This is a genomic window from Marinirhabdus gelatinilytica (genome assembly GCF_003353425.1).
GTDB lineage: Bacteria > Bacteroidota > Bacteroidia > Flavobacteriales > Flavobacteriaceae > Marinirhabdus > Marinirhabdus gelatinilytica.
In genome coordinates, this window is sequence record NZ_QRAO01000005.1 from 57,672 (window position 1) to 115,342 (window position 57,671).

Below are 57,671 nucleotides of genomic sequence, written 5' to 3' on the forward strand. Positions count from 1 at the left end.
TCTGGACAGACTGGTATCGGTATCTTTATCTTCCAACTCAATACCCATTCGCTTGTAGGCGGGTTGTTTCTCGATATCCTCAATCTTGGAAGCACTATTCCTGAATTTATAATTAAACTCCTTCATAGTTTTTTTGCGCTCCTCGGTACGGGATGCCAAAAGTTTTGATATGGGCGTGTTCATCGGGTCCACATCTTCTGGCGCTACCTCCTCTTCTGGTTCCGGTTCCACGGTCTTTGTTTTAAAGACTATTTCCTCTTCGGCAGCTTCATTCTTTGGTTTTGCATTTAATAATTCTGCTTCCTTTTCTTCATAATCGTCCAAACTATAACGCTTCACTCCTTGGTTGGACACTTCGGTAATGGGCACTACCTCTACCGCTTCATTCACCTCTATATCCTCAATGTTTGAAGTGAGCGTCTCTTCTTCCTCCTCTTGCTTTTTGGTCTGTCCGCTCGCTGGTTTTGGGTCGTTTAATGGAAGGTCGAACATCAATATTTGCTCTTCTGATGCAGTATCAGTTTGAGTAGGTTCGATCTTCTTTTCAACTATTTTGAAATCTTCTTCGGGTTCAGGTTGTTTTGCTGAAATTTTCGTTTCGGTCTTTGGTGCGGGAGTTACAATCTCAAAACTATTTACATCAATTTCGTTGATGAGTAACTGCTCAAATTCAGCAACATGGTGAATGTCCACTAGTGTGGTTTCAACATCTATGTTCTTTATCAATTCTGAAGTTTCGATATACCCCTCAAAAGGTAATGAGGCCTGAGGCTCTTCTTGGGCTTTTTCCTCTACAACATTTTTTATTCTGGGTGCTGTTTTTGGAGGTTCTTCTTCGTCCAATACCAAGGTGTGCCTAATTACAGTATCCTCTTTTGGTGTCTCTGGTTTTACTTCGGTAGGTTTAGTGAGCTCCACTGGTGTTGCCCCAGGTTTTGTAGAGAGGTCCTGTTCTGCCTTTTGTTCTTCTTCCAGTGTGTGGATTATCTTCTTGGTTTCGGTATTACTTATATCGTCCTGCTGCTCTGCGTTAAAACCCGTAGCGATTACAGTGATAGCAACAGCCCCTTCCAGGGTTTCATCCTCACCAATCCCCATGATAATATTGGCGCTGTGACCTGCCTCGCTTTGTATGTGGTCACTAATTTCGCCTATTTCATCTATGGTAATCTCCTCGTGTCCTGAAACAATGAGCAACAATACATTTTTGGCTCCTGTAATCTTGTTGTCGTTGAGCAGTGGTGAATCCAACGCTTTGGTGATGGCCTCTTTCGCGCGGTTAGAGCCACTCGCACTGGCACTTCCCATAATGGCCGTTCCACTATTCGCTAAAACGGTTTTCGCATCGCGAAGGTCAATATTCTGTGTGTAGTGATGTGTAATAACCTCTGCAATACCTCGCGCAGCTGTGGCCAAAACTTCATCTGCTTTGGAAAAACCAGCCTTAAAGCCCAGATTTCCATATACCTCACGTAACTTGTTATTGTTTATCACAACTAGCGAGTCGCAATTCTGGCGTAGTTTTTCTACTCCAATCTGCGCCTGTTCGCTCCTCATTTTTCCCTCAAACTGAAATGGAATAGTAACAATACCCACAGTTAAAATATCGAGCTCCTTGGCCATCTTGGCAATAATGGGTGCTGCTCCGGTACCGGTACCGCCTCCCATACCAGCAGTGATAAAAATCATTTTGGTATTGGTTGAGAGCATGTTTTTAATTTCCTCAAGGCTCTCCATGGCGCTCTGTTCACCAATGGCAGGGTTGGCTCCTGCTCCCAGTCCTTCGGTTAGCGACACCCCCAATTGGATCTTAATGGGTACGGCGCTGTTTTCCAAGGCTTGTGCATCGGTATTGCAGATCACGAAGTCTACTCCCTTTATGCCCTGACTGAACATGTGATTGATTGCGTTACTACCGCCGCCGCCAACGCCTATCACCTTTATGACGTTGCTTTGGTTCTTTGGCATATCGAACGCAATGGTTGTTTCATCAAAATTGCTACTCATATTGTTGTTTTTTGCGAGGTTTTATGTTTATCATTCTGCTTACGCAGTATTTTTTTATTTCTATTGTTCTAGCAGACTGCTGCTACCAACTACAACTTTTCTCATTCTGCATTGTCCAGGAACTCCTTGAACTTCTCTGCCCATTTATCGAAAAACCGCTTTCGCTCTACTTTTGGTTCTTCTGCAGTTTCTGGTGTGCTACTTTCCATCTCCTCATTACTATCCTCCTCCTGGGTTGCTTCCGTAGCTTTCATTTCTTTGGGAGTGGTGCGGTGTTTGTTTTCCAAACTGTTGAGCACTAACCCTACCGCTGTGGCATATAAGGGACTAGTGGTCTCGCTATCGCTATTTCCTGCCAAATGCTCGTTAGGGTACCCTATACGGGTGTCCATTCCCGTGATATACTCCACCAGTTGTTTTAAATGCTGTAATTGGGAGCCTCCGCCAGTGAGCACGATACCAGCGATCAATTTTTTCTTTTGCTCCTCGTGACCGTAATTTTTTATTTCCAAATACACCTGCTCGATAATCTCCACTACACGCGCATGGATTATTTTTGAAAGGTTCTTCAAGGTGATTTCCTTGGGTTCCCTTCCACGCAATCCTGGGATGGAGACAATCTCATTATCCTTATTTTCCCCCGGCCACGCACTACCAAATTTCACCTTGAGCAATTCGGCTTGTTTCTCAATGATGCTACAGCCTTCTTTTATGTCTTCAGTAATCACATTTCCGCCAAATGGAATCACCGCCGTATGACGAATGATGCCGTCCTTGAAAATAGCAAGGTCGGTTGTTCCACCACCTATATCGATCAAGGCTACACCTGCTTCTTTTTCTTCTTGGCTCAATACTGCATTTGCAGATGCCAAGGGTTCCAGTGTAATTCCCGAAAGTTCCAGACCGGTACTCTTTACACAGCGGCCAATATTGCGAATACTGGAAACCTGCCCAACGACCACATGAAAATTAGCCTCCAAACGACCGCCGTACATTCCAATGGGTTCTTTGATTTCAGCTTGACCGTCTACCTTAAAATCTTGTGGGAGCACGTGTATGATTTCTTCACCCGGTAACATTACCAGTTTGTGTACTTGATTGCAAAGGCGCTCAATATCTTCTTCATCTATCACCTCGTCGCTATTGCTACGGGTAATATAATCGCTGTGCTGGAGACTACGTATATGCTGGCCTGCAATTCCCACTACAACATCTTCAATCTTTAATCCCGAAGAGGTTTCAGCATCCTGCACGGCTTGCTGGATGGACTGGATGGTTTGTGTAATGTTGTTTACAACACCACGGTGTACCCCGAGACTCTTGGATTTTCCTATGCCCAAGATCTCCATCTTCCCATATTCATTGTTCTTACCAATCATAGCAACAATCTTGGTGGTACCAATGTCTAATCCTACCGCTATGTTCTCGTTTTCCATCCTATTCAATTTTTGTGGCTACAACCTGTTTCCCAAAACGCAGATCGATTGTTTTATAGCCCTGTAACCTGTTATCCTCTTTTGCCTTTTTATAAAATGCCTTAAAATTCTGAAACTTCAAGTCCATATTTTCCACGTTCCCAAAAATCACATCAAAACTGTATTTACGCAGTTTCAAGGTTACCTTATCTTTTTCAGAAACGTGGATTCCCACAACGCTCTGTTTCATAAAATCATCTTCGCCTATCCTTATTAATAACGGTGTAACTTCGCTAAAATTGGTTGTAGACCTTCCTGTAATCAAGGGTACTCTTGCTGCATAAACCGATGACAGTGGCATTTTCTTCCCGTCCTCATCAAGGTAATAGTTGGGAGATGCAGCTATTCTTCCTATAGGGTTTCGCTGTTCTATCTTTGCCCCCAAAACGCCGTCAACCGTTACATACACTTGCGCATCACGAATCATATCATTTCCCAACAAACGGGACTCCATCTCTTTCAAAACTAAAGTTTCTTTAGGGATGCCCGTAACACTGTCGTTATTTTGTACTAACAATTTATTAACAGTAGCCAGTGTGATAAATGGGTCGTTCTCATCAAGGAATTCTACATTGATCCTCTTCAAATTTCGGTTGGCATTTCTTTTTTGCGTAAAGCTGAAAAGAAACACGACCAAGGCTGTGAGCAACACAAATTTTATAACGGGTATATACCTTTTCATCTTTTTAATACTTTAGTCATGGCTTCAACCTCAGCTCCTATATCGCCTGCTCCTACCAACAATTGTATACGGCACGGAGAGTTTTTTAATGCTGAAGGGATGTCGGATTTTGTTATGACCTTAGCAGTATTGACTAAGCTTCTACCGCGCTCCGCCTGACACTCTAAAACCAATTTCAGCAACCAGTTTGAGGTAACACCCTCTATGGGTTCCTCTCGAGCAGGGTAGATATCCAGCAACAATACTTCATCAAATTGTGCCAAGCTTTGGGCAAACCCCTTGGCAAAATCCTTAGTCCTGCTGAAGAGATGTGGCTGAAAGACGATAACTTTTTCATCTTCCGGGTACATTTCTGAAACGGCTTGGTACAAAGCATTTATTTCGGTAGGGTGATGGGCGTAATCATCTATCAAAACCAAATCGTCCCTTTTTATTTTATACGAGAACCTACGCTCCACCCCCTTAAAGGTCGCTAAAGCTTTGGGAAGGCAATGGGTTGGGGAACCAGCTAGCATTGCCATTCCCAGAGCTGTTACAGCATTATGTAGGTTGTGATGTCCGGGTAGGTGAAATTGTAAATTATTTATAGTTTCCGCAGGTGTTTTCAGGTCGAAAATATAGGCGCCATCTTCAATACGTACATTTTGCGCTTCAAACGCTGCCGCTTCTTCAATAGCGACAGACTGCCCCTCTAGCGGTAGCCCTTTTTTAAACAATAGGTTATTTTTTTCTGGAAGTAAATCCGCAAATTCCCTGAACGCACCTTGAATTGAAGTTTCAGTTCCGTAGATGTCCAAGTGATCTGCATCCATAGAAGTAACGCAGGCAATATCTGGGCTCAAGGTAAGGAACGAACGGTCAAACTCATCGGCCTCCACCACGGTGATCTGGGTACCTTTTGAAATAAAATTCGAGTTGTAGTTCTCGGCAATTCCCCCTAAAAAAGCAGTGACCGGCATCTCGCAGTACGCCAACAAATGACCCAATATGGCGCTTGTTGTTGTCTTACCATGAGTGCCGGCTACCGCCAAACATAAAGTGTTTCGTGTTACCTCACCAAGCAGCTGGGACCGCTTGATAACGGTATAATTATTTTCCCTGAACCAGTTTAACAAGCTATTAGCCCTTGGGATAGCTGGGGTGTACACCACCAAGGTCTCTTCTTTTTGCTGGATATGCGCTGGAATTTCGTCAACAGTATCTACAAAGGTAATCCCAATACCCTCTGAATTTAATGCTCGCGTAAGATTGGTTTCAGTCTTGTCATACCCAAACACGGCAAAACCCTTCAACTTTGCGAAACGGGCGAGCGCACTCATCCCTATCCCGCCAATGCCGATGAAGTAAATGGTTTGTATGTTGTTTAAAAGGCTCATATTTTATACGAACAAGCGGGTTTTCTTATATTAAAATTCTGTCTAAACATCCCCCTAGCCCACCCCTTTAAAGGAGAGTAATGGGATGAGGATGTTTACGTTTTTATCATTTTTTCAATTTCATCAACAATATCTTTTGCTGCGTTGGGCCTAGCCAATTTTTTGATATTTGCTGAAAGTTCTTTTTGTTTTGTTTCGTCTTTCAACAGCGCGGCTATTGTTTGCTGAAATGTAGCGTCGGCTTCATTTTCTTTCAATAGAATCGCTGCATTTTTTTCTGAAATAGACAGTGCGTTCTTGGTTTGGTGATCCTCGGCCACATTGGGAGAGGGAATGAAAATTACAGGTTTGCCAACCAAACACAACTCTGAAACCGAAAGTGCCCCAGCTCTCGAAATAATGATGTCTGCCGCGGCATAGGCCAAATCCATCCTATTTAAGTACGGGTGTACCTGAACAACTTTATAAGATTTTTTACCATATTCATTTTCATACAATTTTCCGCATTGCCATATTAGTTGTACGTTTTCAGTATTAAAAAAAGGCAATGTTCCATCCACCAACTGGTTTATTTTTCGAGCTCCCAAACTGCCGCCCAACACCAACACCGTTTTTAAATTAGGATTCAGACTGAAAAACTGCTGTGCTTCTCTTCTTTTACTGGCTATTTCCAACAAATCCTGCCTTACTGGATTGCCCGTTAGCACGATTTTTTCAGCAGGGAAGAATTTTTCCATTCCATCGTAAGCGGTGCAAATGGTGTATACCGATTTGCTCAACCATTTATTGGTAATGCCTGCGTGGCTGTTCTGCTCTTGAATAAGACAGGGAATATTCCTACCTGAAGCCACTTTTAACAAAGGTGCGCTAGCATAGCCTCCCGTACCAATGGCGGCATTGGGCTTAAATTTTTTGATAATTTTTTTACTCTTTAGTAAACTTGATATAAGTTTAAACGGGAACATCAGATTTTTGAAAGTCAAACTTCGCTGTAATCCAGAAATCCATAATCCTTCAATCTCGTAGCCTGCCTGTGGCACCTTTTCCATTTCCATACGGTCACTGGCCCCGACGAACAGGAATTTGGCATCGGGATAGCGCGATTGCAACTCATTGGCAATGGCAATAGCTGGATAAATGTGGCCACCGGTGCCGCCGCCGGAGATGATAAATCTGTATGGATATTTTGTTTTAATATCTTGACTTTTAATTAGGCTTCGACTGCGCTCAACCTGACATTCCTATATTGTTTCAGAGAGGATTTCCAGTGGGTTTTCCACGGCTCCTCCCTCTTCGGTTTCTTTCTGTACTATTTCCCTTTTTGCAGCTACGCTCAACACCATACCCAGTGCAAGGCACGTCATCCAAATACTGGTCCCCCCGCTACTGATCAATGGGAGTGTTTGTCCCGTTACGGGAAACAGTTCCACCGCAACGGCCATGTTTATCAATGCCTGAAACACAATGGGCAACCCTACACCAATCACTAACAATTTCCCGAACATTGCCGTAGCCTTGTGTGCCACAACGACCAAACGGAACAACAATGCCAAGTAGAGAAACATTAAGAACAATGCACCCACGAGGCCAAACTCTTCCACGATAATGGCGTATATAAAGTCTGAAGACGACTGTGGCAAAAAGTTTTTCTGCACACTTTTACCCGGTCCCAGTCCTGTTACTCCGCCTGAGGCTATTGCAATTTTTGCGATTTCTATCTGGTAGTCGCCCTCGGTATCTTCTTTATCGGTGAAATTTTCTATACGACTCATCCAAGTATCCACACGGTTGCTGAAAGCACCAGGAAAGGCCATGGCTGCTAGGATAAAAAATGTAAGTGCAACCAAACCCGTACCCAATACTATCATTAAATAGCGAATTGGATATCCACCAATAAATACCAATACAACTACCATAGCAAAGATGATGGCCGTTGTTGAAAGGTTGGCAGGGAGTATCAATGCCAATACCAAAAACACAGGCAGCCATAAAGGCAGCAATGTTTCTTTAAAGGTGACCGTCTTGTCTTTAATCTTGCTTAAATAGCGGGCTACATACGTTAGTAATACAACCGCCGCAAGCGTTGAAGTTTGAAACGTTACTCCCACAAAAGGCACCCTAATCCAACGACTAGCGTTGGCACCTTCAATAGTATTGCCTTGCGCCATGGTAAAAATAAGCAGGAGAATAGCAAACGGTAATGCAATAATGGAAAGCCCCTTAAAGTAGTGATACGGAATTTTATGCACCCCGTACAGAATGGCAAATCCCAATAACAGGTGCGCGAGATGTTTCAGCAAAAACTTAAACGTATTTCCATCGCCATACAAATACGCCAAGTTACTGCTAGCACTGTACACGGGCAGGAACGAAAACAGCGCCAGCAAGCCTGCTACGGCCCAAATGGCCTTATCTCCTTGTATGTTTTTGAAAATATTCTTCACAGCTATGTTGTTATTGGATTCATTAATTGGACTCTAATTGCACTTAGTCAAACTTTTAAGTACGATGTTTTTCTCACTTGGTCGTTTTAATATCTATTTCTATTGTTTTATTTGTTATCTATTCTTTTTCTCATTGTTGTAATTGAAGCTATGGTTATGGATAAAAGTTCGTTTGCTTCAGTATGCAACCTTTTCAAGTTTTCACTTTCTTCATCTGTAAAGGCCATTAAAATTTTAATCCAATACATACTTTCATCTGCCTCTTCTTCTACAATTTTTAATTTATTTATGAAATCTTTATCAGATTTTGTCCTACAAGCTGCCCTGTAATTTGCTCCAACTGAAGCTGAACTCCTAATTAACTGATTACAATATGTATAATACTTCCTTTGTTCTAAAAATTGGTTGCACAGTTTCCCACAATCTACCGCAAATTGAAACATTCTTTCCTTTAATTCAGTTTTGAAATCTGCCATTAACAATTAGTCAATTCGTATATCGTAATTCGTACATTGTATTTCCTAAAGGGGGAGAACTCAGCTTATATTAGAGATTACGTATGGCATTTTTAAATTGTCTTCCCCTATCCTCATAATTTTCGAACAAATCGAAACTTGCACAGGCGGGGCTCAACAATACTGTATCGTTACGTTCGGCTATTTTATAAGCTACTTTTACCGCTTCTTCCATACCCGCTGTCTCCACCATAAGATCTACTATGTTGCCAAATGATTGCTTAATTTTTTCGTTATCAACTCCCAAACAGATGATAGCTTTCACCTTTTCGTTCACTAGGGGCAACAATTGGGTATAATCGTTCCCCTTGTCCACACCACCTACAATCCAAACTGTTGGGGTTTCCATACTGTCCAAGGCATAAAAAGTTGCGTTTACATTGGTAGCCTTGCTATCGTTTATGTACATAACATTATTAATTTTCAGTACTTTTTCCAGACGGTGCTCCACGCCTTGAAAACTCTCTAAACATTCGCGAATAGTGGCTTTTCTAATCTTTAGCAAAGTGGCCACGGTAGTGGCTGCCATAGCGTTCTTGGTATTGTGCTGTCCTTGTAATCCTAATTGTGCGATTGGCATAGTATGTTGGGTATTATCAATAGTTAATAGTATATTATTGTCTTTAATACAAGCCCCTTCCTGTACTTCTCTTTGAAGTGAAAAAGGCAGTTTTTTTGCTTTAATTTCATGGCTATCGAGCCAATTTTTTATATCTGGATCATCTCCATCGTAAATGAAATAATCATCTTCGGTTTGGTTCATGGTTATCCTGAATTTGGATGCGATGTATTTTTTATAATCGTACTCGTATCTATCCAGGTGATCTGGGCTTAGGTTGGTCAAAACCGCTATGTGCGGTGCAAATGTTTCAATACCATCTAGCTGAAAACTGCTCAACTCCAGCACATAGTTTTTGTAGTTTCCCTCTGAGACTAGCTCGGCGAAACTCTTTCCAATATTACCTCCCAACCCTACATTCAGCCCATCTTTCAACAATGCGTAGGTTAAGCTGGCTGTTGTGGTCTTTCCATTGCTACCTGTGATGCCCACAATAGTGGCGTTGGTGTATTTAGAAGCGAATTCAATTTCTGAAATCACTTGTACCCCTTTCGCCCTCAGTTGGTCAACAATAGCTGCCGTATCAGGTATTCCAGGGCTTTTCATCACCACATCGGCATCCAAAATTTTTGTTTCGGTATGACCGCCTTCTTCCCAGTCCAATCCATTATCTCTAAGAACTTCTTTGTATGCTTCCTTTATTTTTCCGAAGTCTGAAACAAAGACTTCATATCCTTTTTGCTTGCCCAGAATAGCCGTTCCTACGCCACTTTCTCCTGCTCCTAATATGACTAATCTTTTGTTTTTCATTTAACATTTGTCTTAACATCCCTCTACTTATGCCTTCCTCTCATTCGTGCCTCACTCGTCGGAGGCAAGTCAAGGGGAGGATTTTATTTAAAAACCTCACTTAGGCTACTCACTCTCCTATGGAGGAGAGGGTTGGGAGTGAGGATGTTCTTATCTTATCTTCAAGGTCACAATGGTCAAAATGGCCAAGAAAATCCCAACGATCCAGAACCGTGTCACGATCTTGCTCTCGTGAAAACCCTTTACTTGGTAATGGTGGTGCAAGGGGGACATCCTGAAAATCCTTCGACCTTCTCCAAATTTCTTTTTCGTGTATTTAAACCAGCTCACCTGTAGCACTACTGAAATATTCTCCATGAGGAAAATTCCGCAGAGCAATGGAATGAGCAGCTCTTTTCTAATAATAATGGCGATCACGGCGATTATACCCCCAATGGTCAAACTTCCTGTGTCTCCCATGAATACTTGTGCGGGATACGCATTGTACCACAGAAACCCTATGAGCGCCCCCACGAAAGCTGTTATAAAAATGGTGACCTCGCCAGTGTTGGGTATGTACATTACATTGAGATAGTCACTAAAAATCACGTTCCCCGAAACCCATGCAAATAGCGCCAAGGTAACTGCAATAATTGCTGAAGAGCCCGCTGCCAGACCATCAATACCATCGGTTAGGTTGGCACCGTTGGAGACAGCTGTTATAATAAATATCACAATGGGAATAAAAATGAGCCATACATATTTTTTGGCTCCCTCCCCTGCCCAAGCAATTAATGTCTCGTAGTTAAACTCATTCTGTTTTACGAAAGGGATGGTAGTTTGCAAAGACTTTTCGGCATCGTAAAATTCCACTGGGGAGTTTTGGGTGAGTTGTTCCTGTGTATTTTGTGGGTGTATCTTCTCACGCTTAATGGTCACGTCCGAATGAAAAAACATGACAGCTCCCACAAAAATGCCCAAACCAACTTGCCCAATGATTTTGAATTTTCCCGGTAATCCTGCTTTGTCTTTTTTGAACTTTTTGAGATAATCGTCCAAAAACCCTATCGCTCCCATCCAAATAGTGGTGACGATGAGCATAATTACATATATGTTCTCCAACTTTGCGAAAAGCAATACAGGCACCAATGTGGCCAAAATAATGATGAGACCACCCATTGTTGGGGTTCCCGCTTTTTCGTTTTGTCCTTCCAGTCCCAAATCACGAATCTGCTCCCCCATTTGCTTGCGCTGTAGGATACGAATGATTTTTTTACCAAAAAGTGTCGCAATGACCAGCGAAAAGATAATCGCCAATGCTGCTCGAAAGGTGATAAAACCAAAAAGGCTTGCCCCTGGCATCTGGTAATTGTTTTCCAAAAATTCGAATAAGTAGTACAGCATCTTATTTATTTAGGGCGGTTAATAGTTGGTTTACAATCTTAAAATCATCAAAATCGGTTCTTTTGCCGTTTATCTCCTGATAGGTCTCATGACCTTTCCCCGCAATGAGGATGATGTCATTGGTTTCAGCTAACTGGCAAGCGGTTTTAATAGCTTGTTTCCTATCGGTTACCGAAAGGGTTTTCTTATAATTTTCAGGAGGTACGCCTTGTTCCATTTCTTCAATAATCGCCTCGGGATCTTCTGTGCGTGGGTTATCGCTTGTAAAAATGGCCTTGGTACTCAACTGGCTGGCTATATGCGCCATTTTTGGGCGCTTGGTCGTATCCCTATCGCCTCCACAACCTACTACTGTTATAAGTGTTTCATTACCCGTACGGATTGCATTTATGGTTTCCAGTACATTTTTCAGTGCGTCTGGTGTATGTGCATAATCTACAATGGCCGTAATTTTTTCTCTTGCTGAAATAGAAAATTGAAACCTTCCATCTACACTTTCCAGCGTGCTCAACAATTGCAGGGTTTCCATTTGTTCCAGCCCCAACAATTCTGCAGTTGCGTAGATTGCCAATACGTTGTAGGCGTTAAAACTTCCAATGAGCCTTACCCACAATTCGTTGTTATTTATTTTTAGCAATAAGCCTGAAAACTGGTTCTCGAGAATTTGTGCTTTGTAATCGGCATAACTTTTAAGGGCGTAGGTATATTTTTTTGCAGAAGTATTCTGCAGCATCACGTTTCCGTTCTTATCATCTATATTGGTGAGGGCAAAAGCAGATTTTGGCAGGTCATCAAAAAACTTCTTTTTTACATCACGGTATTCCTTGAAATCCTTGTGATAATCTAAATGGTCGTGCGATAAATTTGTAAAAATACCTCCTGTAAAATGAAGCCCCTCGGTGCGCTTTTGGTGGATGCCGTGGCTGCTCACTTCCATAAAGCAGAACTCTACTCCCGCTGCGACCATTTTGGCCAAATATTTATTGATTGTCAAACTATCGGGCGTGGTGTGTGTTGCCTTGTACCCGGTTCTTCCCACTAAGATCTTTACGGTGGAAAGCAATCCGCACTCAAAGCCAGCAGCAGTAAAGAGATTGTACAACAAGGTTGAGATGGTAGTTTTCCCATTGGTACCCGTTATACCCACAAGCTTGATGCTCTCGGAAGGATTTCCGTAGTAATTTGCTGCCATCATCGCCAAGGCTTGTTGGCTATCGGCTACTTGCACATAGGTAATTCCGTTTACGATGTGCTTGGGCATCGTTTCGCAAACTACTGCCAGCGCACCTTGATTCACAGCTTTTTCAATATACTCGTGCCCATCGCTTACGGTCCCTTTAATGGCAATAAAAACATCGTCCAGCCCTATCTCCCGGCTATCGAACTGTAGCTCACGAATGGCTACACCCGTATTGCCCACTACTTTTTCGAGGGTTACTTTGTAGAGTATGTCACGCAATATGTTCACGATAGCGTTAATATGATGGTTTGTCCTTTTTTTATTTTTTCTCCTGAAGGGATAGATTGCTCCTGTACGGAGCCATTTCCTTGTAGCTTAACCTTAAGTCCTAAATTTTCTAGTAACGAAACGGCGTCCATTCCGGCCATCCCTTTCACATTGGGAATTTTGCTGAAACGTTTTTGTACCTTGCCATAGTAGCTTTCAAAATCGTTTTGGAATATTGGATCAACAACATCCAAGTTTGCCACCTCAGCTTTTAAGGGCGAATCTGTAAAGATCTTTTGTGCAATGCGCTTGAATACAGGTCCCGTTACATCGGCACCGTAATATCCTTTCTTGGTACTGGGTTTGTGGATTACGACAATGCAAGAGTACTTCGGATTTTCAGCCGGGAAATAGCCTGCGAAAGACGAGACGTATTTCTTATCTTTCAACCAAGCGTCAAAATTTGCGTATTCGGTTCTTGCTGTTCCTGTTTTCCCTGCCATCGAAAAGTTTTCAGAATACAGCTTCTTTCCCGTTCCACGTTTTACGATATTTTTTAAAATTTCTTGTATTTTTTTGATGGTTTCCTCGGAGGCTATTTGACCATGTAAGACTTCAGTTTCATACGATTCAATTTCCTCTTTCCAAGAGCGTATTTCTTTGATGAAGCGCGGTTTTACCATTTTCCCATTATTGGCAATAGCATTGTAAAAGGTCAGGATTTGAAGTGGGGTCATTCTCAAGTTATACCCATAGGACATAGACGGAAGGGCATTTCGACTCCACAAATCGTCCCCTTTTTCATATATTACAGGATGAGCCTCTCCCTTAATGGGAATACCTATTCTATTGCCCAATCCCCACTCCTTTACTTGGTTGGTAAATTTTTTCGGATTGTCTTTGTAGGCATCGTCTATAAGTCGTGCCAAGCCAATATTTGAAGAAACCTCCAATGCGCGCGCAGCCGAAATCTCTCCATAACCACCCCTTTTAGAATCTGAAATGGTACGCCCATATATCCTGAAGCTTCCATCCTTAGTGTCTACCACCGTAGCCGTATCAATTACTTTATGCTCCAGTGCCACTGTAAGCGCTACGGTCTTAAAGGTAGAACCTGGCTCAGTACTTTCTCCCACCGCATAGTTAAGACGTTCATAAAAACCACCGCTTCTGCTCCTGCCCAGATTTGAAACTGCTTTAATCTCACCAGTTTCCACTTCCATCACAATTACACAGCCGTGATCTGCTTCGTATTCTTCCAGTTGCTTCAGTAAAGCGTGGTGTGCAATATCCTGTATGTTAACGTCTATGGTAGAGACCACATCGTAGCCGTCTTGCGGTTCAACCTCGTTTTCGTCATACACTGGTTTCCACTGGCCTTTGGCGATTTTCTGTTTGAGGCGTTTCCCTTTTTTTCCGCTCAACTTTTCGTGGAAAGCACCTTCCAATCCCACTGCGTAGTACCCGGGGTTTTCACGGTCTTCATTACCCACCAATCTAGCCCCTATCTTACCCATAGGGTGCTCCCTAACGGTTTTTTGCTCCACAATAATCCCTCCTTTGTAGGGCCCTTTGTTCAACAATGGCATTTGCTTTACTCGCTTATAATCTGAATAGCCCAAGTTTTTTGCCAACAATAAATAGCGGTTCTTATTGGCGCGTGCCTTGCGCAGTACATTTTGATAATAGGAGGCTGGCCTATTGAACATATTACCCATCTCCTTGGAAAGTGGCACCAAATGTTCTTTAAAATCTTCGGAAGAGACCGTCACGGCATCAAAACGGATATCGTACTTGGGCACGGAGCTGGCCAGCAAACTTCCATCGTCCGCATACACATTGCCACGGTTGGCGGGTATGGTGAAATTTTTGGTGGTGTTCTTTTCGGCCAGTTCCCGGTACTTATCACCTTCTACAAACTGAATATCGGCCAGTTTAATAGCGATAAGGAGCGCAAAGAGAAACATACCTCCAGCGATAAAATATAAGCGGTTCAATATGTTCTTTTCTTTATCTGCCACCGCGCTACTGTTGTTTTGTTATTATTATTTTTTGCGGAGGCGTTTCACTGGGCTGCAACCCACGAGCCGCCATCGCTTTTGTTATCTTACTTTCCATCTTGCTCTGTGTCACTTGCTTGCGCACATCCAAGTATTCGCTCTTTAATTCTTTTACATCGTTATTGAGCTTAGCTATACGATGTACTTTTTTATCGGCAACATGGCTACTCCCAATCATCACCAAGGCCAATAGACTCAGGAAAATGATGAAACGCCAATTCTTTAGCGCATCGTCACTTACCAGAAATTTGCCTTTTAATATGTTGTAGAAACCTTTCTTCATTTACGGTTTATGGTGTACTATTTTCAGATCTATTGCTTTCTTTTAAAGTTAGCCCCACCAGGCTTCCCAGAAGGAAGGGAAAGGGACTATAATTTCTCAGCGATGCGCAGCTTTGCGCTTCTTGCCCTGTTGTTCTCTTTTATCTCTTCTTGGGTTGGGATGATGAATTTACCCACTGGCTTCAACGGGACCTCAACCCTTCCAAAGACATCCCGCTCCGGCTCTCCCTCAAACAATCCATTTCGCATAAAGCGCTTTACCAATCTATCCTCAAGGCTGTGGTAGCTTATCAAGCTTAACCTTCCGCCGGGTTTCAACACTTCCACTGTTTGTTGCAAAAATTCCTTAAGAGCCTCCAGTTCTTGGTTCACTTCAATACGGATGGCTTGATACACCTGGGCTAAAATTTTATTTTCTCTATGTTTGGGCAAAAACCTCCCCAATGCTTTTTTTAACTGGTCGCTGGTTTTTATTTCACCGTTCTTTCGGTTTTCAACAAGTACTCTCGCCATTCCCGCGGCAGCCCTCAACTCGCCATACTGGAACAGGACATTTCGCAATTGAGATTCATCGTACTTGTTCACCACATCGTAGGCCGAAAACGTATCGTTCTGGTTCATCCGCATATCCAGGTCTGCTTCAAAGCGCGTGGAAAAGCCTCGCTCCGCTACATCGAACTGATGTGACGACACCCCAAAATCACCCAAAATTCCGTCTACTTCTTTGTAACCGTGAAAACGTAAGAAGCGCTTGAGAAATCTGAAATTTTCATTCACCAATAAAAATCTCGGGTCGTCGATAGCATTCTCAAGCGCATCTAGATCCTGGTCGAAGGCAATAAGTCTCCCAGAATTATCCAGTCTCTTCAGGATTTCTCGCGAGTGGCCCCCACCGCCAAAAGTGACATCCACATATACCCCGCCGGGTTGGATGTTGAGCCCATCTACAGTTTCGGTCAAGAGGACCGGGTTATGATAGTCCATCACTAGCATTGGCATCTCCCATCACTTCTTCTGCCAGATCTGCAAAGTCGTTGGCAGCGTCGTCAATGGCTTGTTCATATTTCGCTTTATCCCAAATTTCCACAATGTTTATTGCAGAGCTTATTGTTATCTCTTTTGTAATCCCGGCAAAGTTTGCCAGGTCCTTTGGGATGTTCAACCTACCAGTGGCGTCCAGCTCTACGTGCTTTACCCCCGCTGTAAACCTGCGGATAAAGTCCACATTTTTACGATTGAACCTGTTGAGGGAGTTCATTTTGGCCATTAGGGCATTCCACTCTTCCATAGGGTACAACTCTAGGCACGGCTGGAAAACAGCGCGCTTTATGATGAAGCCCGAAGACGCGACAGACGCCAGCTGCTTTTTTAGAGCAGCCGGTACCATGACACGCCCCTTCACGTCAGCCTTGCATTCATAAGTTCCTATTAAATTGACCATCAGGGTTTCCCAAATCTTAATTTACAATTCCAAATATAAAAAGTATTTACCACTTTTTACCACTAAATACCACTTTGTTGATAAGTTTTGCCACCCTCACCATAAAAAGTTACTTTTCAGATTGATACTGAAGGGTTTTGGTTGTGGCATAAAAAGAATATTGAGCTGCTGAAAACGCTTTGTATTACTGAAAAGGCAAGAAAAATAAATGTTCGGCTTAAGTTGAATAAAAAGTGTATTTTTGTTTTTAACAATTGCATCTTTGCATGACCGACCAACTTAAACAAGAAGGAAAATTCAGTTATTTAGAAATTGGTGAAGGCCAGCCTATCATAATCTTACATGGATTGATGGGTGGCTTGAGCAATTTTGATGGAGTGGCAAATTTCTTCCCACCCAAGGGATATAAAATCTTGATCCCGGAGCTTCCCATCTATAAAATGCCCGTATTAAAAACCAACGTAAAGAATTTTGCGAAATACGTAAAGCAGTTCATGGACCACAAACAGTTGAAGGATGTTATCCTATTGGGTAATTCCCTGGGTGGACATATTGGTTTATTATGTACAAAAATGTATCCCGAATACATTAAAGCACTTGTTATTACCGGTAGTTCTGGTCTTTACGAAAGCGCCATGGGCGAAAGCTACCCCAAAAGAGGCGACAGGGATTATATCCAGAAAAAAGCCGAGAATGTTTTTTACGACCCAAAGGTTGCAACCAAGGAAATTGTGGACGAAGTGTATGCCACGGTTAACGACCGCCAGAAACTCATACGCACCCTGGCCATCGCCAAGAGTGCCATACGCCACAACATGGGTAAGGACCTTCCAACTATGGAGACTCCCACCTGTATTATCTGGGGGAAAAACGACAACGTAACCCCTCCCGAGGTGGCAGACGAGTTCCACGAAAAGCTGCCCGATAGCGACCTATTCTGGATAGACAAATGTGGCCACGCAGCTATGATGGAACATCCTAACGAGTTTAATGAATTGTTGTGGGCCTGGTTGGAGAAACGTGGATTCTAGCCTTGACTTCGACTCCGCTCTGTCTGCGGTTTATACTTAACTTTTTTCTCCAAGATATTTTAACATGAAAATAAAATCGGCAGAATTTGTAATGAGCAACAGCGAGGTGGCCAAGTGCCCCAAGGATCGCTTGCCAGAGTATGCCTTTATTGGCCGTAGCAATGTGGGAAAATCGTCCCTCATCAATATGTTGATGGAGCGGAAGAACTTGGCAAAGACCTCTGGCCGTCCCGGGAAGACACAGCTTATAAACCACTTCATCATTAACAAGAACTGGTACCTCGTGGATTTACCGGGCTATGGTTATGCACGGGTTTCCAAAAAAGCGAAAAAAACATTCCAGAAGTTCATTACCAATTATTTTGAAAAACGCAAACAGTTGGTGCTCGCGTTTGTACTGGTAGATTGCCGCCACGAGCCACAACCTATAGATCTGGAGTTTATGCAGTATCTGGGTGAAAGCCAGATACCGTTTTCCATTGCTTTTACAAAAGCAGATAAACTGAAGCCTAATGCGCTACAGCGCAATATCGAAGCCTATAAAGAGCGTTTATTACAGGACTGGGAAGAGATGCCCCATTATTTTATAACCTCTTCCAGCAACAGTACCGGTCGTGAGGATTTATTGGACTATATAGACAGGATCAATGAGGAACTGGGTGGACAGTTGCCAGCCATACATTCCTAGATTACTTTTTCTTCAACTCTAGTTTTTCGGCAAAATAATCGGTGAAGTCCTTCATGGTCGCGGCCATTTTTTCATCGCCCGTGGCTCGTTTAAAGGTATCGGTCATCGCTACAAGGGTCTGGTGGAAAAACACCTGCATCTCGTCCAAGGGCATATCCTTGGTCCAAAGGTCTATTCGCAACGCCTCCTTAGCCTTATGGTCCCAAACCGAAAGCAGGACCGCTTTGGATTCTTCATTGTTCACCCCTCCATCCGGAGCAGACCATTTTAATTTTTCCGGTACTTTATTATCGTCCAGTGCAACGTTTATCTTAATTTCTGAAGTATGATTTGCCATTAGTTCTTTCTTGGTTTGTATCTTGAATTTTTAAAAATTTCGTCTGCATCCTTGTTGAGGAGTTCTTGGATGGACACCTCATTACTATCCATATAAGCGCGTACAATTTGCCACCCCACAAACTGGCCGATGCGCCCCGGGGATTCGTTATCTATCTCCAAATAAAATTTTGAGAATGGCGCATTAAGGATAAACCGAGGAGCCATTTTAGGATCTGTACTGTACAGTAGTTCCTTCTCAATAAAATAACGCCACATATCTTCCTCGTTATCCTCCGCCCATTGTATCTCTTCATTAGTGTAGCCTATCTTTTCGGCATCAGGCGTATTGGGCAATAGCATATCCTTTAAATAGAGTAATTTTCCGTAATAAACCATTTGCGCCAACAACGTACGCTTTTTAGGAGCAGCGACCAACTGCTCGGCATAGGCCTCCGCCGCATCTGGCGCTATTTGTGATGGTTTCATATTTACTGAAATATACTTTTTTATATTCTCGTAAAATTCGTGGTCGGCCCCTAAATAGGTGTCCAAGGCCAAGACCAATAAAGTATCTGCCACTATTACTTTGTGCTGGTAATCTACATCGCTGGTCACCCCTACAATGGTTGGTTCCGTGAATTCAGGAAAGTAATATTTTAAGTGCTGAAACAGCGGCAGCAACTGGTTCTCAATATGCTCATTGTCCGGAAAGACCTTCCCCACCTCCTTGACCAACTGTTGTTGCAAGGTATCTTTCATATTGCCTATCCAAATACTATCGTGAAATTGTCTCGGAAAGAAAATGGGATACTTTTTCTTTAAAGCTTGAAGATCCTTGGGAGAAGCATTCCCAAATTCCTGATCAAAGCGCAAAATATCCATCTCCATGGAAATGGCCTCGATTTCTCTTTCCCTCTTGCTTGTTTCGTCGCAAGAGACAAAAAGGATTAGCAATACTATAACGCAGCTATATTTCATTTTGTGTAGAATTGGCAACTGTTTAACGCTGCTCATTTTCATAAATTTTGCTTTTGGGTTACTTTTGTTCTGCAAAAATATCATTATTAACGCGTAAACCCTACCCAATGCAGACCGAAAAAGTAATAAACCACATAGTAACTTGGCTTAAAGAATATGCCACAAAGGCAAAAATGGAAGGATTTGTACTGGGAATAAGCGGCGGGATAGACAGCGCACTCACCTCAACACTCTGTGCCAAGACAGGCCTCCGGGTTTTGTGTGTAGAAATGCCCATACACCAGCATCCCAACCAAGTAACAAGGGCGCAGGAACATATTGCGCAATTGAAAAAGCGCTTTGCAAACGTAACCGATGTTAGGGTAGACCTCACCCCTGTTTTTGAAGAATTTAAAACCGAAATCCCACCCACTACCGATGATAGCTTTCTAGACTTGAGCCTTGCCAATACAAGAGCCCGTTTACGGATGACCACCCTTTACTATTTTGCAGGCTTGCATCGTTATTTGGTCGCGGGGACGGGAAATAAAGTTGAAGATTTTGGTGTAGGTTTTTTTACAAAATATGGGGATGGCGGTGTAGACCTAAGCCCTATTGCAGATTTAATGAAAAGTGAGGTGTACCAACTCGCTAGAGCCTTGCAAGTACCCACCTCTATCCTTAACGCCGCCCCCACCGATGGACTTTTTGGTGACAGCCGTACAGATGAAGACCAAATAGGCGCCAGCTATGATGAGTTGGAATGGGCTATGCAAATGCAGGAGGAAGGCAAGAATGCTGAAGATTTTGGAGACCGTGAAAGAATTGTTTATGAGATATATACACGGTTAAATAAAGCCAACCAGCACAAAATAAAGCCTATCCCTGTATGCAACATACCACCAAACCTTAAAGAATAGTAATTTTAACGAGTTTTCTGGAAGTTGAACGAAATTAATCTTCGTCTTAATTTTTTTCATTTAGATTTGTTTTGTAGTATTTGTATTACAAAAAACCTCACACACCTTTCAATTTCCCCTTGTAAGGAGTGTCTTTTACTTAAAAGACTAACAAATGAAAAAAATCTTTATTGCGGATCACCATCCCATAACCCGAAAGGGGATAGCATGCATGCTCAAAAAAAATGATAAGTTTGAAATAATTGGCAAAGCAACCACGGGGGACGAACTTTACAAAAGTTTACAAGAAGAAACACCAGACATACTCATCATGGAGATAGATATGCCCAATATTAATGGCATAAATGCCCTCCGCAGCATTAAAACCGAATTCCCACAAGTTCGTGTGCTTATATTTTCCTGTCATCCCGAAGAAATCTATGCGCTGCGTTCCATAAAATCTGGAGCGGCAGGGTACGTTCCCAAAACAGCCAGTACCAAGACATTTATGGGAGCGCTCAAGAAAATAGCAAAGGGAGGAATTTTCCTAAATGAAGAACTCACTTCTACCTTTACAAGCCGTAATGTAGGAGAGAGCAGTGCCATAAGCCGTTATAAAAAATTATCTTCCAGAGAAGTTGAAGTATTGAATCTGCTTTCCAGCGGAAAACGAAACAAGGACATTGCAAACGCATTGAACATTAACGAAAAAACCGTTAGCACCTATAAAACCAGATTGTTGAAAAAACTAAAAGTAGATAACCTGGCCGATTTGATTCACCAATCGAGAATGTTTCAGTTTGGATAGGCTACAGTACACGCCTTAGTTTTTCCGAAAGAATCTTCTTTAAAGTAATATAGTCTACAATATCTTGTAGGCTATTTTCTTTTTGGGACTCTTCGGTTAGTTCCTTTACCTCAGTAGAGAGTTCTACAATTTTTTTGGTGACCAGTTCCCGGCGTAGATTAAGGATGGTCTCACTTACAATTTGGGAAATGGTGTATTTTTTCTCCTTCACGTAGATTTCTTTTCGTTCCCAATCGTGCAATTGGTACTTCTCCTCCTGCATCAATATATCCGTGATGGCTTCGGCTTTTTCAGGTTCTAGTTGGTTTACTAGCGTTTCTATCTTAAATTCCTGTTGCTGGTTCAAACGCTCAATAATTTCAAAATAGAGTTCCTTGAATTCAGGGTTTGTAAATTCCACCTCATCATCTTGCAGATCCAAATATATCTTCTCGAAAACCTTCGCATTGGATTTTTCAGGAGAAAACGTGATCTCTCCCGCTTCATTAGTTTCCAGGATTAAATCTTCGAATTCCTCCTCCACCATTCCGTAGAGTAGCAATAGCTCAATTATTTTTCGTTCCAGTTCGTACTGTACATCTACCTTTTTTACCTGTTGGGGAGTATTGGGAACTACCTCCATCTGCTCCTTCTGGGAAACTGGTTTCTTAGAAGCGTCCCTTCGTTCCTTTTGCAGCAATTGCGCTAGGGTATTGAAGAGCACCTCTTCACTAATGTCCATAATTCGGGAGCATTCCTTTATGTAGACCTCCTGTTTTATTACGTCGGGTATCTTGGATATGCTCACGACCATATCCCGGATGGTATCGGCCTTTTTCACAGGATCGTTCTTTGCTTCGTTGGCCAGGAGCGAGGCCTTGAACGCTATAAAATCCTGTGCCTGCTCTTCTAGATAGCGGGTAAGATCTTCCAGTGAATGTTCACGGGCAAAACTGTCTGGATCTTCGCCTTCGGGGAAGGTGCAAATCTTAACGTTCATCCCCTGTTCCAGAATTAAATCTACTCCACGAAGCGACGCGCGTAGCCCAGCAGCATCCCCATCAAAAAGAACGGTAATGTTTTTGGTCAACCTATTCACAAGGCGTATCTGCTCTGGTGTGAGTGCTGTCCCCGAAGAAGAAACCACGTTCTCGATACCTCTTTGGTGAAACTGGATCACATCGGTATAGCCTTCTACCAAGTAGCAATTGTCCTCTTTGGCAATGGACTGCTTGGCGTGGTAAATTCCATAGAGCACCTTGCTTTTATGGTAAATCTCGCTCTCTGGTGAATTCAGGTATTTTGCGGCTTTTTTATCGGTTTTTAGGATCCGGCCACCAAAGCCCAATGTGCGGCCGCTCATACTCAAGATAGGGAACATAACCCGTCCCTTAAAACGGTCGAACTTCTTCTCGCCCTTCACAATGGTGAGTCCTGTTTTTTCGAGATAGCTTAATTGGTAGCCATTTTTTAAGGCTTCGTCTGTAAATGCTGTCCAACCTTCGGGAGAGTATCCTAAACTGAACTTTTTGATGGTAGCATCGCTAAAACCCCGTTCCTTGAAATAAGATTTCCCTATTGCCTTGCCCTCTTCGGTCTCCAACAGGGTTTTATGGAAGTATTCCTTTGCAAATTCGCTCACCAGGTATAGGCTCTCACGCTCGTTGGCCTGCTGCTTCTGCTCGTCGGTCTGTTCGGTTTCCTCTACCTCGATACCATATTTCTTGGCGAGGTATTTTATGGCTTCTGGATAGGTAAAATGTTCGTGTTCCATTAAGAAAGAAACCACATTACCACCTTTCCCACTACTGAAATCTTTCCAGATTTGCTTAACAGGGCTCACCATAAAGCTCGGGGTTCGCTCGTCGCTAAAAGGACTCAATCCCTTGAAGTTGCTACCCGATTTCTTCAACTGTACAAAATCGCCTATCACCTCCTCTACACGGGCGGTCTCAAAAACGTTGTCTATGGTGGTACGGGATATCATTACGAATTGTAAAGATGTAAAATTTGGGGGAGTTTCCCTTTTCGAGATGCAATTTATTATAAACAAAATGCTATTGCACATTGTCACGCAAAGCTTTTCAGAAATTCAAGGAAATAAATGTAGCTAAAACAAAAAAAGGCCCTCAAAAATGAGAGCCTTTCCTGGATTGATGAATGGCTAATCCCAATCCCACCGTACACCCAACGATACGTTGCGCTGTTCGGTAGGGTTGTTTTTAAAAATCGTGTTTAGGTCATACTTGGCGTACAATGAAATATCGCCGTAGCCAATATAGCCCGAAAGACCGTATATAAAGTTATTTGTGTTGTAACCAGCCTTCAGTTTTTGTTTTACATCCTCGCCATTGTCCTCAAACTTTAGTTTTTGGCGTGTGCTCAAGTTAAGCCCTGCATAGCCACCAAAACCAATCTTGAAGCTTTTGTTGGTATTGTACCTAAAATAGTCTTCTTTCTCAATCTTACGGGAAGGGCCAATTTCAAAATGGACGGGCACCACTAGATTATCCATCCTGAATTTGGATTTGTCCAAATCTATCTCGAATTCCTGCAACTCAGTCTGTTCGCCGGTGTCTACAAAATAACGGTTGTCGGTTGGTTTCAACCCATTGAACTGGAAGGATAGCCCATACCGCAAACGCAACCAATTACTTTCCTTGAATACCCGCGTAGTCCACGCCAAGCCCAGCTCTGCGTAACGGCTACCCGCAATTTTATAAGGGGAATCGTCCAAGGACTGGCCATCTATACTAGCATTGTTAAGGCCAAAAGAAAAGACCAACTGCCCTGTGGTACGGCGGTCGTACTTGGGTTTTTTATAGGGGCTCTTAACCGTTAGACCGTAGACCGAATCTTCTTCATCCCCAAAATTGATACTTACCGAAAAGCCATCGCCATCTATAGCCGTAGTGTCTGTGCCATTTCGTTCCAATAGCGCTATCCTATTGTCTATAATGGCAAGTTTGTTCTCAATATTCAAAGCGTGCTTTTCTGCAGCTTCTTGTTTAAGTTGGTCCGCCTCGGCTTGGGTCAACGTTCCTTCTGCCAGTTTTTCGTTGATGGACGCTACCGTTTTCTTTAGCGCCTCTTTTTCTTGGTTTACCACCTCGGTCCTTGCTTTTTGGAGCAGTTCCAGGGTTGGATTTTCTTCTTGTGCAATGCTAAGGCTTATTGCCAACACCCATAATACCAGGGCGATACTTAGTTGAATTGTTTTCATCTTTATTTAATATTTGATTGATTGGAAGATGGAATGCCCAGATGTGTATCATCTTCCTTTGATTTAAACTTTATGAATGGGCATTTCATGACTGTTCGTGTTTAGTTTGTTCCTGATGTGTCCTTCGACAGCCCCAGAAACCTGATTAATGATTGATGAATAAACTTTTATGTTAGATTAATTGTTCCGCTCTACCACGGCGGTGCGTATTTTGTTGAAACCTTCGCCCAGGGCGTCAAAGACCTTGTCCCTAAAACTGCGTTCCAGCTCGTTTTCCACATCGTCCAACAGACTGGCCGGATCTATTCTTGTAGTGGCTTGGTCCAGCAGGCGCTGGGTGGCAATGTCTCGTTGTGCCTGTTGCAAGAGATTCTCTACCTCTTCAATTGTAACTTGGGTATTTTTTTGCTGAAGACTCTCAACACTGGCAACCACTTCCTCCACTTTTTTGTCGAAATATTGAGTTGCTTTTGGAGCTTCAGGGTTTTCTTTAACTTCAGAGGCCTCGCTGGTGGCTACCGAAGTTTCAGCAGTTTTAATACGTGTGTTCTCTTTAGTTTCAAGTTTCTTTTCCGTTGAAGTTTCAGAAGTAGCTGTTGCCAATTCCCCTTTGTTTTGCTGCATGGTTTTTTCCAAAAGTTCCTTTTCTTCCTCTTCAGTGGACTCTTCGGCTACAACGGTATTTTCTTCTGGTCCATCCTTAAAAATGGGCGAGGTTGAGTTTTCTTCAATTTCAGTGGGATTGGCCTGTTCTACGATTTCTTTGGAGACCGTTTTATCCTCCTTCAGCAAAAATGAACCTACCACCAAGATTGCAACCAGACTGGCGGCAATGGAGTACCACAGCGTTTTGTTGCTGGTTTTGGGTTCGCCAAGTTGTGCTTCCAACTTACCCCATGCTTGTGGTGTAGGCTGGATTTCCCGCTCCTCGAGCTTGGTACGGATGTTCTCTTCAAATTTATTGGGTTCCATAACTGCTGTTGTTTTGTTTAGTAACTAATTGCTGAAGCATCTTGCGGGCCTTGGACAGTTGCGATTTTGAGGTGCCTTCGGAAATGTGTAACAGTTCGGCGATCTCGCTATGCTTGTAACCTTCTACCGCATAGAGCACAAAAACGGTTTTGTAACCATCGGGCAGCGCATCTATCAATTTTTGGATGTCCTCTACTTCCAGTTCCGATGGAAATTCTGTGGCGTGACCCAATGAATTTTCGATTACAGATTCGTCCTGAAAGAATAGTTTTTTCTGTTTCCGAAGTTCGCTAATGGACTCGTTTACCATGATACGGCGAATCCAGCCTTCGAAACTTCCCGTACCCTCGTAGGAATCGAGCTTGGTGAACACTTTTAAAAATCCCGAGAGCATCACTTCTTCGGCCAACGCGTTATTTTTCACATACTGCCTACATACGCTCATCATCTTGGGCGAAAATAGTTGAAAGACCTCGTGCTGTGCCTTGCGGTTGCCTTTCTTGGCCTTGGCGATGAGCCTGTCGTAATTTTTATGTAAAGAAATAAGCTTCATAAATACGCTACGCTAGTTGCTTCTATTTTAATAGACGGGATTTTATTTAGAAGGGTTGCCTGGGGTGTAAAAAAAGTATTATTGTGCTGTTGTAGTTGCCAACTAAGGGTAGTTGGAAATTGAATATGGGCATAGACGCCAATGCTCACCACTCACCACTCACCACTCACACCTTAAAACCTAAAATTATTTTTTCCTTTCTATCACATAGTTCACCATTAGCTCCAGCGACTCTTTGTAGGGAGAGGCAGGATATTTTTGCAGCAGCTGAAGGGCTTGGGACTGGTAGTCTTTCATTTTTGAGATTGCGTATTCCAGCCCGCCACGGGTTTTCACAAAGGAGATGACTTCCTTCACCCTTTTTTTATTCTTGTTATGGTTTTTTACTGAATTGATGAGCCACTTTCTATCCTTTTCCGAAGCATTGTTAAGAGCGTAGATTAACGGAAGCGTCATTTTTTGTTCCTTGATGTCTATGCCCGTAGGTTTCCCTATTTTTTCTTCCCCATAATCGAACAGGTCGTCTTTTATTTGGAACGCAAGGCCAATAAGCTCACCAAATTTCCGAAGGTTTTCCACTTCCTCCGTGGGCGCGTGTACCGATTGGGCACCCATAGCGCAACAGGCCGCTATTAGCGTAGCTGTTTTCTGCCGGATGATCTCGAAATAGACTTCTTCGGTGATGTCCAGCTTTCTTGCTTTTTCAATCTGGAGGAGTTCTCCCTCGCTCATTTCCCGTACGGCTACAGAAATGATTTTCAGCAAGTCGAAATCGTCATTATCTATACACAGCAACAAACCTTTAGAGAGCAAAAAGTCGCCCACCAATACTGCAATCTTGTTTTTCCATAGGGCATTTAGGGAGAAGAACCCACGGCGGCGATTACTATCGTCCACCACATCGTCGTGTACGAGGGTTGCGGTATGTATAAGTTCTATGACCGAAGCCCCTCGATAGGTGCGTTCGTTCAATTGACCATTGTTGCACATCTTGGCGATAAGGAAAATGAACATAGGGCGCATTTGTTTCCCCTTACGGTTTACCACATAATGGGTAATGCGGTTTAGCAGGGCTACCTTGGAGGACATGGCGTTGGAGAACTTCTGCTCGAAGTGCTCCATCTCCTGTTCAATGGGTTGTTTTATTTGGGAAACTATTTTCATCCAGTGTGGTAAAAATAGTTAAAATGCATGAGTTGATGCCCGTAATAATAAAGAGGCCGTCTAAAAAGTATCAAGACAATTAATATGTCGCATTGAGCTTGTGGAAATGTATTGATTGTCAAGTTTATTAAAACTTCGACAAGCTTAGTTTAACAAGCTATATAATCATTTTAAACGGCCTCTTTAAAGTATTTAATGGAGTTAGAGTTACGTTTTAATAGTCTCTTTCCTGTTCCTGTACAGCGAGGTGTCCACACAACCGGCCATAGCCTTGGTATCCAGCTCTAGCCCGATAAACTCTTGGACTTTTTGGGCCATCTCTTCTGGCTTTTCGAGCACGTCTTTATAATCTATATAGATAAGTTCTACGCCGGGTTCAGCTTCTTTCCAAACATTGATCTGTTCCAGTTGTTCATAATAGGCATTATATAAACTCACAGGAATAGTATCTGGATCTTTACCTGTCATAACCCGCTGGCTCTTTACAACTTCATCCAGGTCACGTTTCATAAAAATTATCTTGTAGCGGTTTTCTGGACTTAAGTGTTTTAGGAGCGGAGCAACAATTTTTAATGTTTTGTTGTTAGCAGAAGTCAACCAAGAGTTATCTCTATGAAGAGACATAACAGGTTCATATTCATAGTATCCCTTGGGATTTGATTTATCTGCTTTTCTCTTTCCATCTGTCAAGATATCCATTCCGGCCTTATCCATCATCTGCATCATCAATGATGTTCCTGAGCGAGGTAATCCAGAGACAACTACTATTTGATCTTCTTTATAGGCATTAAGTGTCTTTTCGTTTAAGTTTAAAGGTTCACTTAATTTTTCTTCAATTTTTTCAAGTGCTCTCTCTGCGCGGTGAAAGCGTTTTGGTTTTAATTTTTTTGCTGTCTCATAAGCAATTTTAGCATTTTCAAGATCTCCCATTTTTTCTAATGCTTCACCAAGGGTATAATGAGCTTCAGGGAAATACTTCACTAATTCGATACTGGTGAGGGCATATTCTGCAGCTTCTTCATATTCGTTCAGTCGCAATAAAACTTCTGCCATGGCACGATTGTATTTAGCTCTATCTGGCTCTATCTCGATTGCGGTTGCATAGTTTTCTTTCGCTTTTTCGAATTGACTATTTCTTCTGTGAAGTTTACCTATCTGAAAGAAAATTTCTGCCGAAGGACGGGTTTTCTTAACCTTGTTGAGAAGCGCGAGAGCCTTTTCAATCTCACCTTTTGCTACGAGGATATGTGCTTCAGCAAAATGTGTTGTAAAGTCGAATTCTTTATCTTTTTCTCTCAAAAGTTTTAGATATTCTTCAGCTTTGTCAAATTCTTCGGTCTTAAGGCTTATCGCAAGTAAATCCATATAAAATGGGATTGTATTTACAGGCTCTTTTTCTTTTATGAGCTGCAATAATATGTCTCTAGCCTTGTCATAATCCTTTTTCCCCAAATGAACTCTAGCAAGATTGTGTTTTATATCACATCCCACTTTTAGCATTGCTGTCTCAATCTTTTCATCAGGACGGTCAATATAGCCTAGTTCCACCAATTGCTCCATAGTTTCCTGTTCGGAAATGGAGTCTACTTTAGCATTTTTATCAATCTCTCCAAAATCTCCTTCGACCTTTTCCCAACTTTCTATATAAGTAGGATCAGTTGGTTCCTTAAATATATCCAGCGCAACTTTACCATCCATATCCTTTCCAATAGGCAAATCGAAGTGATTGAGGACCGTAGGTGCTATATCTATTAAACCAAGCCCGAAGATCTTTTCATTCTTTTTAATATTAGGTCCTTTTGCTACAAAGACCCCAAACTGCCTGTGATCCAAGGATGGGGCTGCTGGATACTTTGGCATTTTAATAATTCGTTTGTTCCCTGACTCAAACCCGTGGTCTGAAAGTATCATTACCGTTGTGTCGTCGTCTATTAACTGCAACTTTCTGCCCAGCATCATGTCTTGGAACCTATACGCTCCCACTACAGCGTCTTTATAAAGTTCATACCTTTCTTGTGCTATCGCTCCTAACTTTGGCGGGTGATATTTCATAAAAGCATGGCACATGTGGTCTATTAAATCGTAATATATTGCCATAAAGTCCCACTCAGTAGAGTGCATAAGATTTGTCGCTGCGTTATGGACAGACACATTCTCTGCAAGTATTTTAGAAAATGTTGAAAGACTCCCTTCCTTTTCTTGATCTATTTTTGTGGCATTGGGAAAAAAAGGTAAGATATGCTCCCCTGTAACCTCATAGGGTCTCATTCTCAGGTCGGCCATATCCATTGCGATTGATTCTGGATGGATAGTGCCTTTGTAAATAGGATTTTTTTTCTTGGGGTCTTTATTCATCTTTTGAAACCTATCCGAAACAACAACCCCATTAATAGGTTCTGCTGGAAAGCTTGGCCACCAACCAACAACATTGCTCTTATAGCCTTTATTGTGTAATATGTTCCAAATCGCCCTTGCCTTTCTAGAGGATGTAGTAACAGGTCTTACCCCGTTTAGATCTTGTGCAATTTCAATAAAATTTAAAACTCCGTGCTTATCGGGGGTTTTTCCAGTTGCTACGGTTGACCATAGCATAGGGCTCAATGGTGGGTTCATAGTACTTAAGTTACCATACACACCCTCGCCTATAATTTTTTTTAAGTTTGGCATTTGCCCTTTTGCAAGTAACGGACCTATAATTTTCCAATCTGCTGCATCCCAACCAATTAAAAGTAATTTATTCTTCTTCATTTAATAATTCTGTTTGTCCTGATTCTATTTTAATTTGTCTCCATTTTCTAAAAGCTATATCGCCATAGGCTAATACCCCAAGAGAACCACTTGGTGATATGGTATGCGTTTGTTTCGACTTTTCCTTATTCATTATTTAAATTAATTTGTATATTGTGAGCAATATAAGAAAATAGATATCTAATTTTGTTTAATTAAACTAAGAAAAATGAAAAAAACTACATCTCAAAACTTATCTAAAAAGCTCGCGAAATATGGTGCGCTTTCTTTAGCAATTGCTGGTGTTTCAAACGCTGCTGGACAAGTTGTATACACTGACATTGATCCAGACGAAACAATTGACGATACCAACTTTGAAGTTGATATGAACGCAGACGGAACTGTAGATTTTACCATCCATAACGAAGGTGCTGGAGGTTTGGCTGTTCGTATATATAACGATCAATCAAACTCTGTATTGGGACAAAACTTTGGAGGTAACTACAACTATCCCACTGTATTGAATGAGGGAGACTCCATTGGTCCAGGTAATTCTTTTACGATGCACCCTAACTATCAAACCCTAAATTGGAACAGTTGCGCTTATACCAATAGCCAATGGTGTGGAGGACAAGTAGACAAATATGTTGGTCTTCGATTCAATGTTGGTGGAAATCAACATTACGGATGGATTCAACTTGACGTTCCTGCAGATGCTAGTACTTTTACAATAAAAGGTTTTGCATTTGACGCTACTCCCGATACTGAAATTGCTGCTGGAGATCAAGGAACTCTAGGGGTTGACGACAACTTGTTCGCTAACTTTAACTACTTTGTAAACAATGGCCAATTAAACCTTGTTGCTGCTACAGCGATGGAGAATATCTCTATCTACAGCATCACAGGACAACAAGTAGCCAACAAAGCACTTAGCGGTACTAACGAGCTGGTAGATATCGCTACGCTTACAAGCGGTGTGTATCTTGCTAACGTAACGATCGAGGGTACTAAAAAGACCATCAAATTTGTGAAGAAGTAATATTCTAAAACAATAGATCTTAAAAAAGAGCGACCTTTCGGTCGCTCTTTGTAGTAATGCCATATACTAACTCTTATTGGCCAGTTGCCCACAGGCAGCATCTATATCCTTTCCACGGCTACGCCTTACGGTAACAGGGACCCTGGCTCGTTCCAATGCATGTATATATGCCTCTACGGCTGTTTCGGCGGCTTGTTGAAAGTCTCCATCGTCTATGGGATTGTACTCTATTATATTTACTTTGCAGGGCACGTAGGAGCAAAATTGTACCAAGGCATCAATATCCTCTTTGTTGTCGTTCAACCCTTTCCAGACCACATATTCGTAGGTAATCCTTCGGCTTGTCTTTTCGTACCAATATTCCAAGGACTCTTTTAGGTCTTCCAAAGTGAAGTTTTTTGCAAAGGGCATGAGCTGCTCCCTCTTTTCTTGGATGGCACTGTGCAATGAAACGGCAAGATGGAATTTCACATCATCGTCGGCCAGTTTTTTTATCATTTTGGGAACGCCAGAAGTGGAAAGTGTAATACGCTTGGGGGACATTCCCAAACCTTCTTCCGAGGTAATCTTTTCAATAGAGGCCAGTACGTTCTTGTAATTCATCAATGGCTCTCCCATTCCCATAAACACGATATTGGAGAGCGGCCGATCATGGTACAGTTTACTTTCACGGTCTATGGCCACTACTTGGTCGTAAATTTCATCAGGGTTCAGGTTGCGCATGCGTTTCAGTTTTGCAGTTGCACAAAACCTACAATCCAAGCTACACCCTACCTGTGAGGAAACACAAGCGGTAGTACGGCTGTATGTGGGAATCAAAACCGATTCCACAATAAAACCATCGTGCAACTTCACGGCATTTTTAATAGTGCCATCGTTGCTTTTTTGAAGGCTGTCCACCTCTATGTGATTGATAACAAAATGCTCTTCCAAAAGTGAACGGGTAGTTTTTGAGATATTCGTCATGTCCTCAAACGTATGGCTACCCTTGCTCCAGAGCCATTCATAGACTTGGTTGCCCCTAAAGGCTTTATCACCAATAGATTCAAAAAACTCCCTAAGTTCTTCCTTGGAGAGCGAGCGTATATCTTTTTTTTGTTGACCCATTCACGTATCATTTTGCATATAAGGTGAATTCCCTATACACGGCTTGTCCTTGGCATTCCAAATCTGGAATAGATGGAGATTACAAAAGTACTATAATTGAAAGGAAGTGGCGGCGTATTTTAAAAAGGAAGGCATTGAAGATTATTTACGCACTACAATTTTTTTGGTAATAGCATTGCTGTCGTCCTGGTTTACCAAATGAAGGAAATAAACTCCGTCTGCCAGATTCTCTACCGAAATAGTATTACTGGTATTGTGCAGCGTACCTTGCTGCATCTGCTTCCCCACCACGTCGTATAGGCCGTAGGTGAGATTAGGATATTTTGAATTCATCACCGTAATCAAGCTGCTCACGGGATTTGGGTAAATTTGTAGGTCGCCTATAAATTCATTTTCGGGGATGCTCAGGATATTCGAAAGGGTCTCGATTTGGGTTTGTCCAGTTTGCTGAGGATCCAACCAGTCCTTTAAGCGCTGCGATTCACTGTTACCAGCATCCCAAGAAACCGCAAACCTGCCATAAATATCGAATTCGCCATTATTGGAAGTACCATCGCAGAACGATTGCCCTCCGTATAGCTGACCGATGATATATCCATTTTCATTAAAAAGTGGAGAGCCTGAAGAACCACTCTCGGTAGTTCCCAATTCCCAACCGTTTCCTGTCCCTGCGCTACCACCACCAATTAACCATACCTCTACGCCTTGGGCATTTTCTTTTACGGCTCCAGAATTGTCGCGACATATCTTCATAATATCCCCATTGGGATGGTGTATCCCCACTCCAAATCCTGGATTGGTATCGGTATTGTCCCATCCTGCAAAGGCTACATCCCAAGAATCTGGAATGCCATTGTAGAATTCTACCAAGGCAAAATCTGAAAGCGGGTTATTGGCCTTTACCTCTGCACCGCTTAGTGTAAAATTGTTCTCTACCCCCATAGTTTCTTCGCCTGTCCCACAAATGGGTGCGGGACTTATCCAGTTGAACCTAGCCGACCACAAATCGGTATTACTGTTGTCAAGACAATGGTTTGCTGTGAGCAGGTAGGGGGTTTTATCACGCTCTACATTGTTCAGCAATACTGAAGAACACAAATAGCCATTGCCTAGATTAAGGAGTGCCACTGCTTTTTTAACTGTATTTTTAATGCCGTCGAAATCCTGGCCCACTTCACAATTAACATCGTAGTTACATTCACCTGCATCGTTAAGGTCTCGGTTCCCATACACGAGTTGTGATACCTGGCCCATTCTATAGCCATGGATAATGCTTTCGATTTCTAATTTAAAATCGGAAGCAGTGGTTACTGGCTCGAAATACTCTATCCAAATTTCATCTCCTTCCAAGAACCAGGTTCCAGCACGTTGGTTACTTCTGTTGTGCAAGTGTGTATATACGGTAGAAACATCGCTATTGGCACCGTTGTACAATTGTAATCTTGAACCCACCGGAAGAACAAATTTGCTGAAATTTACACTCAAGTTTACCGCCCCTTGGGAGGTAAAGGCAATGCGCCATATTTTATCGCCGTTGTCCAATACCACAAGCTCACCCCTATCCTTGATATTTACTGATATTCCCTGTTCAATCCCGTAGCGCCACGGGAGTGATTTATTAAAATCGTTGATACTATCTTCTTGAGCAATACGGGAAAAATCTATGGGAGGGAGCACAATGGGCTTAAAGTTGGTATCCACATCTCTGGTCCAACTAGTGGGGAGTTCTGTCCCTCCTACTTGTGCAAGCAGCGAAAACGCACTTAAAAACATGCAAAAAAAGAGTAACAGTTGTTTCATATAATGGCTAGATGTATAAAAACCAAACCAATATACTGTAATTTTTCGACTCCTAAAAGAGAAAAAGCCCCAAAACCCCAAATACGGATCAGAATAAGCATTACATCCTGAAACTACTCTTAAAAATCAAGAAAACAAAAAAATCCCGACCATTGGTCGGGATTGTAGTATGTTATCAGCAACGTATTAAATAATCAACATGGCATCTCCATAGGTGTAAAAGCGGTATTTTTCCTTTACAGCCTCGGCATACGCTTTTTTCACGAATTCGTGCCCTGCAAAGGCAGAGACCATCATAAGTAACGTAGACTTTGGTGTGTGGAAATTTGTCACCATCATATTGGCAATGCTAAAATCGTAAGGTGGGAAAATAAATTTGTTGGTCCATCCTTCGTAGTCGTTGAGTGTAGCACTAGAAGATACCGAACTCTCCAAAGCACGCATCACGGTGGTTCCTACGGCACAAACACGTCTTTTCTGTGCTATCCCTTCGTTTATGATCTTTGCGGCTTGTTTGTCTATGGCAATTTCTTCGCTGTCCATTTTGTGCTTGGAGAGATCTTCCACCTCAACCGGGCTAAAGGTTCCCAAACCTACATGCAGTGTTACTTCAGCAAAATTAACGCCTTTTATCTCCAGTCGCTTCAAGAGATGCTTGGAAAAGTGAAGTCCTGCGGTGGGCGCTGCAACGGCACCTTCTTTTTTTGCAAAGATAGTTTGGTAGCGCTCTGCATCTTCGGGCTCTACGTCTCTTTTAATATATTTGGGAAGCGGGGTCTCGCCAAGCTCTGTTAATTTATTCCTGAATTCTTCATAAGAACCATCGAACAGGAAACGCAGTGTACGGCCACGGCTTGTAGTGTTGTCTATAACTTCTGCCACGAGCGATTCGTCCTCACCAAAATACAGTTTGTTCCCTATACGTATTTTTCTTGCAGGATCTACCAGCACATCCCAAAGACGGGTCTCTGGATTCAGTTCGCGCAATAGGAATACCTCGATACGAGCTCCTGTTTTTTCCTTGTTACCGTACAATCTTGCCGGAAACACCTTGGTATTGTTAAGTACCAGTACATCGTCCTCGTCAAAATAATCTATAAGGTCCTTGAACATTTTATGCTCTATGGTCTGCTCCTTTCGGTTTAGTACCATCAAGCGGGCCTCGTCACGATTGGGAGCAGGATGTTCTGCCAAGAGTTCTTGTGGAAGATTAAAGTTGAAGTTGGATAATTTCATTCCCATAGGTATACAGTTTTATTTCAAAAAGTTGCAAATATACAACCTCAACATAGGGGTTGTCAAGTAAATGAAGTATTATCTTTTGACAAATTAGGGTTTAGAGCCAAAATACTACCAATAACAGCTATTCTTTTGGAACAAAACCTGAAAAAGGGTGTTGATGGAAAACAATTATCTTGAAACTGTAAGCCCCACTTTTTCCATGGCCTCCCAAAACGTTGGGAAGGATTTTGAAACCACTTCGGCATGATTGATCTGTAACGGGCCTCTTACTGCCAGCGGTGCAAAGGCCATTGCCATACGGTGGTCGTTGTAGGTGTCTATGGCTATGTGTTTGTTTATTTTTATAGATGGTGCAAGCAATAGACTTTCTTCGGTGATCGTTACATTACCTCCCAATTTTTCCAGCTCAATCTTCAGGGCAAGAAGTCTATCGGTTTCCTTTATTTTCAGGGTATGGAGGCCTTTTAGCTCACAGCCAATCCCTAAACCAAAACACGTAACCGCAATGGTCTGGGCAATATCTGGTGTATTGGCAAGGTTTGCGGTATAGGTTTCAGGAAGTGTGGTGTTTATTTTCTGGAGGACGATGCTATTCTTTTCAGCATGGAAAGTAGTCTCTACCCCTACCGTTTTGTACAAATCCACCAATGCACTATCGCCCTGCAAGCTTTCGGTCCTATAACTTCTTAAACGGATCTTTAGATGTTCTGAAAGTGCTACGATGCTATAAAAATAGGATGCCGAGCTCCAATCGCTTTCTACGGTTATGGTCTTTTCTTGAATTTCTGAAATGGGGCGCACCACAATTTTATTTTCAGCAAAATGATACGGGATCCCCAATTGCTCCAAAAGTGACAATGTCATTTCTATGTAGGGCCTAGACGTAATAGTACCCGTTAAAGAGAGCTCCAGGCCGCTGGGTAGTGAAGGGGCAATGAGCAATAGCGCCGAAATGAATTGGCTGCTCACATCTGCCTTGAGGGTCACTTTGTTGTTTTTTAGCTCTGTCCCGTGGATGTGCAAGGGTGGGTAGCCCACTTCTTTTACGTAGGATATTTTTGCCCCCAATTGTCTTAAAGCGTCTACCAATATACCTATGGGGCGTTGTTGCATGCGCTGGCTTCCCGTAATGAGCACATCTGCACCGTGGCTGGCCGCAAAATAAGCAGTGAGGAACCGCATAGCCGTTCCTGCATGATGTACATCTACAGTGCCATTTGTGGTTTTTAGAGCTTGTTGAAGCACCTTGCTATCGTCGCTCTTGGAACTATTTTCAATGGAGAGATTTGGGTAGAGCGCCTGAAGGATGAGCAAGCGGTTGGTCTCACTCTTGGAACCCGTGATTTGTAGCGATGTGCTATTCTTTAACGCTGAAGGTTTGGAGAGGGTTATGTTCATTTATTCTTGTAATCTTCCTGCTTTAACTTCCCCCAAAACTTACCGTATGTTGTTGCAAACCCCACGATAAAACCACCAACTAGGAAAATTACAATTCTCTTTAAGCTGAAGCTCAGAAATTGAGAATTAAAATTGGTTCCCATCCATTGAATCAAAAACAGCGCAATAGCATACACAAAACCAATGACAACTACAGACTTCCAAAACCCTTTATGAGTAACGACCCTTTTAAACATTATTTAAGTTTTTTGTTGTTGTGGTGCCGGTCGTGGTCGCGTTTTGCCTTTAGCTCCATCTTCGCATCGAAGGCGGCTTGGAGATCTACCCCTGTTTGGTTGGCAAGGCACAATACCACAAAAACCACATCGGCCAGTTCCTCGCCCAGCTCTTTTTCCTTATCGCTCTCCTTTTCGCTCTGTTCGCCATAGCGGCGGGCGATGATACGTGCCACCTCACCTACTTCCTCGGTAAGCTGGGCCATATTGGTGAGCTCGTTAAAATAGCGTACGCCGTGTTCCTGTATCCAAGTGTCTACTGCCTTTTGGGCGTCTTTAAGGTTCATTTGCTTTAGATTTTTGTAAATACAATTTTCTCTTTTTCCTTTTCGGTAATCTGTGCGAACATACCCTTTATAAATTCGTAATCTTGGGGGAGAACGATAGGGGTATTTAAATCTAAAGATACAGCTAATTGTAGTATCCCGGGTGCTTCTTTCAGCAAATAGGTATAACTTCCCATGTTGTTTGCCAAATCTGCCTTAATGGCCTCGGGCAGCGACTTTACTTTATACCCTTCCGGAATTTTTAGGGAGATATTATATTTCTGTGATTTTGGATACTCAAAAAAGATGGGGTATTCACGGGAATCGCTCTTAAAGGGGTTTTCTGTCTGTGCAAAGAACAACATTGGGGAAATGTACAAATCGCCGCCAATCTCTTCTACCAAAGAACTAGAATTTGCGGTATAGCTTATGCTCATATTGTCTTTTAAGCTCTCTAGGTCTTTTGCTTCAAATTCTGAAATTTCTACAGCTTCACTTCCTGTATCTACCCCATCCATTTGTAGCTTATCGCTGGTAGCTACATATTTATTTCGATACTCTTTCGCAAAATGTCCTCCTTTTCGTTCACGTACTTTCACTAGTACATTTTGGTCGTTTATCTCTGCCTGCACATACGTAAGTTTTTGGGACACATATCCTGGGTATAGCCCGACCCAGTTTGAGGTACCATCTGGGCGTATCAAGCGACCTTGCCAGTTCATAGCGCGTCTGGGCAGCATATTTACTTGCGAAAAAGGGTCTGTTGCGTCCAAGAGGTACACATTCCCGTTGCTGTTCACCGCTGCTATCACATAGTTGAAACCTTCCCGTGTAGGATATACGGGGATTCCATTTTCTGAAGTACTGAGCAATACTGGGAATGCATCCAGCCCACTATTTTGAAGCATTGAGAGTAGCATCAAATTTATATCGGCAGTGTTTCCGGTCCCTTCCCTGTATGCTTTTTTAACGCCCTTCTCAGGAATGAAACCTACGTAGTTGTTCCATGTTACTTTCGATTTTACCAAGTTCAGGATACTGACCATCTTTTCCTCGTTTGAGGCGGCGCCCTTTGTTACGGCTGCAAGATCTGCCTGGTAGTAATCGTTCTTTTTTATTTGGTTCACGAAATCGTCGTCCTCGTACACACTTTTTGCTACGGCCTCCCAAGTTGTAGCATAACGCTTTGGGATGCCGTTGGGGTTGTTCACCATGGCAAGCTCCCAAAGGGATTTGGCCTGATAATTTTTAAGATTATCTACATACACTTCTTCCTTGAGCGGGGGAATGTTATTTTCTTCCAGGGTATAGATATTTTCCTTGTATGAATACTCCTTGGTTCCCGTAGTATTCCTCCCCATAGTATTTCTTCTAAAATTTTTATTGTAGTTCACGGTGCCCAGCCCACTTCTTTCGCGGAGGTTTATCTTTTTTTCTCTTGTGTTTTGTTCAAAACTGAAACTTAAGGGAGACTTTGGGTTCAATTGTATATTGAACACATAATACTCCGGCACCTCAATTTTTATGTTCTCTTTCTTGATGGGTATGGTATATTGTAGGTCTACATCCTCGATATAGGGGAATGGAGACTCTATGGTGTACTCATATTCTACAATACTTCCGGGGGATATGTTGGGCATTGTAAATTTATTGTCCACGCGATATTTACTAGCGCGTTCCTCAAAAATACCTTCGTTCCTAAGTTTTTCTTTTTCTACGGAACCATTCTCCAGGGTAAAGGTGTATCCCTTCACATCAAACGATTCCTTATCGGTCCCGTCGTTATAGGTCCGGACAGTTCTGGTTGCCCAGTCAAACCCTTGGTTGTTATAAATTTTTATGCGTTCATGCACTTTGGTAATCTGTACAAAACCCTGTCCCTGGGTAAAAACATAACTCACGGAGTAATCTCGATACAATACCGATGCATTGGCATTTGGATAACTGGGGTGGGCTTTTTCTTTTAATTCTTCTTTTGAAACTTTTCCTAATTTATAGTTTTGGGCAGTGCCCGCTACAGTAAAAGCCAACAATAAAATGAGTAGGTATTTAAACTTCATAAATTTTTATTTAATTTTTGATAGTACGATTTTTGATTTAGATATTTTTAAATATTCACTATACAATCCCTGTATAGCAGGGTAATAATCTGCAGGGATCAAATATTCATTAAACTCCAGTGAGAACATCACCTGCAACTGGCTTCCTCTTTGTTGAATATTAAAGGTAAGTGAGCCTATACCCTTTTCCATGGTCACCAGTTTACCCTCTGGCAAACTTTCTACTTTATAGCCGTCTGGGATTGTATAGTTTATTATGTAGTTTTCAATAGAAGGATGTTCAAAATCTATTGGATACAACCTATCTTCTTCTACAAACTGGTTTTCTTCAAGGCCCCAGATCAAAAGAGGTTCAAAATAGAGGGAACCGGCAATATTTTCCACAAAGTCCTTTCTTTCAAAATCGTAGGAAATGGCAATAGGTCTATCTGGATTTTCTACATTTTTCTTAACCACGTTTGTTGCAGTGAAAAGCGGAATATCGTTTAAATATTCCTCGTAGGTTTCCTTTCTAAGGTCTGTATAATGATCTCTAAACGATAACGCATTGTAGTTTGTAATTTGCTTTTTAACAGTACCCTGTACCGAGAGTTTCTCAGGATGTAGTGTAGCATTAACGATCAAGGTGTTTTTTGATGGTTCTTCAATTTTAAACCAATACAGCTCGTGGGAGCCATCTTCACGAATAATTAGACCTTTATCGTTGATATAATGCAATGGCAATTGCGCAAATTTTGTATGCTCTTCAGATCCGTCCAGGATGTACATTTTCCCATCTATCTTCACGGTAGCCAAAACAGTGTTAAAAGCATCGATATGTGGATACATTACCCATCCTGCACTTTTAGTGGCTACTAAGATTGGATTGGCATCCAGCCCTCGTGATTTCAACATTTGAACAAGCATGATATTAATGCCCCCGCTGGAGCCCTTTTTGTCTCTGAAAACATTTTTAACATACTCTGTACCGCGGGTATACTGCTTGTTCCACTCAATGGTATCTTTCACGAAACGATCTATTTTTTTCGCTATTTCCAATGTGTCCTTCACTTGTACCAGTAGGGTATTTAAATCCTTTTTATAGAGTGCATAACCTGTTCGCAACTGGTCTCCAAACCAGTCGAAACTTTTATAATCCCTAGCTACGTTGCTCCAAGACTGGCGGTATAGAACCCCGTGACGTTCCAAAAGTATTTTTCCTCTAAAATTATCTACGTTCCCCACAAAACTCTCTTCCCTTAATGGGGGGATATTTTCGCCTACGAACAATCTATATGCAGTTTTCTCGTAACTTTGAATTGGTAGCTTTACATATTGGTTTTGGCGAATAGACAGATTTCCGTAGTAATCGTTCTCTATAAAAATACGCTGGTACCTTATGGGCAAGGGCATTTGAGTGTAAAGGATGGATAGCCCTATAAATGGCACTTTGTATCTCAACTCGATAATGGAGCCCTCTTTTACCTTTGGGAACGTTAATTTACTGATCTCTATCTCTTCTGAAACTTCCTCCTTAAAAATTCCGCTTCTGGAGACTTTTGTTCGGTCAATTTTTCCATTTTCCAAATTGTATGTGGCTGCTTTCAACGCCTTCATACCATCGAAAGGTATGGTCCAATCTGAATATTTAAAGGCCTCGCTATTGTATATCTTAACGCGTTCGTGAACTTCCAGAACTCTACCATACTCAAAATTTATATCTCGGTACAGAATAACGGCAGGTGCGTTAGGGAAGGTAGGGTCTGCTGTTTCCCGGAGTTCAGCTTCAGTTACATCCCCAAACTTTCTTTCTTGGCTAAATACAAGAACAGGGCATATAAAAAAGAGGATAACCGTTAAAATTCTCATCATTATTTTTTGACCAATACTATTTTAGATTTATCCTTTTTAGCTACCGTTCTCCAAAAATCCCTAAATTCTGTGTACATTTCCTTTGGGTACTTTCCATCGTCGTACACTAGTTGTCTTTTGTAAGCTATCTTAGATTCGTTTATCTTCTCAATTGAAGCAGTATAGGCGCCAAATTGGGAATCTACCTGTATGGGATCGAAGATAGCTTCTAGTGCATAGCCATCTGGCAGGGTGATCTCTATTTCATCATTATAGGTCCGTCCACGCCTTAATTGTATGGGGAGTTTTCGGTTTTCTTCATCGTCAGGTATAAAAGTATTTCGGTTAAAGATGTTTGGGTTCAATAAAATTCTGTCGCCAGCCTTGGATATATAGTTGTTTGACGAAAAAGTTAGGTTTTCAATAAAATAGATACTGTCCTTATTGTTTTCAAAGGCAACTTCGCCAATACTCAATGCGTTTAGATGTCCCCAAAGGTTTTTGTAGTACATCACCACATCATCACTTTTTGTAGTTTCTAGGGAATACTTATCATTATAGGCCAGTCCTTTAGAGTTCTCGGTTACTCTCCCAGATAATTCAAGATTGTCGTGCAAAGTGACAACTGCCTTTAGGGACTGGACGTTTTCATTGGTTTCATATTTATGGGTCCGTATCATCACTCCCCCTTCTGGAGTTACCATAAGTGCCTTACGATCGTCTGTATGCGTGCCCAAATAGTTGAATGGCAATTCCTGGCTGGTACATTCCAAGAATACATTTTCGTCTTCAAAGGGCACTGTTAAGATCACATGATTTCCTTGCAACGCTACAAAATCTTCATCGAGGTCTCTTCCATTTTCTCCAGAGTCTACAATCGTGTAATAAGACTCAATGCCTTGGGATTTCAGCAATGCTTTTGTGTAGTTGGTAAGCCCCTTACAGTCTCCATAGCTCAGCTCGTCAACTTCTTTGGCAGTTGTTGGTTGCCAACCGCCTATACCAATCGCAATAAACACATACCTGGTCTTATCCTGCATGTACTCATAGATTAAACGTGTTTTTTCCTTAGGATCCTCAACACCGCTGACCAAGTTATCTATTCTTGCTTTTGTACCGTTGGAAAGTTTATCCCTTCCTTTTAGCAGCGAATTGTTCTGCCACAATCCAAAATCTGTCCAGTTTTTGATGTTAGCAGTTTCATTGACAAGCTGGAATTTTTGGAGTGCCACTTTCACAACAGGGTTAAACTCTGTAAAATGAGGACTGAACCCTTCCCTTTTATCAGGCTTCATATTTGCAATACTATAGGTGTACTTTTTCGGCGTTTCTGAATATTGCGCGTTGAACACATCCAGATTATATTTTCTGGTCGTTAGTGGTATTTCCTCTTCGTTGATGATGGTGTAGCTGGATTTTTCAACACTCACATCATAATAAGGAGAGGGCATCCATTGATTTAAAAATGCTGTGGACGTTGATTTTTTTTCATAAAAGAACTCACAAGTTAGAGGATATGAGGCTACATAATGCTCTACATACAACTTGCGATTGTCGGAATAAAGTGTACCGCCAGAGGCACTAACGTCCAAGAAATCTCTCTTTTTGTACTCTTTTATTTCGTTCCCGTCCTTATCATAAATGATCATCCCAATATCCTTCACAGAAGAGCTGGAGTCGTAATCAACACCTATAGTCGCGGCAGAAAGACCCTCTCTATTAAAAAACGTGACCACTTTCTTATACGTGGTTTGCATTGAATTATAATCCTTCAACTCATGGACGGTCTCTTCCAAGCGTATCACTGCATTGACACCCTCGGTCAATTCCTCGGGAATATCCTTTACAGCATATTGTGCAAAAAGTGTAGTTGAAAAAAATATAAATAATAGGAGTAATCGAAATTTCATAAAGTAGTAAGCTGCGGGGCTATATCTTAATTGGCATGTATGTTATCGCAGTAAAGCAGATTGTCACTCTTTGTTTTTAGAATCAATAGCAATGGTCACGGGGCCATCGTTCACCAAGGCCACATCCATCATGGCGCCAAATATACCAGTTTGTACTTTTTTTTCCAATTCCACTTCCAGATTCCTGACAAAATCTTCATACATAGGGATAGCTTTGTCTGGCCTAGCAGCTTTTATGAAACTAGGACGGTTGCCCTTTTTGGTACTGGCATGCAAGGTAAATTGGCTTACCACGATCACATCGCCATCTATGTCCCTGATAGATCTATTCATAGCCCCTTGTTCATCTGCAAAAATCCGTAATCGAGCTACTTTTCCGCATAACCAGTTGATGTCCTCCTGTGTGTCGGCATCCTCAATTCCCAATAAAATAAGGTATCCCTGTCCTATCTCTGAAACTATTTTTTCTGAAACGGTTACTGAAGCTTTTTTTACTCGTTGGATGATGATTCTCATATAATAGGTTGTCGGTTGTGGGTTGTGGGTTGTGGGTTGTCTGTTGTCGGTTGTGGGTTGTGGGTTGTGGGTTGTGGGTTGTGGAAAATTTTTTTTTATCTCATAGTTTATTTTTTTTAGCGAAGGGGGCTATTCTCTTTGGTCTTAGGATTACTCCTTATTGTAAATATCTTTTCTGAAATGTTCTTCCTCCCCTTCCATAATTTGGAGATAGCTTTTATAGCGCGACCACGGAAGCTCATCGTTTTCCAATGCCTCTTTTACAGCACATTTGGGTTCTTCAAGATGTAGACAGTTATTGAATTTACAGTGTTCCTTCAGTTCAAAAAATTCGGGGAAATAGTCGCCCAGTTCTTCTTTTTCAATTTCAACCACGCCAAACCCTTTGATGCCCGGGGTATCAATGATCTTTGCGTTGAACGAAAGATCGAACATTTCAGCAAACGTTGTGGTGTGCTGTCCTTGTTTATGCTGTTCAGAAATTTCTGAGGTCTTTAGATTCAATGAAGGTTCTATGGCATTTACCAAGGTACTCTTGCCCACCCCGCTATGGCCTGAGAACATACTTACCTTGTCCTTCATCAATGCTTTTACCTTTTCCACGTTCTTGCCCGTTGCTGCCGAGATACCAATGCACTCGTACCCAATGTCACGATACATTGCAGCCAGGTACTTTACTTCCAGCAATTCGTCTTCGGTATAGGTATCTATCTTGTTGAAAAGCAACACTGCCTTGATATGGTAGGCCTCTGCAGTGACCAAAAAGCGATCGATAAAACTGGTAAAGGTGGGAGGATTGTTCAACGTGACCAGCAGGAAGGCAACATCTACATTTGCCGCAATAATGTGGGTTTGCTTGGATAGGTTCACACTTTTTCTAATGATGTAATTATCCCTTTCCTCTATTTTATGGATAACCCCTATGGTTTCATCTCCTTTTGTCTCAACCTTAAAATGCACATGATCGCCCACCGCAACAGGATTTGTACTCTTTATACCCTCCATGCGGAACTTCCCCTTGATACGGCACTCGTAAAATACTCCTTTATCAGATTTTACGGTGTACCAGCTTCCGGTAGATTTATAGACAATGCCCTTCATACTACAAAGTTGCAAAAAGATTCAGTCATTTATTATTTTCTTTTGGTGGTTAATGGATTCTTGATGGATGGCCTTGTAAAGCTTTAGGACAAACTCTTCGCTCAAATCGGTTTCTTCACCACGGAGTATCATACGACCCAATACTTCGTTCCACCGTTTTCTCTGTAATATAGCAACATTATGTTGTTTTTTAAGCCCCCCTATAGTATCGGCTATTTTCATGCGCTTGCCCATCATCTCTACTATCTTGTTGTCGATAACGTCTATTTGGGTTCGCAATGTATTCAGTTCATTCTGAAACTCTAACGCCGCATCCCCTTTTTTCCGAATACGTAAATCTATGGTCATTTGGTGTAGGGTTTCTGGTGTAATCTGTTGCTTGGCATCACTCCATGCATTGTCTGGGTCGTAATGTGTCTCCACCATCAAACCGTCATAATTAAGGTCCAAGGCGGTTTGGCACAGATCGAAAATAATATCACGACGTCCGGCAATATGTGACGGATCTAAAATCAACGGAAGATCTGGGAAACGGTTTTGCAGGTCTATGGGGATTTGCCACTCCGGATTGTTACGGTACCGGGTTTTTTCATACGTAGAGAAACCACGGTGTATCACTCCCAGATTTTTTAACCCAGCTTCGTAAAAACGTTCTACAGCACCTAACCACAGCGGCAAATCCGGGTTTACAGGATTTTTAATGAGTACTGTTTTATCGGTTCCCTGTAGAGCATCTGCCAATTCCTGTACTATAAAAGGAGAAACGGTAGTCCTTGCCCCAACCCACAAGATATCTACATCGTGTTTTAAAGCCAGATCTACGTGGTTGGCATTGGCCACTTCGGTAGTGGTGAGCAAGCCTGTTTCCTCTTTGGCCTTTTGTAGCCATTTGAGACCCAGGGCACCTACTCCTTCAAAATTTCCGGGACGGGTGCGGGGTTTCCAAATTCCTGCCCGAAATACGGTGGTATCGGTCTCTTTAAGTTGATGGGCAATCTTAAGCACCTGCGCTTCGGTTTCGGCACTGCAGGGGCCTGCGATTACCAAAGGGTGGTCCAACCCAAAGGTATCCAACCAGTTTCGTAGTTCTTTTTTGTTTTCCATGCAATAGACGTTAGTCGGTAAACTTTAGACGTTAGATTTTTTACTTTTTTGCGGTTTCTTTGCAACAAAAAAAGCCCCAAACGGGACTTTACATAATTTCGTATTGCAACATACCATATCCTCCCCGATGTTTCAGTTTGTTATGTGGTGCCACCAAAAGTTGGATCGTGTTGTCATTTCTCTTTATATGATGTAAAAATAGCCATTTCATCACAATCAAGAAACTTTTTAAGATTTTTTATCGTTAGCTTTGTATAACTTCAACATAGATGTCCATAACAGTACAAAATATCACGAAAACCTACGGCGATCAAAAAGCGCTGGCCGCTGTTTCCTTTGAGATTAAAAAGGGGGAAATCGTTGGTTTTTTAGGGCCCAACGGTGCCGGAAAATCTACCATGATGAAGATCTTGACCACGTATCTATCTCCTTCGGAAGGGGAAGCGGCAGTGAACGGGTTCCCTGTTGCTGAAGCTCCAACAAACGTGCAAAAGAGTGTGGGGTACCTACCAGAGCACAATCCACTGTATCTTGAAATGTATGTAAAAGAATATCTCGCTTTTAATGCTGAAATCTACGGAACCCCCAAACAAAAAGTAACACAAGTTATTGAACAAACAGGCCTCACCCCCGAGGCCCATAAAAAAATTGGGCAGCTCTCCAAAGGGTACCGCCAGCGGGTAGGGCTTGCAAATGCCCTACTGCACAATCCCGAAGTGCTTATTCTGGACGAACCCACCACAGGGCTGGACCCCAATCAGCTCATTGAAATACGAGAACTTATAAAATCGTTGGGCAAAGAGAAAACCGTACTGCTCTCCACCCACATTATGCAGGAAGTGGAAGCCATTTGCGACCGTGTGATCATCATTAACAAGGGAACCATAGTACTGGACAAACCTTTAAAAGAACTTACTGAAGGCCAACAACAAATCGTGGAAGTTGAGTTTGACTACCGGGTGGAAACTGTGGCTATCCAACAACTGGCCAAAGTTTCAAAAGTTGAAAACCCAGCAGGTTTTGTGTACCATATTTATTTTGATACACAGGAAGATATGCGCAGTAAGGTGTTCGATTTTGCTCACGATAACGGACTTAAAATCCTGCAATTGCACCAAAAGAACACCACGTTGGAGAAGTTGTTCGTGGAGTTAACCAGTGGGTAGTTTGTAGCGGGTAGGACGCTCCGCTGTCAGTAAAAAATCAATATTATTAATCTATATCTTTTAATTCGTACCTCGTACCTCAAAACTCGTACTTCAGAATGTACCCACCTCTACACCACCAAAGTGACGACCCACAAAAAATGATTGCTGTTATGAAACAGTATCCATTTGCCACGCTGGTTTCTGCGGAAGGGAACACCCCATACATTACCCACATCCCCGTAATTTACAATGAAGAAAGTGGGAAACTCGTCGCGCATATAGACAGGCAAAACCCGCAAGTAGCAACTTTAAAGGATGATGCAGAAGTGACCGTAGTGTTTAAAGGTCCTGATTCTTACATTTCACCCAATGTATACAGCACCCCCCAACTTCCCACGTGGAACTACATTATAGTACACCTAACAGGAAAAATAAAACTGATAGCAGATCCCGAAGCCACAAAAAAAACCATGGTGGAGATGACCGATTTCCTGGAACAACCCGACCACAAGTTTAAGTTAGAAATGGACGATCCAAGAATGGATAGGCTCATCAACTATATACAGGCTTTTGAGGTGGAGATCACACATTGGGAAGGGAAGTTCAAGTTGTCACAGGATAAAAATGCTGAGGATTTTGAACGGGCGAAAAAAGAACTCATAAAAAAACTCCCTACGAAAAATAAGGAGTTTATTAATAAGATCTATAAAAGTTGAATCAGTCACTTATATTACTTTCCAGCAAAGTCAATATATATAGTGGGTCAGGAGATGTAACAAAAGAAATTGTCTTAGCAATTAAGCCTTCTTTTTCTCTGTAAAAGCTTGAATCTTCTCCTTCAGAAATACTGCCATCATTAAATTCTAAAAAATACGTATTTGTATCAACATCACTGAAACTACCTGCTGGTGTTTGGGCGGTTGTTATGGTAGATTGATATTGGCCGAAGATCTTACCAAAATCTTGTTGTATAAGTAAATAAGGAGCTTCACTTTGGGTTGTAAACCTTTTTACTCCGGTATTATCAACCAAATACCCTAAAGAATCCCTTACAGACTTATTTCCTAATTCATCAAGGCACAATTGGCATTCATCGTTACCAACCGAAGTTGTTTCAAATATAAAGTAGGTCTCATCGTTGATTATCTCAGTACCGGTAATTGTATTTGTAATTACAATATCCTGTTCTTCATATTCTGAAGTAGTACCATTAAAACGATACACATTGTATTTCCAACTATTGCCCACCTTTAAAGCAAAATAATTTGCTTCTTCCTCAGGAGGATTGCTTACATCATCATCGTTTGAGCATGAAAAAAAAGTGATTGTAAATAGGGCAAAAAAGAAAATTGAAAACTTATTCATTACATTTTAAGGTTTTGGTTAAAAGTAGTGTTGCTGAATAAGCAGATGGAAATTTGGTTGGTGTATGTATAGAACGTATTCGTTATAATTTTAGTGTTGAAATAAAGAAATTACTTTAAAAATCCTTCCACCTCAGCAAAATCCAATCCACCATAATTACCGCTGCTCATAAGCAAGAGCGAGGTATCGTTAAAATCCTGGTTGTAGAGAAAGGTCTTAAAATCGGCTGGGTTGGTGAAAACGGTCAAATCGTCCCGCTGGAATGCTTCAGAAATCTGTTCCCTTTTTATTTCTTCCAAACCTTTTATCATCACCGCGTGGGGCGAATAAAACACAATAGCCGTATCGGCTGCATCTAATGTGCCTTGATACTCGGTCAAAAATTCTGGATTTAGACTGCTATAGGTGTGCAGTTCCAGACAGGCAATCAGTTTTCTGTCGGGATATTGGTTTTTCAAGGCTTCGGCAGTTGCCTTTACCTTACTGGGGCTATGGGCAAAATCCTTGTAGGCAATTGCGGTATCGGTTTCAGCTATTTTCTCCAAACGTTTACTGGCACCACTAAAAGTGTCAATAGCTTCATAAAAATCTTCGGCATCTACCCCCATAAGCTGGCAGATCCATCGGGCGCCTTCCAGATTGTTCAGGTTGTGTTTCCCAAACACTTCAATGGGCATAGGGCCTTCGGGGGTTTCGAGGAAGGTTGTTCCGTTTTCGACGGTATATTCGGGAGTTTTGTAAGGCACTTTTTTTATGGTTGCACCGCTTTGCTCTACTACTCGCTTTACTTCAGCATCTTCTTCATTGTAAATAATCGTTCCCCCATTAGTGATTTCAGTAAGAAAGATCTCAAATTGCTCCACATAATTTTCATAGGTAGGAAATACATTTATATGGTCCCAGGCTATACCACTCAACAGTGCAATATTGGGCTTGTACAAATGGAACTTTGGCCGCCTGTCTATTGGGGAAGATAGATATTCATCGCCTTCCAAGACAATAAAATCGTTTTCTTCAGTAAGTTTTACCATGGTATCAAACCCTTCCAACTGTGCTCCTACCATATAATCCACATCCCTATCGTGGTAGTGCATCACGTGCAGTATCATAGAAGTAATGGTAGTTTTTCCGTGGCTCCCACCAATCACTACACGGGTCTTGTCCTTGGATTGCTCGTACAGAAATTCGGGATAGCTGTAAATTTTCAGTCCCAGCTCCTTAGCTTTCAACAATTCGGGATTGTCCTCTTTGGCGTGCATTCCCAAGATAATGGCATCAATTTCTTCTGAAATTTTATCTGGAAACCAACCGTATTCTTTGGGCAACAGGCCTTTAGCAGCCAACCTGCTTTTAGAAGGATCAAAAATTTCATCATCGCTCCCGGTTACCACATATCCTTTGTTGTGGAGGGCCAATGCCAAATTGTGCATGGCCGCGCCGCCTATGGCTATAAAATGTACTCGCATGTTGCCTTGTAAAGTTTAGGTATTTAAAAGGATAAAGTTACGGGTTTCTATACTGAAATTAATAAAGTAATCATAGTTTGCGCTCATACCCTACGCGTTACCATCGCTTCGCCTGCAAAACCCCTCATATCACTGCAACGCTCATCACTACAAGCGCAGCGTCCTACCCGTCACAAACTACCGACTATTGACTACCGACTAAAAACTACAAACTAAGTATCTCCTTCTTCTCTGCCTTCGCCTCTTTAAAATCTGGGCGGCTGCTAAGGGCTTTATCAATCCACGTCAAGGCTGTGTCCTTATTTCCCAAATTTTTATAGATCTGTGCCAAGCGGTAATACGCCCAATCCTTAGGCACACCATCGCGCACGGAGTGATTTTGGATATACGCCAACAAACAATTAATCCCCAAGGCAGCATCTAGATTGTATTGTGCAGCTATCTTTCCAATCTGGTAGTTCAAACTATTGCGCTTGTGTATCCGCAACGATGTATTGGCCGTCTCCATGGCTTCTTTGGGACGATTGTTCTTTTCGTAGTGCTCGGTAAGTTTTTCATAGGTGTGTGGCGAACCTCCTATAGCTATAGCTTTTTTATAATAACGTTCGGCATCCTCGGGCTCGTCGTTGTATTCGGCTATGTAACCTTTGGCCAGATAACCATCCACGGGGGAAATTTTTAATAACTGCTCTGCGTATTTGGTCGCCTTTTTTTCACTGCCACCAAAAATTCCTGGAAGTTGCATGTAAAATTCTACCAGGGCCCATCGTGTTTCTATGTGGTTGGGATCCAACCTAGCGGCAGTCTCAAAATGATGCTTAATATCGTCTATGAGCACTACGGCCTTCAATTTGTTTTCAAGAGCCTTCATTCCCAACACGCCCCCGTTCTTAAAATGATAGGTCGCATTTTTGGGGTTGGCTTCCACTAGGGGCTCGTAGTACTCCAAAGCAGTATCCCAATCTTTGGAATAACCTGCTATATCACCCAAATATTCCTTTGTTTTCTCGTGGTTGGGGTATTGCTGTAAATGCTGCTCAAAAAGTGGTTTCGCCTTGCTGAACTGTTCCGCCTTAAAATAACCTTCGGCTTTTTCAAAAGTTGTTTGCGCAGTGAGCACAGCAGGGAACAGCAACAAAAGAAATAGGTTTCTCATACAGTAGGTTTGATAGGTTCAAAGATACGGTTTCAAAATTTCTATAAAACAAACGTATATACGCAGGTTTATAGTGTAAAGGTTTTGGTACCTTTATACAAATACGGTTCCAAAAAAAGGAGGAAGTGAGCTATAAATGGTAAGTCTTGTACTATGAGCTATAAGTATTCTATATTAATGTTGACCAGAAAGGCAGGTAATTTGTCCAACGTTGTATGTTACATCGTCAAGCACAGCGATCGTAAGCGGTACGTTCTTGAGCAGGACGGTCTTATGGACTTGCACCAACGTCTCCCTAATCCAAACCAGTGTTTGGCTCATTTTTTGTCGTACTGTACTCATTATCGTTATACCGAAACTGCTGTAACAAGTACTTTTCGGTAAAATTAGCACGTATGAAAACCATCACAACCCTTATAATCGCACTTTTTGCAATGACGCTAACCAACGCCCAAAACACCAATTACAATGTGCTCTGGAACAAGGTAGAGCAGTTTGAAATTGACGATTTGCCCAAATCGGCTCTAGAAATCGTCCAACAGATTGAAACCAAGGCAAAGACCGAAAACAACCAAGCGCAACTCATTAAAACCTTGCTCTTTAAAAGTAAATTTGCATTGGTCTTGGAAGAAAACTCGCAGCTAAAGGTGGTTAACGATTTTAGGACTGAAATCTCCAAGACCAATGCTCCAGCGAAAAACGTACTGCAGAATATGCTCGCCAAGCTGTATTGGGACTATTTTCAAGCCAACCGTTACCAATTTTACAACCGAACAAAAACTGCCAATAAAGTAGACGAAACCGATTTCCGCACTTGGGATCTCGAAACCCTCTTTGCTGAAATTTCCAAATATTACCAAGCCTCACTGAACAATAAAGAAACACTACAAAATACCACCACCGAAGCTTTTGAACCCATCCTCAACACCTACAAGGGCTCCAACAAAATACGCCCCACCCTATACGATTTCCTTGCCCATAACGCTTTGGAATTTTATAAGACTTCCGAAAACTCCATCACAAAACCCACGTATGCCTTTGAGGTGAACAATGCTTCTTATTTAGAGGGGTTTCAAAAATTTCAGCAGCTTGAAATTGCTTCAAAAGATACTATTTCACTGGAGTTGAAAGCACTTCGGTTATATCAAGATTTAATTGAGTTCCATTCAGCAAAAAACAACACAGTACCCCTTGCAGCAGTAGATGTGGAACGCCTTTCTTTTGTAAAATCGAATGGGACTATCCCCGAAAAGGAAGCGGTATACCTTTCAGCATTACAGCATGGAAAACAAAAAGTGAGCGCTCCTTACGCTAAAGCCTTATACAACTTTGCCATTGCCGAGGGTATATATGAAAAAGGAAACTCCTACGTAGCAGGAGAAAATGAAACCGATCGCTGGGCCCATAAAGAAGCCCTAGAAATATGCGAACGGCTCATTACTACCTTCCCAGACACCTACATTGCGGTACAGGCCAAAAACTTAAAACAGACTATTACAAGCCCTTTGCTACAAGTGCAACTAGAGGCTTTTCTCCCTATACATAGTGACAGCCGTATGCTGGTAACTTATAAAAATTCGCCCAGCGTTCAGCTTTGGGTGTATGAAATTTCAGCAAAACAGAGCGAACAGTTACAACGTATTTACGACAAAGAAAAAAAGCGGGACTTTATTGAAAAACTCTCCCTGCAAAAGCAGTGGACCCAACAATTACGTGACGAGGGTGATTACCGCCAACACAGCACCGAAATCCTACTCCCCGGTTTTCCACAGGGCCATTATCTCGTGCTAGCTACACCAACCAATACCGAGAACAAACGCCTTTTTGAAGTTGCCGAAATACAATATACCAACTTGGCGCTGGTACAAACGCAGGACAAGAAGTATTCCTATTACCAAGTGGTGGACAGAAACAATGGCCAACCCATTGCCAACGCAAATTGCATTGTAAGGGACGATCGTAAAAAGTATCGAAAAAGCTACACCAGTGATACCAAGGGGTTTATTAAAGTACCAAAGTACAATCGCAATTATTATAACTTTTCGGTAACCGTGGAAAAGGGTGACGATACAGCTGTATTCTCAAACTATTACAATTACAACCGATATTACGATGATGACGAAAACCCTTATAAAAGTTACCTGTTCACGGACCGAAGCATCTATCGTCCTGGACAAACGGTGTATTTTAAGGCCATTATCGTGAAGGCCGAAAAGGAAAAAGCCGCCGTAGCCCCCAACGAATCACTTACAGCAACTCTCTACGATGCCAACGGTGATGAGCAAGGCGAATTGAAACTAAAGACCACCGAATTTGGTACCGTAGCAGGCGAATTTGTGGTTCCAACCGGAGTCTTAACAGGTCAATTCCATATTGAAATAGCATCGAATACCCCAAAAAAATATTTCCAAGATTTTTACTTCAGGGTAGAGGAATACAAGCGTCCCAAGTTTGAAACCAACTTTAAACCGGTGCCCGAAACCTATCGTGTTAATGATAGTATTACGGTAAAAGGGGAGGCAGTCTCGTTTTCGGGCAGCAACATTACCAATGCCAAGGTAACCTACAAAGTAACCCGAAAGGTACAGTACCCACGCTGGTGGTATTGGGGGCGTTCTTATAACATGGGCGAAGGGCAGGAAATCACCTTTGGAGAAACCACCACCAATAATAAGGGCGAATACGAAATTGACTTTAAAGCCCTTCCCGATGGTACAGTGGACAAGGACGGGCAGCCTATATTCCAATATGAGGTAACAGCAGATGTAACCGACATAAACGGTGAGACCCAAAGCACCAAAACCATTGTGAATGTAGGCTACCACGCCCTCACTATTGGTTTGCAAGTACCACAACGGTTGGACAAGCAAAACAAAAAGGAAAAAATTGAAATCACCACCAAAAACCTAAATGGTGAAAAAGTTTCCGCAACGGTCACCCTTAAAATATATAAACTGAAAGCCCCCGAAACCGTATTCTGCAAACGCCCGTGGAATGCACCGGATTATCAGGAGTACAGTAAAGAGCAATTTAAAAAATTGTTCCCCCACGACCCTTATAACAATGAAGACAATATCCAGAATTGGGAACGAGGCGAAGAGGTGTTCAGTACAACAATAGATTCAGAAAATGTAGACGAACTGGAACTTGGGAATTTAAAAAGATGGGCTTCGGGAGCTTATGTAGTCGTGGCAACCACCCAAGAAAAGTTTGGGCAGGAAGTGAAGGCCAAAAGCTATACAAAAGTGTTCAGCAACAAGGACAAAACCCCTGCAAATAATGCCCTTTTCGATATTTCCCTAGATAAAGAAACCTACGCGCCGGGCGACACAGCCCTTGTGACCGTAAAATCCAACGCAGCCATCACTGTGACACTCTCCGTGGAGAAACAACACCAAATCACCCAAACCTTTGTACTGGCGTTGGATAGTAACTCAAAGACTATTTCTATTCCTGTAACTGCTGAAGACATAGGTGGCTTTGTGGTGCATCGTTCACTTACCGCTTTTAATAGTTTTGAAGGGAGCGTCCATTACATTTCGGTCCCTGCTCCCAAAACCGAACTGACAATTGAAACCAACACCTTCCGTGACAAATTGGAACCAGGCGTGCCAGAAACTTGGAGCTTTACCATAAAAGGCCCCAAAGGTGAAAAAGTTTCAGCAGAATTGTTGGCGAGCATGTACGATTTGTCACTCGATCAATTTGCACCCCACGCTTGGAGTTTTAAACCGCAACCTTCGCTCAGGTACCGTCCTATTAGCAATCCTAGTGCCTCACAGAGTTTTGGAAATAGGGCTATTTATCTGGAACGAGAGTATCGCAATTACTATCATACAAACCCACAACGTTTTGATCAATTTAATTGGTTTGGGTTGGATTTTTCTGGGCAGACTTGGCGATACAATAGATACAAAAATTCCTTGCGCCAAAAAATTAAGGAAAGCTATTCATCAACAGTAAAAGACGGTTTTATACGAGGCACTATTTATGATGAAAACGGACTCCCAATCCCTGGTGTAAACGTTGTTGTAAAAGGAACACAACGAGGCACCCAAAGTGATTTTGATGGGAATTTCGAAATAAAAGCTGAAAAAGGAGAGGAATTAGTTTTCAGTTATATAGGCTACAAAGAAGAATCTCTAAAACTCAAGAAAAATAATGTTTTAGATATTCATCTGTGGGAATCTGGATCTAATCTCGACGAAGTAATTGTTACCGCACAAGGAATCCCTAGAGAGAAAAAAGCATTGGGCTATGCGGTGAGCGAAGTCTCTGCAGATGCGATTGAAGAAGAGATAGCTGCACCTTTAGATGGAGTTGCTGGTGGTCTTAAAATGGAAGATGAAGAAGAAAGTAATGTTGCACAAAAAGAACCAGATTTCAGCACCGTAAAAATCCGCAAGAACCTTCAAGAGACCGCTTTTTTCTATCCGCAGTTACGAACCGATAAGGACGGTACTATTTCCTTTAACTTTACCACCCCCGAGGCATTGACCCGTTGGAAAGTACAGCTCTTGGCGCATACCAAGGACCTCAACTCACAGGTTTCCACGTTCGAAACAGTAACTCAAAAAGAATTGATGGTAGTACCAAACGCGCCCAGATTTTTACGGGAGGGGGACGAGATTATCATCAGTGCTAAAATTTCAAATTTAAGCGACAGCAAATTAACTGGAAAGATAGTTCTGCAACTGGAAGATGCGATAACTACAGCATCCATAAATAGGTTTTTTAATAAAGGAGAGCGAATTAAAGAATTTTCGGTAGGTAAGAATGAAAATACAGAAGTTTCGTGGCGACTACAAATTCCTTCCGACTATGCTGCCGTGCAATATAAAATTATTGCCAAGACCAATAATTTCAGCGATGGCGAGCAAAACACCCTTCCAATCCTGAGCAACCGTATGTTGGTGACCGAGACCCAGCCTATGTGGGTGCGCTCCAACCAAACAAAAACGTTTACGCTGGATAAGCTGAAGAACAATACTTCAACTACATTAAAACACCACAAATTAACGCTCGAGATCACGTCCAACCCAGCGTGGTATGCGGTGCAGGCACTCCCCTATTTAATGGAGTTTCCATACGAGTGCAACGAGCAGACCTTTGCGCGCTATTATGCCAACACACTGGCAACACACATTGCCAACAGCAATCCGCGCATCAAGGCGGTGTTCGACCAATGGTCTAATAGTGATGCATTATTGAGCAATCTGGAAAAGAACGAGGAGTTGAAATCGTTATTGGTTCAAGAAACCCCATGGTTACGGGATGCCCAGAGCGAAGCCGAACAAAAAAAGCGTATCGCCCTACTCTTTGACCTCAACTTGATGCAGCGCAAGCAACAAGAAGCCGTGATGAAACTGCAGCAAAACCAATTGGGTTCCGGGGCTTGGCCGTGGTTCAATGGCGGGTATGCCAACAGATACATTACACAACATATCGCAACTGGGTTTGGACATTTGAAAGCACTTGAAATCGACCCTTCGACTTCGCTCAGGGTGACCCACGAAAAAATGATTGAAAAAGCCGTTAGTTACCTGGATACGGAATTTGTAAAGGAGTACAGGCGTTTGTCACAATACACCCAAAAACCAGATTATAGCAAGGATCACTTAAGCCGAATGCAGACACATTATTTGTATATGCGCAGCTTTTTTCCTGAGCTTCAAAAAAGTAAAGAGGTAGAAAAAATAAGCGACTATTACTTAGGGCAAATGGAAACCTATTGGAACACCCGAGACCTATATAGCAAAGGGATGATCGCCCTGGTATTACACCGAAACGGAAAGACTGCCACTGCTTCAAAAATCACCAAATCGTTGAAGGAAACCAGTATTACCAGCGAAGAATTGGGGATGTACTGGAAGAGCAACACTCCATCATGGTATTGGTACCAAGCTCCTATCGAGACCCAGGCATTGATGGTCGAAGTGTTTTCTGAAATTGAAAAAGACACCGAAACCATAGACCATTTGAAAGTTTGGCTGCTAAAAAACAAACAGACCAACCAGTGGCGCACCACCAAAGCGACAACCGAGGCAGTATATGCGTTACTGCTCCAAGGTACCGATTGGTTGAGCGTGACAGAAGCGGTACAAGTAACCGTGGGCAATCAAGTTATAGACCCTTCCACCATGGACAATATAAAAGTGGAGGCAGGAACCGGTTATTTTAAAACCAGCTGGAATACTACTCAAATAGAAGAAGAAATGGCTACCGTCACTATGCAGAAAAAAGGGGAAGGCATTGCTTGGGGTGGAATGTACTGGCAATATTTTGAGGATCTCGATAAGATCACCCACGCCGAAACCCCGTTGCAACTTCAGAAAAAATTGTTCTTAAAGAAAAATACCGCTACGGGTGAAGAACTTTCAGCAATTACCGAAAGTACTGCGCTACAAGTAGGCGATTTGGTCCGGGTGCGTATAGAATTGCGAACCGACCGCGAAATGGATTTTGTACACATGAAGGATATGCGAGCCGCGGGACTTGAGCCCATAGACGTTCTCTCCACCTATAAATGGCAGGACGGGCTGGGCTATTACCAAGCTACCAAGGATGCCAGTACCAATTTCTTTTTCGATACCCTCCAAAAGGGTGTGTATGTGTTTGAATATGACCTACGGGTAAACAACGCAGGAGATTTCAGCAATGGTATTACCACCATACAGAGTATGTACGCACCAGAATTTACAAGCCATAGTGAAGGGATAAGAATTAGTGTAGGAAACGAATAAAATTTCAGTAATTTTAGGTTTTTTCCTAAATGAAAACATTTGAACGCTTTTACCGTAACGCCAAGGCCAATAGATGGTACTGGTTGTTTGCGCTGTTTTGCCGCGTATCTTTGTCCATAGGCTTTATCGCTTCGGGAATGGTAAAGATTTTGGGCGAACGTTTTGCCAGTGGGCTTTCAGCAAACCACCCAATGGGGGCATATCTGGAAGCATTGCACCATACGGGTTATTATTACACCTTTATTGGCGTTGCCCAGGTAATCGCAGCTATTCTTTTGCTCATACCTCGCACAGTGGCGTTGGGTGCACTTTTATATTTCCCTATTATCGTAAATATAACGGTGC

At 42.2% G+C, this 57,671-nt stretch carries 47 protein-coding genes (2 of these 47 cut by a window edge); 9 read left to right on the top strand and 38 right to left on the bottom strand.

Annotated elements, in window-relative coordinates; genetic code table 11:
- From ftsZ to mraZ, 14 genes are all read right to left on the bottom strand, one after another.
- Window positions 1-2,007: the 5' portion of a cell division protein FtsZ gene (gene ftsZ / locus C8D94_RS12920; protein ID WP_115124381.1), read on the bottom strand. It extends 75 nt beyond the left edge of the window; the window shows 2,007 of its 2,082 coding nt (coding positions 1-2,007); the start codon lies at window positions 2,005-2,007; the stop codon falls past the left edge of the window.
- Window positions 2,008-2,108: 101 nt separating this feature from the next.
- The gene (gene ftsA / locus C8D94_RS12925; RefSeq protein ID WP_115124382.1) at window positions 2,109-3,443 is read right to left on the bottom strand and encodes a cell division protein FtsA; all 1,335 of its coding nucleotides are present in this window, start codon (window positions 3,441-3,443) and stop codon (window positions 2,109-2,111) included.
- Between the two features lies 1 nt (window position 3,444).
- Complete coding sequence (locus C8D94_RS12930) at window positions 3,445-4,164, bottom strand: cell division protein FtsQ/DivIB (protein ID WP_115124383.1); 720 nt, start codon at window positions 4,162-4,164, stop codon at window positions 3,445-3,447.
- Window positions 4,161-5,540, bottom strand: coding sequence for a UDP-N-acetylmuramate--L-alanine ligase (locus tag C8D94_RS12935; protein ID WP_115124384.1), 1,380 nt, complete (start codon window positions 5,538-5,540; stop codon window positions 4,161-4,163). The genes C8D94_RS12930 and C8D94_RS12935 overlap by 4 nt, the downstream gene beginning before the upstream one ends.
- Window positions 5,541-5,635: 95 nt before the next feature.
- Window positions 5,636-6,736, bottom strand: coding sequence for an undecaprenyldiphospho-muramoylpentapeptide beta-N-acetylglucosaminyltransferase (murG, locus tag C8D94_RS12940; protein WP_115124385.1), 1,101 nt, complete (start codon window positions 6,734-6,736; stop codon window positions 5,636-5,638).
- Window positions 6,737-6,781: 45 nt separating this feature from the next.
- A complete protein-coding gene (locus C8D94_RS12945; protein ID WP_115124386.1) occupies window positions 6,782-7,984 on the bottom strand; it encodes an FtsW/RodA/SpoVE family cell cycle protein in 1,203 nt (400 codons plus the stop codon).
- 107 nt (window positions 7,985-8,091) lie between these two features.
- Window positions 8,092-8,460, bottom strand: coding sequence for a four helix bundle protein (locus C8D94_RS12950; protein WP_211308922.1), 369 nt, complete (start codon window positions 8,458-8,460; stop codon window positions 8,092-8,094).
- A 70-nt stretch (window positions 8,461-8,530) separates the two neighbouring features.
- Complete coding sequence (murD, locus tag C8D94_RS12955; RefSeq protein ID WP_115124387.1) at window positions 8,531-9,868, bottom strand: UDP-N-acetylmuramoyl-L-alanine--D-glutamate ligase; 1,338 nt, start codon at window positions 9,866-9,868, stop codon at window positions 8,531-8,533.
- Window positions 9,869-10,018: 150 nt separating this feature from the next.
- On the bottom strand, window positions 10,019-11,251 hold the full coding sequence (gene mraY, locus C8D94_RS12960) for a phospho-N-acetylmuramoyl-pentapeptide-transferase (RefSeq protein ID WP_115124388.1): 1,233 nt from the start codon (window positions 11,249-11,251) through the stop codon (window positions 10,019-10,021).
- 1 nt (window position 11,252) lies between these two features.
- The gene (locus C8D94_RS12965; RefSeq protein WP_115124389.1) at window positions 11,253-12,719 is read right to left on the bottom strand and encodes a UDP-N-acetylmuramoyl-L-alanyl-D-glutamate--2,6-diaminopimelate ligase; all 1,467 of its coding nucleotides are present in this window, start codon (window positions 12,717-12,719) and stop codon (window positions 11,253-11,255) included.
- Entirely contained in the window at window positions 12,716-14,719 is a 2,004-nt protein-coding gene (locus C8D94_RS12970; protein ID WP_115124390.1) for a penicillin-binding protein, read from the bottom strand. The genes C8D94_RS12965 and C8D94_RS12970 overlap by 4 nt, the downstream gene beginning before the upstream one ends.
- Before the next feature lie 4 nt (window positions 14,720-14,723).
- The gene (locus tag C8D94_RS12975) at window positions 14,724-15,041 is read right to left on the bottom strand and encodes an FtsL-like putative cell division protein (RefSeq protein ID WP_115124391.1); all 318 of its coding nucleotides are present in this window, start codon (window positions 15,039-15,041) and stop codon (window positions 14,724-14,726) included.
- A gap of 86 nt (window positions 15,042-15,127) precedes the next feature.
- Window positions 15,128-16,024, bottom strand: a complete 897-nt coding sequence (gene rsmH, locus C8D94_RS12980) for a 16S rRNA (cytosine(1402)-N(4))-methyltransferase RsmH (RefSeq protein ID WP_115124505.1) — start codon at window positions 16,022-16,024, stop codon at window positions 15,128-15,130.
- The gene (gene mraZ, locus C8D94_RS12985; protein WP_115124392.1) at window positions 16,011-16,481 is read right to left on the bottom strand and encodes a division/cell wall cluster transcriptional repressor MraZ; all 471 of its coding nucleotides are present in this window, start codon (window positions 16,479-16,481) and stop codon (window positions 16,011-16,013) included. Before mraZ ends, rsmH begins: the two co-directional genes overlap by 14 nt.
- 266 nt (window positions 16,482-16,747) lie before the next feature.
- On the opposite strand from mraZ, the gene C8D94_RS12990 reads away from it, so the two are divergent.
- Both C8D94_RS12990 and yihA read left to right on the top strand, forming a co-directional pair.
- On the top strand, window positions 16,748-17,512 hold the full coding sequence (locus C8D94_RS12990; protein WP_115124393.1) for an alpha/beta fold hydrolase: 765 nt from the start codon (window positions 16,748-16,750) through the stop codon (window positions 17,510-17,512).
- A 64-nt stretch (window positions 17,513-17,576) separates the two neighbouring features.
- Window positions 17,577-18,200 (top strand): ribosome biogenesis GTP-binding protein YihA/YsxC, encoded by a 624-nt coding sequence (gene yihA, locus C8D94_RS12995; protein WP_115124394.1) that lies wholly within the window; start codon window positions 17,577-17,579, stop codon window positions 18,198-18,200.
- A gap of 1 nt (window position 18,201) precedes the next feature.
- Here yihA and gldC read toward each other — a convergent pair whose 3' ends face one another.
- Together gldC and gldB are read right to left on the bottom strand one after the other, a co-directional pair.
- Window positions 18,202-18,537 carry a gliding motility protein GldC gene (gene gldC / locus C8D94_RS13000; protein ID WP_115124395.1) on the bottom strand — a complete coding sequence of 112 codons (336 nt, stop codon included), beginning with the start codon at window positions 18,535-18,537 and terminating at the stop codon, window positions 18,202-18,204.
- The gene (gldB, locus tag C8D94_RS13005) at window positions 18,537-19,496 is read right to left on the bottom strand and encodes a gliding motility lipoprotein GldB (RefSeq protein WP_115124506.1); all 960 of its coding nucleotides are present in this window, start codon (window positions 19,494-19,496) and stop codon (window positions 18,537-18,539) included. Before gldB ends, gldC begins: the two co-directional genes overlap by 1 nt.
- Window positions 19,497-19,603: 107 nt before the next feature.
- Here gldB and nadE point away from each other — a divergent pair, with 107 nt between their 5' ends.
- Together nadE and C8D94_RS13015 are read left to right on the top strand one after the other, a co-directional pair.
- Window positions 19,604-20,395, top strand: a complete 792-nt coding sequence (gene nadE / locus C8D94_RS13010) for an NAD(+) synthase (protein WP_115124396.1) — start codon at window positions 19,604-19,606, stop codon at window positions 20,393-20,395.
- A gap of 154 nt (window positions 20,396-20,549) precedes the next feature.
- Window positions 20,550-21,182, top strand: coding sequence for a response regulator (locus C8D94_RS13015; protein WP_115124397.1), 633 nt, complete (start codon window positions 20,550-20,552; stop codon window positions 21,180-21,182).
- 1 nt (window position 21,183) lies between these two features.
- Here the strand turns inward: C8D94_RS13015 and dnaG are convergent, their stop codons facing one another.
- From dnaG to C8D94_RS15360, 7 genes are all read right to left on the bottom strand, one after another.
- Window positions 21,184-23,148 carry a DNA primase gene (gene dnaG, locus C8D94_RS13020; protein ID WP_115124398.1) on the bottom strand — a complete coding sequence of 655 codons (1,965 nt, stop codon included), beginning with the start codon at window positions 23,146-23,148 and terminating at the stop codon, window positions 21,184-21,186.
- 177 nt (window positions 23,149-23,325) lie between these two features.
- Window positions 23,326-24,384, bottom strand: a complete 1,059-nt coding sequence (locus C8D94_RS13025) for a porin family protein (protein ID WP_115124399.1) — start codon at window positions 24,382-24,384, stop codon at window positions 23,326-23,328.
- Window positions 24,385-24,561: 177 nt separating this feature from the next.
- A complete protein-coding gene (locus C8D94_RS13030) occupies window positions 24,562-25,356 on the bottom strand; it encodes a hypothetical protein (RefSeq protein ID WP_115124400.1) in 795 nt (264 codons plus the stop codon).
- Window positions 25,343-25,909, bottom strand: a complete 567-nt coding sequence (locus C8D94_RS13035; RefSeq protein ID WP_115124401.1) for an RNA polymerase sigma factor — start codon at window positions 25,907-25,909, stop codon at window positions 25,343-25,345. The genes C8D94_RS13030 and C8D94_RS13035 overlap by 14 nt, the downstream gene beginning before the upstream one ends.
- 186 nt (window positions 25,910-26,095) lie before the next feature.
- Window positions 26,096-27,073: a polyprenyl synthetase family protein gene (locus C8D94_RS13040; RefSeq protein ID WP_115124402.1), complete on the bottom strand. Its 978-nt coding sequence runs from the start codon at window positions 27,071-27,073 to the stop codon at window positions 26,096-26,098.
- A gap of 207 nt (window positions 27,074-27,280) precedes the next feature.
- Entirely contained in the window at window positions 27,281-29,821 is a 2,541-nt protein-coding gene (locus C8D94_RS13045) for an alkaline phosphatase family protein (protein WP_115124403.1), read from the bottom strand.
- On the bottom strand, window positions 29,808-29,954 hold the full coding sequence (locus C8D94_RS15360; RefSeq protein WP_170134780.1) for a hypothetical protein: 147 nt from the start codon (window positions 29,952-29,954) through the stop codon (window positions 29,808-29,810). Before C8D94_RS15360 ends, C8D94_RS13045 begins: the two co-directional genes overlap by 14 nt.
- A gap of 75 nt (window positions 29,955-30,029) precedes the next feature.
- On the opposite strand from C8D94_RS15360, the gene C8D94_RS13050 reads away from it, so the two are divergent.
- Window positions 30,030-30,839 carry a T9SS type A sorting domain-containing protein gene (locus C8D94_RS13050; protein ID WP_115124404.1) on the top strand — a complete coding sequence of 270 codons (810 nt, stop codon included), beginning with the start codon at window positions 30,030-30,032 and terminating at the stop codon, window positions 30,837-30,839.
- Window positions 30,840-30,905: 66 nt separating this feature from the next.
- Here the strand turns inward: C8D94_RS13050 and rlmN are convergent, their stop codons facing one another.
- The 11 genes from rlmN to C8D94_RS13110 all read right to left on the bottom strand — a co-directional run bounded on the left by rlmN (window position 30,906) and on the right by C8D94_RS13110 (window position 45,448).
- Window positions 30,906-31,946, bottom strand: coding sequence for a 23S rRNA (adenine(2503)-C(2))-methyltransferase RlmN (rlmN, locus tag C8D94_RS13055; RefSeq protein WP_115124405.1), 1,041 nt, complete (start codon window positions 31,944-31,946; stop codon window positions 30,906-30,908).
- Window positions 31,947-32,087: 141 nt separating this feature from the next.
- Window positions 32,088-33,746, bottom strand: a complete 1,659-nt coding sequence (locus tag C8D94_RS13060; RefSeq protein WP_115124406.1) for a T9SS type A sorting domain-containing protein — start codon at window positions 33,744-33,746, stop codon at window positions 32,088-32,090.
- Between the two features lie 186 nt (window positions 33,747-33,932).
- Window positions 33,933-34,982, bottom strand: a complete 1,050-nt coding sequence (gene queA, locus C8D94_RS13065) for a tRNA preQ1(34) S-adenosylmethionine ribosyltransferase-isomerase QueA (protein WP_115124507.1) — start codon at window positions 34,980-34,982, stop codon at window positions 33,933-33,935.
- 174 nt (window positions 34,983-35,156) lie between these two features.
- Entirely contained in the window at window positions 35,157-36,386 is a 1,230-nt protein-coding gene (locus tag C8D94_RS13070) for a 3-phosphoshikimate 1-carboxyvinyltransferase (protein WP_115124407.1), read from the bottom strand.
- Between the two features lie 235 nt (window positions 36,387-36,621).
- Window positions 36,622-36,948, bottom strand: coding sequence for a nucleotide pyrophosphohydrolase (locus tag C8D94_RS13080; protein WP_115124409.1), 327 nt, complete (start codon window positions 36,946-36,948; stop codon window positions 36,622-36,624).
- 5 nt (window positions 36,949-36,953) lie between these two features.
- On the bottom strand, window positions 36,954-38,987 hold the full coding sequence (locus tag C8D94_RS13085; protein ID WP_115124410.1) for a DUF3857 domain-containing protein: 2,034 nt from the start codon (window positions 38,985-38,987) through the stop codon (window positions 36,954-36,956).
- A gap of 6 nt (window positions 38,988-38,993) precedes the next feature.
- Window positions 38,994-40,838, bottom strand: coding sequence for a DUF3857 domain-containing protein (locus C8D94_RS13090; RefSeq protein WP_115124411.1), 1,845 nt, complete (start codon window positions 40,836-40,838; stop codon window positions 38,994-38,996).
- Complete coding sequence (locus C8D94_RS13095) at window positions 40,838-42,727, bottom strand: DUF3857 domain-containing protein (RefSeq protein WP_115124412.1); 1,890 nt, start codon at window positions 42,725-42,727, stop codon at window positions 40,838-40,840. Before C8D94_RS13095 ends, C8D94_RS13090 begins: the two co-directional genes overlap by 1 nt.
- A 63-nt stretch (window positions 42,728-42,790) precedes the next feature.
- Window positions 42,791-43,243, bottom strand: coding sequence for a D-aminoacyl-tRNA deacylase (gene dtd, locus C8D94_RS13100; protein ID WP_115124413.1), 453 nt, complete (start codon window positions 43,241-43,243; stop codon window positions 42,791-42,793).
- A 150-nt stretch (window positions 43,244-43,393) separates the two neighbouring features.
- Complete coding sequence (gene rsgA / locus C8D94_RS13105; RefSeq protein ID WP_115124414.1) at window positions 43,394-44,344, bottom strand: ribosome small subunit-dependent GTPase A; 951 nt, start codon at window positions 44,342-44,344, stop codon at window positions 43,394-43,396.
- A 21-nt stretch (window positions 44,345-44,365) separates the two neighbouring features.
- A complete protein-coding gene (locus tag C8D94_RS13110; RefSeq protein WP_115124415.1) occupies window positions 44,366-45,448 on the bottom strand; it encodes a bifunctional 3-deoxy-7-phosphoheptulonate synthase/chorismate mutase type II in 1,083 nt (360 codons plus the stop codon).
- A 269-nt stretch (window positions 45,449-45,717) separates the two neighbouring features.
- Here C8D94_RS13110 and gldA point away from each other — a divergent pair, with 269 nt between their 5' ends.
- Together gldA and C8D94_RS13120 are read left to right on the top strand one after the other, a co-directional pair.
- A complete protein-coding gene (gene gldA / locus C8D94_RS13115) occupies window positions 45,718-46,614 on the top strand; it encodes a gliding motility-associated ABC transporter ATP-binding subunit GldA (protein WP_115124416.1) in 897 nt (298 codons plus the stop codon).
- A gap of 98 nt (window positions 46,615-46,712) precedes the next feature.
- A complete protein-coding gene (locus tag C8D94_RS13120) occupies window positions 46,713-47,312 on the top strand; it encodes an FMN-binding negative transcriptional regulator (RefSeq protein ID WP_115124417.1) in 600 nt (199 codons plus the stop codon).
- Window position 47,313: 1 nt separating this feature from the next.
- On the opposite strand, the gene C8D94_RS13125 is transcribed toward C8D94_RS13120, so the two are convergent.
- From C8D94_RS13125 to C8D94_RS15365, 4 genes are all read right to left on the bottom strand, one after another.
- A complete protein-coding gene (locus tag C8D94_RS13125) occupies window positions 47,314-47,961 on the bottom strand; it encodes a hypothetical protein (protein ID WP_115124418.1) in 648 nt (215 codons plus the stop codon).
- Between the two features lie 110 nt (window positions 47,962-48,071).
- Window positions 48,072-49,427, bottom strand: coding sequence for a UDP-N-acetylmuramate--L-alanine ligase (locus tag C8D94_RS13130; protein WP_115124419.1), 1,356 nt, complete (start codon window positions 49,425-49,427; stop codon window positions 48,072-48,074).
- Window positions 49,428-49,632: 205 nt separating this feature from the next.
- Window positions 49,633-50,583 carry a tetratricopeptide repeat protein gene (locus tag C8D94_RS13135; RefSeq protein WP_115124420.1) on the bottom strand — a complete coding sequence of 317 codons (951 nt, stop codon included), beginning with the start codon at window positions 50,581-50,583 and terminating at the stop codon, window positions 49,633-49,635.
- Between the two features lie 174 nt (window positions 50,584-50,757).
- The gene (locus tag C8D94_RS15365; protein WP_170134781.1) at window positions 50,758-50,904 is read right to left on the bottom strand and encodes a hypothetical protein; all 147 of its coding nucleotides are present in this window, start codon (window positions 50,902-50,904) and stop codon (window positions 50,758-50,760) included.
- Between the two features lie 74 nt (window positions 50,905-50,978).
- Here C8D94_RS15365 and C8D94_RS13140 point away from each other — a divergent pair, with 74 nt between their 5' ends.
- Both C8D94_RS13140 and C8D94_RS13145 read left to right on the top strand, forming a co-directional pair.
- On the top strand, window positions 50,979-57,326 hold the full coding sequence (locus tag C8D94_RS13140; RefSeq protein ID WP_115124421.1) for an alpha-2-macroglobulin family protein: 6,348 nt from the start codon (window positions 50,979-50,981) through the stop codon (window positions 57,324-57,326).
- Window positions 57,327-57,355: 29 nt separating this feature from the next.
- On the top strand, window positions 57,356-57,671 hold the start of the coding sequence (locus C8D94_RS13145) for a DoxX family protein (RefSeq protein WP_115124422.1). Its footprint extends 392 nt past the window's final position; 316 of the gene's 708 nt are visible here — the first part of the coding sequence; it begins with the start codon at window positions 57,356-57,358; the stop codon falls past the right edge of the window.

What these genes read in the sequence shown, in the direction of transcription:
- gldA (WP_115124416.1), top strand. Translation starts at nt 45,718, where the DNA reads ATGTCCATAACAGTACAAAATATCACGAAAACCTACGGCGATCAAAAA.
- C8D94_RS13140 (WP_115124421.1), top strand. Translation starts at nt 50,979, where the DNA reads ATGAAAACCATCACAACCCTTATAATCGCACTTTTTGCAATGACGCTA.
- C8D94_RS13045 (WP_115124403.1), bottom strand. Translation starts at nt 29,821, where the DNA reads ATGAAGAAGAATAAATTACTTTTAATTGGTTGGGATGCAGCAGATTGG.
- mraY (WP_115124388.1), bottom strand. Translation starts at nt 11,251, where the DNA reads ATGCTGTACTACTTATTCGAATTTTTGGAAAACAATTACCAGATGCCA.
- gldC (WP_115124395.1), bottom strand. Translation starts at nt 18,537, where the DNA reads ATGGCAAATCATACTTCAGAAATTAAGATAAACGTTGCACTGGACGAT.
- ftsA (WP_115124382.1), bottom strand. Translation starts at nt 3,443, where the DNA reads ATGGAAAACGAGAACATAGCGGTAGGATTAGACATTGGTACCACCAAG.
- C8D94_RS13035 (WP_115124401.1), bottom strand. Translation starts at nt 25,909, where the DNA reads ATGAAGCTTATTTCTTTACATAAAAATTACGACAGGCTCATCGCCAAG.
- C8D94_RS13080 (WP_115124409.1), bottom strand. Translation starts at nt 36,948, where the DNA reads ATGAACCTTAAAGACGCCCAAAAGGCAGTAGACACTTGGATACAGGAA.
- queA (WP_115124507.1), bottom strand. Translation starts at nt 34,982, where the DNA reads ATGAAATTATCCAACTTCAACTTTAATCTTCCACAAGAACTCTTGGCA.
- C8D94_RS13030 (WP_115124400.1), bottom strand. Translation starts at nt 25,356, where the DNA reads ATGGAACCCAATAAATTTGAAGAGAACATCCGTACCAAGCTCGAGGAG.
- C8D94_RS13015 (WP_115124397.1), top strand. Translation starts at nt 20,550, where the DNA reads ATGAAAAAAATCTTTATTGCGGATCACCATCCCATAACCCGAAAGGGG.
- C8D94_RS13060 (WP_115124406.1), bottom strand. Translation starts at nt 33,746, where the DNA reads ATGAAACAACTGTTACTCTTTTTTTGCATGTTTTTAAGTGCGTTTTCG.
- rlmN (WP_115124405.1), bottom strand. Translation starts at nt 31,946, where the DNA reads ATGGGTCAACAAAAAAAAGATATACGCTCGCTCTCCAAGGAAGAACTT.
- C8D94_RS12935 (WP_115124384.1), bottom strand. Translation starts at nt 5,540, where the DNA reads ATGAGCCTTTTAAACAACATACAAACCATTTACTTCATCGGCATTGGC.
- C8D94_RS12990 (WP_115124393.1), top strand. Translation starts at nt 16,748, where the DNA reads ATGACCGACCAACTTAAACAAGAAGGAAAATTCAGTTATTTAGAAATT.
- C8D94_RS13085 (WP_115124410.1), bottom strand. Translation starts at nt 38,987, where the DNA reads ATGAAGTTTAAATACCTACTCATTTTATTGTTGGCTTTTACTGTAGCG.
- C8D94_RS13040 (WP_115124402.1), bottom strand. Translation starts at nt 27,073, where the DNA reads ATGAAAATAGTTTCCCAAATAAAACAACCCATTGAACAGGAGATGGAG.
- C8D94_RS12950 (WP_211308922.1), bottom strand. Translation starts at nt 8,460, where the DNA reads ATGGCAGATTTCAAAACTGAATTAAAGGAAAGAATGTTTCAATTTGCG.
- C8D94_RS13090 (WP_115124411.1), bottom strand. Translation starts at nt 40,838, where the DNA reads ATGATGAGAATTTTAACGGTTATCCTCTTTTTTATATGCCCTGTTCTT.
- C8D94_RS12975 (WP_115124391.1), bottom strand. Translation starts at nt 15,041, where the DNA reads ATGAAGAAAGGTTTCTACAACATATTAAAAGGCAAATTTCTGGTAAGT.
- C8D94_RS12930 (WP_115124383.1), bottom strand. Translation starts at nt 4,164, where the DNA reads ATGAAAAGGTATATACCCGTTATAAAATTTGTGTTGCTCACAGCCTTG.
- rsmH (WP_115124505.1), bottom strand. Translation starts at nt 16,024, where the DNA reads ATGGACTATCATAACCCGGTCCTCTTGACCGAAACTGTAGATGGGCTC.
- C8D94_RS13135 (WP_115124420.1), bottom strand. Translation starts at nt 50,583, where the DNA reads ATGAGAAACCTATTTCTTTTGTTGCTGTTCCCTGCTGTGCTCACTGCG.
- C8D94_RS13070 (WP_115124407.1), bottom strand. Translation starts at nt 36,386, where the DNA reads ATGAACATAACCCTCTCCAAACCTTCAGCGTTAAAGAATAGCACATCG.
- C8D94_RS13125 (WP_115124418.1), bottom strand. Translation starts at nt 47,961, where the DNA reads ATGAATAAGTTTTCAATTTTCTTTTTTGCCCTATTTACAATCACTTTT.
- dnaG (WP_115124398.1), bottom strand. Translation starts at nt 23,148, where the DNA reads ATGATATCCCGTACCACCATAGACAACGTTTTTGAGACCGCCCGTGTA.
- mraZ (WP_115124392.1), bottom strand. Translation starts at nt 16,481, where the DNA reads ATGGTCAATTTAATAGGAACTTATGAATGCAAGGCTGACGTGAAGGGG.
- rsgA (WP_115124414.1), bottom strand. Translation starts at nt 44,344, where the DNA reads ATGAAGGGCATTGTCTATAAATCTACCGGAAGCTGGTACACCGTAAAA.
- C8D94_RS15365 (WP_170134781.1), bottom strand. Translation starts at nt 50,904, where the DNA reads ATGAGCCAAACACTGGTTTGGATTAGGGAGACGTTGGTGCAAGTCCAT.
- nadE (WP_115124396.1), top strand. Translation starts at nt 19,604, where the DNA reads ATGCAGACCGAAAAAGTAATAAACCACATAGTAACTTGGCTTAAAGAA.
- C8D94_RS13120 (WP_115124417.1), top strand. Translation starts at nt 46,713, where the DNA reads ATGTACCCACCTCTACACCACCAAAGTGACGACCCACAAAAAATGATT.
- gldB (WP_115124506.1), bottom strand. Translation starts at nt 19,496, where the DNA reads ATGAAATATAGCTGCGTTATAGTATTGCTAATCCTTTTTGTCTCTTGC.
- C8D94_RS13095 (WP_115124412.1), bottom strand. Translation starts at nt 42,727, where the DNA reads ATGAAATTTCGATTACTCCTATTATTTATATTTTTTTCAACTACACTT.
- C8D94_RS13025 (WP_115124399.1), bottom strand. Translation starts at nt 24,384, where the DNA reads ATGAAAACAATTCAACTAAGTATCGCCCTGGTATTATGGGTGTTGGCA.
- murD (WP_115124387.1), bottom strand. Translation starts at nt 9,868, where the DNA reads ATGAAAAACAAAAGATTAGTCATATTAGGAGCAGGAGAAAGTGGCGTA.
- C8D94_RS13110 (WP_115124415.1), bottom strand. Translation starts at nt 45,448, where the DNA reads ATGGAAAACAAAAAAGAACTACGAAACTGGTTGGATACCTTTGGGTTG.
- yihA (WP_115124394.1), top strand. Translation starts at nt 17,577, where the DNA reads ATGAAAATAAAATCGGCAGAATTTGTAATGAGCAACAGCGAGGTGGCC.
- C8D94_RS15360 (WP_170134780.1), bottom strand. Translation starts at nt 29,954, where the DNA reads ATGAATAAGGAAAAGTCGAAACAAACGCATACCATATCACCAAGTGGT.
- dtd (WP_115124413.1), bottom strand. Translation starts at nt 43,243, where the DNA reads ATGAGAATCATCATCCAACGAGTAAAAAAAGCTTCAGTAACCGTTTCA.
- C8D94_RS13130 (WP_115124419.1), bottom strand. Translation starts at nt 49,427, where the DNA reads ATGCGAGTACATTTTATAGCCATAGGCGGCGCGGCCATGCACAATTTG.
- C8D94_RS13050 (WP_115124404.1), top strand. Translation starts at nt 30,030, where the DNA reads ATGAAAAAAACTACATCTCAAAACTTATCTAAAAAGCTCGCGAAATAT.